The following is a 57,397-nucleotide window of genomic DNA, read 5'->3' on the forward strand; positions in this document are numbered from 1 at the left end:
AACAAGTCATTGTACGCTTGCTGCGGAACAGATCCTTTGTTCGGATCAAAGAAGTGCTCATTGCCAGTCTGACCACAAGCCTCATCTTTTCCGGCGACGGAAGCTTTTCTCCAAAGCAGAACATTTGAGATGTGATAACGGGGACCTTGATAATAGGTGAGTTCCAAAGGCACGGTTTTATCGCGATTCATCGAAATGATTTGCGAAGCGCAGCCCATGCGCGTGGGATGTTCACCGTCGTTATCAATCACGGTGGTTTTTAAAGGACTTTCTAAAGTGCCGGAAAGAATTTTTAGTTTAGATCCGTCATCAGAAAGCAGGGCCAATTCGTAGTCGCCCTCTTCGTCGTTTGCAGAAAGTTTTAAGATCGTTTCAAACTTCACACCGAAATTTTCGATCAGCATAGAGCCGGCATCATCTTTTAAAACATCATGTGTTTGTGTCGCAAATCCTTCGTGGAACATGCGAGTCGGAACATTGAGATCCGCAAAGAAAAGCTTCTGATCTGATTTTTTAGCAAACGTCACATAGTCTTCAGACTTATTTAGTAAAGGCATTCCCGGAGTCACATAATAAAGGCTCGCTTTAATACCTTGTTGAAGATTGTCGGCGGGAATTCCACCGAAAGGATCACACACGGTCTTATCTAGTGGATTGGCGTTGACGTCGACTTTCGACATCTTCAATGCGGTCCCGCTGCTTTGTGCAGAAACCGAGTTCGCTTCCAGTCCGTTTTTCAATCCACAAGATGCAATTCCAAGCTGAAGAGAAACGAGTGCAAGTGTGGTTTGCAATCTCATTGTCATCCCTCCGTGCGAGATGAGCCCAGAATACCACCACGCCAACGCTTTGCATTATTTTTCAAGAATGATGTCGATTTAGAACTCCAAGAGTTCGACAGAAATTAAAACATCACGATTTTCAGAGAGAAGTCCGCCCAAACTGTCGAAGTTTTCGTCGGAAAAGGTACCTGCTACCTTTTTAGCACAAAGGGAAGCAGGTATCTTTTAGTGTTTGTGTTCGTTATTTGCGCGGACGGTGTTTTCGACGATGTGGAAGTAAGCTCTGACTAGCATTTGGTAGGATTCAGAGTCTAAGGCTTGAAGGTAAGCCATCTTCTCGAAGTATGTTTTTTTTGCGATCAGTTCGGTCATGACGTCTTGGACTTTTTTCATCTTGTCGAAGCTGTAAAAGTCTTTGTCGTCTTTCACTTCTTTCAGGACATCCGCGATTTCTTTGTTGTCAAAAAGAACGTGAACACCCATGGCTGAATGAGATAGCAATGCTTCCATTCTTTCCAAACTTGTCTCTTCTATATTGACCAAGCGCGCCTCCTTGCGACGTCTTACTTCCGATGGTGAGGAATAAATCATCCCGTTGCAAGACCAAAAATGAGACTATGACGAACCTTGTCGATCTCACTTTTTTTTAAGTTGTTGGGGATCGTAAATGTTCTGATAATAGAACGTGTGAAGGATGCGAAATAATATGGCGAAAACTAAATCCCGTGCGAAGAAGAAAACAACAAGTGCCTCTGAAAAAGAGTACATTATCGTCGATGAAGCGGCGGGACTTATTTTTGACTCCGAGGAAGATCTTTACGGCTATTTCCAGTCAGCTATCGATAAACTCGAATCAGAGTACCAATCTTTACGAAGTCCTGACGATTATAATGACGAAGAACAAATTGGCCGAGAGCATTATCTTGAGGCGACTTTGGACGAGCCGGATGAAGTTTGGTTAGACGATAAGACTCTGGAAGAGTTCCCGGTGTATCACTTCATCAAAAATATCGAGCAAGGTGACGAGGCATTTAAGTATGTCGCAGTGGCCTATGTGTCATCTGAAGATGAATATCCGACTTTTGTTTTTATTCACTTCCCCACAAAAGACAGTCGCCTATGGCAGAACTACCAACGTGGTGAAATGGCTTACGACAAAAACTTTGAAAGCGTCGCCGAAGGCGCCATCGAAGGCGATGCGCTAGGTGAAGGTGATCCTTTAGCGATGGGTCTTTATATGGCCATGCTGAAAGTGCGTGGTGAAAAAGATATCGCTCAAGACAAGTTCCCAGAATTTGCGGCCCTTCGTGAAGAGACAATCGAAAGTGCGGATGAAATCTGGCGTAAGAACGACTTGGACGGAAACGTTCTCGTGAGTTTTATCAAGGAATTTCCGGATCACGAGACAGTCAAAGATTTGACTTACATCGCGGTCACTCAAGAAGACGAAGAGTCGAATGTACATTCGCTTTTATTCTCGTTCCCAACGACGGATCGCACTTTGGTGGACCGTTATCGTCAGGGCGAAAATCTTCAGGCAGACGAAGTCTCTCAAGAGTCTGCCCACTAGCGGCGAAAAGAAGAAAGCGTACCTTTTTGGGGTACGCTTTTTTTGCTTTTGGAGGGTGAGGGGGATCACCCTTTTTGGAAGCTTCTTCTTTTTTCTTATTAGAAGCAGTAGTTGTTAGCCATCGATACGAACTGAGATGTTGTGTAGCCTTGGTTCAAGTAGCTTGCGAATGGGTGCAAGTTTTTAAGTACACCAGCGCGAGCTGTTCCTGTTGACTCCAAAGCGTAGTCTGCAGGGTTTGCGTAGAACGCTGGAAGAAGGATATCTAGAGCGTTCAACGACTTGTTTGTGCTCAAGTCATAGTTCGTTACTTTAAGTACATCGTATTCACCTTGAGTGTCTTTAAGATCAACCAATATATTTACTGCGCTGAAGAAAGTTTGTGGATCCGTAACACCCAATGCTGAAGCTACTGCCGCAACATCGGACCATCTCATTGTTTTCATCCAACCAGTCAAAGCTTGACCTGTTGTTGGGTGAACGATGATGAATTGAAGTGGAGTGTTATCCAATTGAGTGCTGCCTGAAGAGTTTGCCAACCACTTCCACATAGAGATGTATGAAGAATCGCTTTTGAAAGTTGCAGGCAATGAAGTCAAGCGAGCGTAAACAAAGTCCATGCGAACATAGTTGCTGTTGTCAGTGTAAGCTTTCAATTTCGCAGTGATGTCGTTAGCAGAACGTTGGTTGCAGTAAGCTACAGACTTCGTTGAAGATGAAGTGCCTGTATCTACTACGCGGCTTGAAAAATCCGAAGATCCCGCCGTGTTTGAAGATCCGCAAGCAGTTAATAGTGCCGTTGCAGTCAGTACCAGGATCGTTGTTAGAAGTTGTTTTGAATTTTTCATATAGCCCCCTATGCCATAGTACTAAAGCAATGGGGGTGCCATATTTCACTCTGAAACAAAGTTGATTTCGACGTGTTTTCAATGACTTGCAGAACGCAGTCTTCTCACAGTGAAACGATCTCAAAGTGGTCCGTCAAACTTATGGGGGAGTGCCGCCCTTGGAGTGTCACTTTTGCGCAAGGGATCTCAGGCCGAGACACAAAGTCGGTGCCTAAAGATCCGTGTTTTTCTGAGCGCTTTCGTCCTCTGTGAATTCTTCTCGTTGAAAGATCGGGCCGTAGGGCGCAATGAACTCTCGCGTCCACCAGACACCGTCTTTGCGAAGCTCTGAAAAGTTTGAGAATTTATATTCGTAGCGAAGAAGACGAAGAGCTTTGGGCGGCTGTCCTTTGAAGGGGTCTTTCTCAAAAAGCATCAAGACATCTTGAGAGCCCTCGAAAATACGTGTGAGCAGATTTTGCAGCCACAAGTTTTCGTTGAAAGATTCTAGCGCCGCAAACCACATTTGCCAATCTAGGCGCGGTTGGTGAGGAGCCACCACAGTTGGAAAACGCTTTAGGGATGTGGGTTTATGTTTAAATTCGTAAGTCTCCCAGTGAACGCCGTCATTGCTTCCTTCTAAGACCAGCTCCGGACGAACGCGAGTCATCACCGCGAAAAGACCATACGGATTGCAAATGCGGAAGGGATAGAAAAAACGCATGTAGGGAAGCATGAAGTCCCAGGTTTTGGATTTTTCCGCCAAACTTTTGGCAATCCAAAACAAAGAAGAAGGCACAACAAGAATCACTGGGATCAATGCAAAGACCGTAGAAACCGGCGTGTTTTCGACCCAGTTGATCTTAAAGCCCCAGGTTGAATCGGGAAGAACACCCAGGCAAAGACCCAAGGTTAAAATATTAAAGAAGCCGTAGTTGCCAGTCAGGATGATTAGAATCTGCAACGTAACTAAAAGAATGACGGCGGCTGTTTGCAGAGGACCGGGATAGAAAATAAAAAATGGTGCGACAAGTTCGATAAAGAACAAGGTCATCGTGCTAAAACGCAGAACGCCGGCAGGAAGTTTATGAGCAAAGTAAGCAAGCGGCGTTGGCAGGGGCTGTGTCCAGAAGTGGAAAGAAAGAGCCGACAGGTCCTTCCAATAGGGGTCTTTATTCGCAAGCTTTACTACGCCCGAAAGAAACATCAGCTTAAAGAGCAAAAAGAGCACCATGAAGTAGATGATCGGATGTAAGACGTGAGCTCCCAGGGGCAGCCATTCCCATTGAAAGGGGGCAAAGAAAAGTCCTAAGAAGCCAAACTCTAAAAGTAAACTGTCCCACTGATAACTTAAAAAGAGCTGTCCTGCGCTGACAAACGAAAGATAACAGACAAAGCAAATAAGAAACATAATGCTTTGACTGAATCCTAAGAACGCCAGTGAAGCCGCCGTCATTCCAATGAAGCAGACCGCTTTCAAAGCCAGGTCCGAAGAGGCAAACCAAAACACCGACGGCACGTGATAAAATCTTTCCGAGCGCATCTCTTTATCTAAAAGATTTAAAAGATGATCGATGGACAAAATACCTTGCCGTCCATAAAGACCCAAAAGCTGAGGCAAAAGCGAAAGAAAAGCGATGAAATAACAAAGACTCAACGTCTTAGAGAAAATCCAGCTAGAGATGTTGTAGTCTGTTAATAACATAGAACCTTTTTATTAAGCTTCGCCGATTTCAACCCAAGTAATACCGTCGCCACCACTTTCTGGTGATCCCGCTTTCCATTTTTTCACGTAGATGGAACGTGACAGATAAGTTCGAACGGCTTTCTTTAAAGCTTCAGTTCCGTGACCATGGATAACTTTGAGGCGATCTTCGCGCGAAGTGGCCGCTTTATCCAAAGCGACTTCCAGTTCTGACAAAGCATCTTCCACGGTTTTTCCGCGCAAATCCAAAGTGCGATCTTCGTCAGCTAAAGCCACTGTGAAAGAAGAACTTTGACGAACCAATTGTGAGGTTGGATTTTGCGGTTTTCCTGGTGGTTTTAAATCCTGCCAATGAAGTTGTAAACGCACAGAGCCTGAAAGTACTAGGACTTCACCTTTGTTATTCGGCGTGCTTTGCACGATACCATCAGAGCTTAATGTCGGCACATAGACCTTGGATCCTGGCGGGAATTTTTTTGCAAACTCTTCCGCATTTTCCGGAGCGCCTGGTGTTGTGACAGGTTTCGCTTTAACGATTTCAGGAAGCTTGTATTTAATTTCTTGCAAAGCCGTGTGGCGTTTGAAAGTTTCTGTGACTTTCGCCTGAGCAATGGCTTCTTCGACCTTGCGCTCGGCTTTTTTCAAAGTTCTTTGCAGCCACTCTTCTTTATCTTTATTGAATTGCTCTAACAAGCCTTCGTACTTGCGTTTTGTTTCTAACGCCTTGTTCGTTTCTTTTTTAAGATGATCTTGCAGAATGCTGATATCAGATTTCAGTTGTTCAATTTGCTCTAAGCCTTCCAAACGCGCGCGAGTTGCGGGCGCTAGAACTTCCAAAGCTCTTTGCACGATAGCTTGGGATACGCCGACACGTTTCGCTGTTTGAATAGCCAACGAATCACCCGGGATACCTGCGATGAACTGATATGTCGGGCGACCGGTTTTAGGATCGTATTCAAGACTTCCGTTAAGCACGCGAGTTTCTTCGTCCCATCCGGATTTCAAAGGCCCTAAGTGCGAAGTGATAACGGCAAAGACATTGTTCGAAGAAAAACTTTCGATAAAGCTTCTTGCTAGGGCACTTCCTTCTTCTGGATCGGTGGATCCGCAAATCTCATCAATCAGAATAAGATTTTCGCGGCCTTTCATCGCTGCCGCTTTGCCTAAGATTTTTAAGTGAGCGGCAAAAGTACTAAGCTCTTCATCAACACTTTGTGCGTCACCAATGCCGATAAGAATATCTTTAAAGAATGGAAGCTTCGAAGTTTCGCTGGCACAAATAGGAAGGCCACAGCGAGCCATTTGCGCTGCAAGACCAATGGATTTCAAAAGAACCGTTTTACCACCGGCATTAGGACCGCTCAGAAGTAAGATTCCTTTTTTTCCTTCCAGAAGAACCGAGTTTGAAACGACCTTCTTGCCGGAAAGCTGTAAAAGCGGATGGCGAGCTTCGATCAACTCTAACGAATCAACAGAGAACTCGATCGGGTGGGCTTCCACGAGTGTTGCAAACTGCGCTTGAGAAAAGCGCACGTCGGCCTCTTCAAGAAGTTCGCGTGTGATTTCAATTTCGCTGGCTTTAGACGAAAGATATCTTGAAAGCTCGGTCAAAAGTCTTTCGATCTCATCTTCAATTTCAACTTCGATTTGGCGCAGACGATTGTTCGTAGGAATGACAGTTTCTGGTTCCATGAACACAGTTTGTTTTGTCTGAGAAGATCCATGGATCACGCCCGGAAGGTGGTGTTGCATGCCACTGCGAACAGGCAAGACCCAGCGTCCATCACGAGTGGTGACGTACTTATCTTGAAGTACGTTTTCCATGTTATGGGCTTTCACCAAACGATCCAACGTCGTTTGCACTTCGCGAGCCAGACGTTCTTTTTCTTTATAAAGACGATACAGAGTTTCACTGGCGTCAGCGCGAATTTCTCCGCCCGGAGTCAGGATTTGATCGATAGCAGACAAAGGCTCGTCGGCTTTCATCACGCTGCTGGCTAATTTCTGTGCCCAGTTGTTTTCAACTGTGTTTAAAGCCTCTTTCAAAGCGAGTGCTTCTAAACAGAAACTGCGAACGTCTTTGATTTCTAAAGTTTTTAAAACCGCGTGCTTTTTAAGGCGGGTGATCCAAGTGGAATAAAGATCCAAGCTTTGCATGAACGGGCGGATGCCTTGATTTAAAACTTCTGTGGCATCAGCGATTTCTTGGAAGCTCTGGTAAGCCTGTTCTTTGGAAGCTAGTGGTTTTGTTTCCATCACGGCTTCACGGCCGGCTTCACTCGTCGCGTGCGAACGAATCTTTTCTAAAATTTCTATCCAATCAAGAACGACGAGATCTTGCATGAAGAGCTCCTGTAATAATCAAAGTCAGTAGGGCGGCGATCAAAAGAACCCAGTCGAAGTGGCCCCACTTTGTGTAGAAAGTCATCGGCGCGTTTTTCAAATACTTTATCACGAACTGACCGCTCCATTCCTTATGAAGAGGTGATTTTTGTAGAACATCACCATTTGCAAGGACGGCCGTACTGATTCCCGTATTTGTTGAACGCACCAAAGGTCGACGCACTTCAATTCCGCGCGCCAATGTCATATAAAGATGTTGATAAGGTTCGGCATGGTCTCCGAACCAAGAGTCATTTGTGACATTCACCAAAATGTCAGAGCCTTTTTTCGCCAGCCCGCGAGAGAATTCAGGATAAAGACCCTCGTAACAAATCTGTCCGCCCCAGTGAATCTCTTCACCGCGGAAATTCCAAGTCATGACTTCAGGACCGTTGCCGCGACCGAAGTTAGAAACGAATGGCAGAAGTTTGAGTAGGAAAGGAAAGCGTTCACTTAAAGGCAGGTATTCTCCGAAAGCTAGCAGTTCGGTTTTGCGATAAGGGTGATCTAAGTTGTTGGTTTGAGCGTCGACAAGGAAAAGGCCGTTGTAAGTCGATGTATCGACCTTCTCGTCTGTCTTTTCGTCTTTTGAGTAGGCTCCCGTGATCAAAGGCTTTCCGAACTGAATCAGTCCGGCCTTCAAAATTTCCGTGTGTTTGCGGCCCAGAAGGTGTTGATCCAGGTAGTCAGGAAATGCTGTCTCGGGCCAAACAAAAATATCCGTGTCGGGGAACTTTTGGTGAGCTTCGGCTGTCAGGTTCACAAACTTGTTCGTGATAGCTTCTTGATAGCCTTTGCCTTGCTCGGCATAGACTTTTTCAAGATTACCGATGTTGGCTTGAACGACCGTCGCCTTGATTTCCCGATCAAAGCGGTTCCAGTTTTTTCCGTGGAAGTGACCGATGCCCACTAATGCGGCAAATGACAAAGACAGAAAACTTAATTGTGTCAGGGCTTTTTTTACGAAGTTTTGCTTGAGCCAAATGTAACCCACCCACGCATTGAAAAGCAGAACAACGGAAGAAAGACCCAAGAAACCTATGAGGTCCGCCAGGTGATAAGTCGGAATTTTTGCCCAGAACAGAGTATAACCAAGATTCCAGTCAAAAATCACCGGCCACACGCGCTCTAAAAGCGACTGCAAGATTGCGATGATGAAAAGGCTCGGACCCGCTTCCAGCTTGAATTTCAGGCGCAACCACGTTCCGGCCGCCACGGCGACGGGAATGTAAAGATGCATGAACGCACAAAAAAGCAGCAGCGCTACGACAGAAACTGACCAGGGAATTTGCCCGAATTCGTGAGCGGTGTAGGCAATCCAGTGAAAGCCAATCATGCTGAGCACGAACTGTGTAATCCACGCCGCCCAGAATGAATTCTTCACGGATTTGCTATCTTCGACAGCGTAAAGCCAAAGCGGAGTGTAGCAAAAGATTAAAGCCCAAGGGGGAAAGGGAATGTAGCTTGTGCCTACAAGAATTCCCGAGAGAATCGCCCAACGAAATTCGTAGGCTTTCTGCTTGAAAAATTGAATCGTTCTCTTCATCATGGTATTAGTAACACAAAGAGTGAGTGAGTCCACTGTGAATTTATCAACGAAATTGAAAATCCGATGTCCATCTTGCGCGAAACTTTATGAGGTTTCTTGCGATGATATTCATTCGGAAACGCCACTATTTCAGTGCATTTCTTGCGAGACAAGATTCAGTTTCGAATATCCTCCTACAGATCTTCAGAACGTGCAGTGCTTTGCCGTTTCTACAGTGACCACTGAGGCTCCAAAAGCGGAAGAAGTGGCCCCCGCGGCTGCCGCTCAGCAGCATCTGGGCGAGACTTACTCTGTGGAGCCGGGCACTCATGAAATGAAATCTTGCCCGAAGTGTGGCGCCTTGAACGGCCGTCGCGCGAAAGAGTGTTACTCTTGCCACGTTCTTTTTGAACGTCTCGAGGGCTTGCCCAAAGATCCAAGCCTAAAAGCGCAGCCCAGCCTTGTTCGCAAATGGAAGAACTTGGTTGAGAATTTTGAAAATGAACAACTTCATGATGAGTTCATCCGCGCTTGTCATGAATTGGATGCTCTTCGTTTTGCGACTTTGAAGTATGAAGAGCTGAAAGCCGCGCAAGGCGGGGATCCTCAATGTGATCAGATGATCGCGCGAATCAACAGCCTGATGATGGTGGGTTTGTCTCAGAAGCCTGTGGCAACTGTTGGCAAAGCTCCAGCGGCAGCTCGTCCGAAATGGCAGAAGTACATGTACTGGGGGCCGTTTGGTCTTAGTGCTTTCTTAATTCTTTTAGGAATGATCAATCTTGGTCACCGCAACCTGATCGGTGTCGGCGTGGCGTTGGCATTTATGTCTGCGGGATTGATGATCATGATTCGCGGAAAGATTTCTCTTTCCGACTTCGTCGATTAAATTTAGCAGGGAAGGATTAGAATCCTTCCGAACCTTGTTTCGTACCTAGTTTTGATGGACGAGATTTTGGGCCGATGGCGTCGATCAAGGATCTGCCGAATTGGCTCATCTCTTTAGTTGTCGGATCAATACCATTTTCAAGATCACGATTTCGTTTTTCATTCGGATCCGCAGTGAAAAGCTTCATGTTTTGCGTATTCACGGCAACAACACCTGTCGCGGAAACACCCTGATCTAGAATCGTAAGTGCTTTATAAAGATTCAACTGACGAGATGTTCTGGTTTTTGAAGCGAGCTGTGATTGGGCATCGCCGGTGGCAAGAATGTACTTCTTCACATCTTCTGCTCTGAAAGACTGCTTGTGTGCCATCGTCAAAGCCGCAGCACCGGTCACAAACGCAGTGGCTTGCGAAGTTCCGGTCATGTACCCGTAAGCATTTCCGGGAAGGCAAGAAAGAATGTTTTGTCCTGGAGCTGCGATGTCGACAGTCTCAATACCATAGTTTGAAGACGCCAATACTTGGGTTGACGGGTCAATCGCCGTCACCGAAATGATGTTCTTCAATTTATAATCGGCCGGGTAGTAGTGGAATTGATCCGAGTTCGAACGCTCATTTCCTGCCGCTGCGACAAAAAGAATTCCTTTTTTCTCGGCTTCAGCAACAGCATCATACTCTTCTTGAGAAAACTCCGTCCCACCACCAGAGTAATTGATGATGTGAGCCCCCATTTTTACGGCATAGCGAATAGAAGCCACCGTGTTTTTCAAGTTGTCTGTGCCGGGAACTTTCGGATCGTAATACTTAAGGATCATCAAGCTGACTTCCGGAGAAATCCCGGTGATACCTTTGTTATTTCCAGCTTCCGCACCAATGATTCCGGCAATGTGAGTGCCGTGACCGTGGTTGTCGTCGAGTTTGTTGTTGTTAGAAACAAAGTTCCAACCATAAACGTCGTCGACAAAACCGTTACCGTCATCATCGATACCGTTGGTCGCTTTATCGCGGCCTTGGGCGTCTAAACCTGTTTCACCTGGATTTTTCCAAAGATTGCCTTTGAGGTCCTCGTGCTTCACATCAATTCCTGTATCGATCACGGCCACCACGATATCGCGGCTGCCTTTAGTGACCGACCACGCGCGAGCGGCATCGGATTTTTTCAAACCCCAAGCTTGGCTGATCGCGGGATCATTGAAAAGAGCACTGGGCTCGTCTTCGACTTTGTCAGTTTTAGAAGTGATGAAAGAGTTTTCAAAAAGACGATCGCTGTCTTTTTTGCTGGAACTCTGTGTGCGAGAAGGGGAGTTTTCTTCAATAGAATAAAGGTAGAAACCCAATCCACCAAAGAACAATAAACCGACACAACATGCTGCAATCCACACTTTGCGAGAAAACATGAATGTTCCCCTTTCTAGACTAAAACTTATCGGAGATTTCCAGTCGGGGCATAAGGGAACCTTGGTCCTGTATCAATTTAAGACATATCGATAGATAATGAAGTCATCGCAAGAGCTTAGCTGTGAAAGCGCAGGGATCGTGGCTTGATAAGCCTTCTCAAGTTAAAGGGCTTATGTCTGATGCCGAAGAGGTGAATATGAAAAAGCTTATTATCATTTCTTTGTTGGCGCTCGCGGGATGCAGTCAAAAAGTCGGCTCTGGCGAGTTGGATTTAGGAAGTCTTTCTGAAGACATCACTTATCATTCGCAAACTGAAAGCACGCAGACTGCGGGAAGTTTCAACTATGTGCAGATGGAGCTTAAAGTCGATGGGACTTTCACTCAGTCTGAAGCTGAGTGGACATCACCCGCAGTAGGCAAGAAATGTTCTTTATCGGGAACTTGGACGGCGCCAGTCACAGATCCCACGAGCGAAGTGGGGAATGAATTAGTTCTTAATGTGACCCATGTAAATGGCGGAGCTTTAGGTACGCCCGTAGAAAAGCGTTACGAGTTGAAAGAGTTGACGGCAGATACTTTGAAAGTCGTTTACAACGTCGGCGCGGATGAAGTGGACATGACGAATGTGAATTACGTGACTTATCCGGAATACAGTTCCGCTGCGACGGGAAGTTTCATGGATGATACTTTTTGTAATCGTTAATTAATTGTAGGATCTAGAAATAAAAAATCCCGAGCTTTTGACTCGGGATTTTTTATTTTTAAAGCTGCTGACTGATGCTTTCTTCTTTCACAATGTCTTTTTTCTTATTCGATTTCAAAGAAAGAAGTTCTTCCGGGAACGGTGTTCCCGATGTCGTGTTCAGAAGTCTTTGATAAAAGATATAATTTCTCATCACCAATTTGATGTAAGCGCGAGTTTCTTCGTAAGGAACTTCTTCGATAAATTCAACAGAGTCTTCGCGGAAGCGGGTTTTCAACCAGCCGCGGATCGCACTGTCATTGGCGTTGTAACCCGACACGGCCAAGATGAATTGATCGTCGTACTTTTTCATTAACGACTTTAATTCAAAAGCACCCAGCGGGATGTTGATCTCTGGTTTAAACAAGTCATTGGCTTCGGAATACTCTAACGAATTTCTTTTCGCCAATTGCTTCGCCACGCTTGGAAGAAGTTGCATTAGCCCGAAAGCATCGACCGAGCTGCGAGCTTCTGGATTAAAGGCAGACTCCTGACGGATGATCGCATAGATGAACGCCTGAGGCGTTCCGCTTTTATCAGAAGCTTGCGCGATGATGTCTGAGAACGGCTGCGGGAATAAAAGATCTGGATGATCGTTCAAGAGACGATCTTTCACAGAAGAATCCAATGCGCCAATCGCAGAGAAGAGTGGCAGGTAAAGGCCTGTGCGCGCATAGCCAGAAGAAATCGCAAGCCAAGTTTCCTCGGAAGTCACTTTCTTCTTTTTTAAATCCTCAACCGCGATGTTCAGAACTTTTTCGGCAAAAGGTTTTTCGTCGACAGAAATCAACCATTCCGTCGTTAAACGCATTTGTGGATCTAGCTCCGAAACGCCTAGAAGGCTTAAACCTTGAAGTTCTTTGTTGTCGATCTTAAGTGGCGTGAAGCTCTGTTTAAGTTCACGAACAGCTAAAACGCCGTAGTAACCTAGTGGATCTTCTTTAATCAAACCTTGAAGTTCGTTTTGAGCATCGGAATTTTTACCCAGCTTTTCTAAGGAACGAGCCAGCCAGAAACGGGCACGTGATTTGTCGGCAGGATCTTTCACGAGATCGCGCATTTGTTCAAAGCTTGTCTTCGCTTCTTCCCATTTTTCCAGCTTGTAGTAGTTCCAAGATTTCAACCACGCGATTTTATCGCGAAGGCCTGGTAAGCTGACCGGCTGTTGGTAGCTGGCCTCGAAGTATTCTAAAGCCTTTGTGAAGTTGCCTTTTTCTTCGTCAATACGTCCTTGAATGAAATAAACTTCATCCATTGGATAGATACCACGAAGCAGACGGTGAGTTTCGTTTAGAACTTTCACCGCTTGCGAAGTTTGATCTTCCGTCCAAAGTGTTTTAGCAAAAAGAACTTGGGCATCGTGGTAGCGGGCAATCGCACGACGATCTTTCTTGCTCTTTTGGAATTGTTTTTTAGACCAGTTCACAAGATCGGCTGTCGCGTTGATATAATCCGAACGCTGTTGCGCGACCTTGTAAGTCTGACGGATGTTTTTCAAAGTTTGAAAGTATTCATCCGGGCCCGTTTGTTCTGACGCCAAGATTTTTTTATAAGTCTTTAGCGCATGGTCGAACTCACGATGAAAGCGATAATCTGAAGCGACGTTGCTTAAATCTTTTTCTAAAGGAAGAGGATTTAGACGTGGAGAGTTTTTGTAAAGCGCAGTTTGAATCTGCTCGATGTCTTCTTTGGATTCAGACTTCTGAGCTGCAAGAAGAGCTTTCAAGTAAAATTCTTCTTTGTTCTTCTTGTTGTTATCAAGACGAGCTTTTTCAACATAAGCCGTCATGTCGTCGCGCAGATCCGATGTTTCTAATGCCTCTTTCAATTTGATATCGACTAAAAGATCACGATACCAGGGCACTGTACTTCCGGGAAGCTCCGCCAAGGCTTTGTCGTTCACACAGGTTTCGTAGGCGCGAAGCAACGCCAGATCATGAAGGGGAAAGTCGTTTTCTGAAGACAACGACTTAAAGCCCTCACAAGCCTCTTTAGGGGCCGTTGTCTTTTTAGCCATCGCCAAAGTATAGGTCTTCCACCAGCGAATATTATCTTCCTTAGCGCCGACTTCTAATTTTTCTAAATCAGAAACCGGAGCATTCTTCCATTTGCTAATGAAATTAGGAACGGGTGGAGTTAAGCGTTTGTCGATACGCGTGTCAAAACGCGATGTCGTAGCACAACCTAAGATGACGGAAAAAAATGAGAAGGCGAGAATTATTTTCGGCATAACCCGTTTAGGTTATGCCGAATTGTGGAATTTAACAACCCTGACTCAGACGAAATATCAGGTTATTTAACAAAACGCGCCGCTTAGATACGGCCCGTTTGAAGAGCTTGGATACGCACTTCTAGTGGAGGATGCGTCATGAACAATTTCGCAATTCCACCTTTGTCGCGATTTGAAATCATCAAAGTCGCAGTCTGACCTTCCTCTGGAGGAATTGGCAGATCATAAACTGAACGCAACTTTTGCAAAGCCGCAATCATATTTTCGCGAGAAGAATACTTCGCGCCACCCGCGTCCGCACGGAACTCACGGCGACGAGAGAAGTAATTTACGACGATAGATCCCAACAATGTGAACGCGATGTCGCCTAGGATTGTCACCGCAAAGCGAACGATCTCACGATAGCGCTCTTCCACGTTGGAAGCGACCAGGTTCGCCAAGATACGTGAGAAGAACATCGCAAAGGCATTCACGATACCTTGGATCAAAGTCATTGTGACCATGTCTCCGTTTGCGATATGCGCCACTTCGTGGGCCAGAACTCCATCAAGTTCTTTCTCGTTCATTCTTTGCAAAAGACCTGTAGAAACCGCAACTAGAGAGTTGGATTTAGATGGTCCTGTCGCAAACGCATTGATGTCGACAGATTCGTAGATACCGACTTCAGGCATTTTGGAAAGTTGCGCACGACGAGCAAAGTCGTGGACTTTATTTACCAAGGCGCGAAGTTCTGGATTTTGGTTGTTAGGCTCGATGATTTTTACACCATGGAACATTTTCGCCATCCACTTTGACATAAGCAAAGAGATGAAGGCGCCGCCCATACCCCAAACCAAACAGAACGCCATCAAGAATGGGATGTAAGAGTTAAGACCTGCAAGACCAAGGAATCGGCTCACAAGAGACCAAACGATTCCGATCGTCACCATGACAAGGACGTTTGTAAGAACAAATAAACCGATACGTTTTAAAAATGCCATTTATGCACTCCTTCTAGAGTCACCATTAATAATGATAACTCTAAAAGGAATGTCAATGCCATCACATCACGTCGTGACGGGTTGTTTTTGATTCTTTTGACCAGTGCCGTTAGGGGTGGTGCTAAAATGGAACTTCAAAATATCCTTTTCCAGTTCCACATTGACACGTCCACCGTCGACCAGGCGTCCAAAAAGTAATTCGTCGACCAAGGCTTTTTTCAGATGCTCATCCACGGCACGCGCTAAAGGACGGGCACCGTAAACTTTGTCGTAGCCTTTTTTCATTAGCCACTTAATTACTTCTTGAGAAACATTCAGTTCCACTTTTTTCTCGAGAAGAACCATTTTTAATTCGTCCACGAATTTTTGGGTGATCTTCGTGACCATGTCCTCGCTGAGATCACGGAAGGACACAACCGCGTCCAAACGATTGATAAACTCAGGAGAGAACGCTTTTTTAATGGCATCCATAGAAAGTGAACTGCGATTTTCTTCCACCATGCCGATCGTGCCGCGCGAAGTTTCTAAAGCTCCGGCATTTGAAGTCATAACAAGGATAACGTTTTTAAAGTCAGCAACACGTCCATTGCTGTCGGTGAGGCGACCGGCATCCATGACTTGCAAAAGAATGTTGGTCACGTCGGTATGAGCTTTTTCAATCTCATCCAGTAAGAAAACTCCATAAGGATTTTTCGTTACGGCCTCTGTTAAAAGACCGCCTTCTTCATAACCCACATATCCCGGAGGCGCACCGACTAGGCGAGCAACCGCATGCTTTTCCATATACTCAGACATATCAAAGCGCTCAAAGTGAACACCTAGAATCTGTGCAAGTTGACGGCACACTTCGGTTTTACCCACACCCGTAGGCCCGGTGAAAAGGAAGCTGCCAATAGGTTTATTAGGTCGCCCCAATCCGCTGCGAGAAAACTTGATACTTGAGACCAAGCGATCGATGGCTTCGTCTTGACCGAAGATCAAAGCTTTTAATTTTTTATCAAGATCACGCAACTGCGTTTTTTCACTCGAAGAAATACTTGCGATTGGAAGACCTGTCATCTTCGCGATGGTCTCTTCCACTTCAGGTGCATCGATCTTCACATCTTCAGCGTGTTCGAATTTTAAGCGGAAGTGAGCTCCCGCTTCATCCAAAACGTCGATGGCTTTATCTGGCAGAAGCTTTCCATGAATGTGCTTTTGCGATAACTCGACCGCCGCACGCAGAGCTTCTTCTGTGTATTGGACCTCATGAAATTCTTCATATGATTTACGAAGACCACGGAGGATTTTAACAGCATCTTCGTTGGAAGGTTCGTTGATATCAATTTTTTGGAAGCGTCTATTTAGCGCACGATCTTTTTCAAAGTACTGACGGTATTCCACGTGAGTGGTCGAGCCAATACAGCTGATATCGCCACTTGCTAGAGCGGGCTTTAACAAGTTTGAGGCATCCATAGAGCCTCCGCTTGTTGCACCGGCACCCACGATCGTGTGAATTTCGTCGATGAATAAAATCGCGCCTGGACGTTTTGCGATGTCTTTGACGACAGCTTTCAAGCGTCCTTCAAAATCCCCACGGAATTTCGTTCCCGCAAGCAATCCACCTAAATCTAAAGAGTAGATCACAGCGTTTTTAAGTTTTTCCGGAACATTTCCTTGCACGATTTTTTGTGCAAGTCCCTCGGCCACGGCCGTTTTACCAACACCGGGTTCGCCGATAAGCAGAGGATTGTTTTTCGTACGACGACACAAAACTTGAATCGTTCTTTCGATCACGTCTTCGCGACCAATCAATGGATCCAATTTTCCAAGCTTGGCTTTGTCGTTCAAGTTGACACAGAAACTTTCAAGCGGAGAGCTGCGACCTTCTTCATAAGATTCGCCTTGATATTCGCTTGAACGGGGAGCCGCAGAAGGAGGAATGTCGTGTTCCTTTCCATCTTTTGTGATCCCATGGGAAATATAATTAATGATGTCAAATTGAGTAAGACCTTGTCGCGCCAGAGCGAAAGTGGCGTGAGAATCTTGCTCGTAAAAAAGAGAAACAAGTAAGCTGCCTTCACTGATTTGATTGCGGCCAGCACTTTTCATTTGGATGGCAGCACGTTGAATCAGACGGTGGCAGGCAAGGGTGAACTCCGGAGTCCAAGAGTCAAATCCGCCGTATGATGACAACTGGTCATCGGTGATTTGAGGAATTCCTGATTTCAGATGATCGCGCAAGTCCTGACGAAGTTTTTGCACGTTGACGGCGCAAGCTTCAAGGATCTCAACCATCAAAGGAGATTCAGTTAGCACCAACAAGATGTGTTCTAATGTCACGAATTCGTGATGGTGGCGTTTGGCGAGTTCAGTTGCTTCGGCGAGCTTCCGCTCAAGTTCGCGGCTCATCATGCTTCCTCCTCCAGTGTACTTTTTAGGGGATACTGATTGAGTTGCGCGAATTGATTGACTTGCATCACCTTCATTTCCGCAATCTCCAAGGAGTAGACCCCGGCGACACCTGCACCCTTCTTATGTACATCTAACATGATTTGCGTCGCTTGCTCCTCTGTTTTCGCAAAAAAACGACGCAATACAAGAACCACAAAATCCATCGGCGTGTAATCATCATTAAGAAGAATTACTTTATACATCTTCGGAGTGTCTAGTTTTGGGACAAGCTGGACGCCAGCCTCTCCCTCCGGACTCGAGAATGGATAATTACTGCCGTTATTATTATTGTCGTTGTTTCCCATACTCATAAGTCTACTACCTCACGACTCAATTTGAGCACTCTTTAAGACTTGGCAAGTCGGGGGTCCTAATAAAGCTATTCGTTAGTCGAGACTAGCTCTGAAAATGATGATGCAAACTCATTGCAATTTATGCTGTCTGATTCGAGACAGTCACTTGCAATAAGCATTTAATTTTGACACACTTATGTGGGTAAGCAGAATTAAAGAACCATGGAGGTCTTAATGTTGTTCTCTTCTAAGAATTCTCAACGCGGTTTCTCGCTCGTTGAGTTGATGGTTGTGGTGGCAATCATCGGTATCCTCGCTGCAATCGCAGTTCCATCTGTAAATAAATATATGGCGAAAGCTCGTCAGTCTGAAGCTAAGACGAATTTGTCTTCATTGTATACGGCTGAGAAAGCTTTTTATTCTGAGTATAACACGTACGACAGCCGTTTCGCGGCGGTTGGTTATACGCCTGAGGGTTCGCTTCGTTATAATGTTGGGTTTTCTGCAACGGGCACAGTGGCTGGTATCGCGAATGGTTATAGTACGACTCCTGCCAATGAGTTTTACTCTGCTGGTGGTCCCGGAACCGCATATTGCGGAGCTGCGGGTGCGTTTCTACGTGGATGTACAATGTTGAATGGTGCAACAGGAGCTGCACCTCCAGCAATCGAAGATGGTATTTGCACAGTGAGTACGAGTGGAGTTGCCGCTGGATGTACTACTCGCGTTGACAACTTCCAAGCAGGAGCTGTAGCTGTTATCCAAACCTCAGCTCCGGTTCGTGAAGACCGTTGGGCTATCGACAGCTCAAAAGTTATCCGTAATACTCAGATTGGTATTCAATAGTTAATGAAGACTGCTGTTGAATCGACTATTGGTTTCAACTTTAAAATCCCCAGTATTTTACTGGGGATTTTTGCTTTAGCGGTCATTGTCTTTTCCCAGTTCTTCGCGGCAAGTTCGTTAAAAAAGGAACGCGCACTGATAGCGCCTCCGCCAAATCTTCAGCATTTTTCGTTTGGTTATAGTGAAGCAATGGCAGATCTTTTTTGGATTCGCGCGGTTCAAGATTTCGATTATTGTGATCAGCAAATCGCACAAAATGTATGTCGAAATAATTCATGGCTTTACAGCATGCTAGATACCATCACGAATCTAGCACCCAAATTTCGCATTCCCTATGCGGCAGGTGCGTTAGCATTGACCGTTATCATCACTGATGTTGACGGTGCGACAAAGATTTTTGAAAAAGGTGTTAAAGAATTTCCGAACGATTGGCGCATCTCTTACCGCGCAGCTTATCACTACCTGTATGAAGTGAAAGACAACAAGCGAGCGGCAGAATTATTAATTCAAGCGGGTAAAAACGGTGCTCCGCCTTGGGTTTTCACCTTGGCTGGCCGCCTTTACTCTGACTCTGGTAACATGGAACTTGCCGAAGCACTTCTACAAGAAATGAAGGACACTCAGCAAGATCCCACGCTGATAAAGCGTCTTCAGGACAAAATCGATTCCATGAAAGCCTCTTCTAAGTAAGAAGCAATGCGTCCAATGGCTTTTTAAGGCCGAACTCTCGCAGAAAATTCAAGCAGGCATTGACGGATCCTCATTCGTCACCATATTTTGATTTGCACAGCACATTCAATAATTTAGGACACGAAAAACGAAAATGGCTCAAAGAGACTACTACGAAATTTTAGGCGTTGCCCGTGAAGCAGACCAAGACACGATTAAAAAAGCTTATCGTAAATTGGCGATGCAATTCCATCCTGATAAAAATCCAGGCAACAAAGAAGCCGAAGATAAATTTAAAGAGGCTGCCGGAGCTTACGAAGTTCTCAGTGATCCAGATAAGCGCGCGAAATACGATCGCTTCGGTCACGACGCGTTCACAGGCCGTGGCGGTGGTGGAGCTGGCTTCACCGATGTGGAAGACATCTTCTCTCATTTCGGCGATATTTTCGGAGACTTCTTCGGTGGAGGCATGGGTGGACAACAACGCCAACGCCGCGACAGAAATTCACCACGCCGTGGTTCTGATTTAAGATACGTCACTGAAGTCACATTGAAAGATGTGATCACAGGTTTAGAAAAAGAAATCGAATTCGATACCGATAAAAACTGCGACGACTGCAAAGGCTCTGGCGCAGAAAAAGGTTCGCAAGTTACGACATGTACAATGTGCGGAGGCTCAGGCCAAGTCGTGCGCTCGCAAGGTTTCTTTGCAATGGCTTCGACATGTCCTCAGTGTCAGGGGCAAGGAACCACAATTAAAAATCCTTGTAAGTCCTGCAAAGGTAAAGGCCGCGTCGCTGAACATCGCAAGATCCGCTTAAACATCCCAGCCGGTGTCGACACAGGCACAAGACTGCGTGTAGCTACAGAAGGTGAGGGCGGCTACATGGGCGGCCCTCCAGGAGATTTATACGTAGAAATCCGCGTGAAGCCCCACAATCACTTCGAGCGTCGTGGTGATGACTTGGTCGCAGAGCTTTCGGTTCCGTACGTGCAAATGCTTCTTGGCGCAGAAATCGAAGTTCCAACGGTTACGTCAAAAGCGACAGTGGAAGTTCCAAAAGGCTCTCATCCAGGTGATACAGTGAAACTTCAAGGCGAAGGCCTACCATCATTGCGTGGAAATCGTCGCGGTGATATCTACTTCCACATTAATGTGCAACTTCCAGATAAGCTGAATAAAGACGAAGAAAAACTTCTTCGCGAAATCGCCAAAGCCCGCGGGCTGAAAGTCTCCCCAGAAGGCGGCGGATTTTTTGGACGCAAAAAATAGTACGGGACTTTCTGGTAGATTGTAAGTTGTAAACAAAAATTGATATAATATTTTGGACTCCGATGCCGATAAACTAATGTTTGTTAAGGCAAGGAGTTTATGTGTTCCGATTATTAATATCTTTAGTTGTTTTATCTATTGGATTTAGAGTTAATTCAGCCGTAGCATCTTCGTGTGAAGAAGATAAACAGAAGGCGATCGCCAAAGCGAAAAGCGAATGCGCTGGATCCGGTTGTTATCCTCAGGGGGATCCATGCTGGCAGTATGACGGGATAGTTTTTGAGAAAATTGCCGGCTCTCCAGTTAATGCCTACAGCATGGTATGTCTTGTTACTTTTAGCTACCAGAATGGAACGACGTTCACGTCTAGGTCGGGGAAAGGTGGAATTAGTGACTGCGAAAATTACTCCAAAGTACATGTCAAGCAGGCCTCCACTAACCAATATAATCCGAAACAAATTTGTGGCTCGATTGTCGGCGTTGAAAACCAAACCCTTGGAGAGAAAATTCCTCTAGTTGGTGCTAGTTTTTCTCTACATTACTCAACAGCCTTATCTAAAGGTCGCATTGGAGATTATATTGTAGAGTCTGAGGTTGCTGGGCCCGTACCACGTGACTATCTTACCTCTTTTAATTACGAAGTTTTTGATGGTAGCACGTCCATTTTAAATCAAACATTTATCAACACTCCCAACCAGACTTTCTCATTTACGTGGAATGGTCTTGATTTGAGTTCAAATCCAGTATTTGGACCAAAGAAGTTTAACATTAATAGAACTGAGATCTCACCTTCAGGCTCGGTCACCTATCCAGGTGAATTTACTCTCGGAAATTTCGATGCATATGAGATCGGATTGGGGGGCTGGCTTCCCTCTAACTATCACTTATATAGTCATTCTACCCAAAAGCTGTATTCTAGCGACGGCAGTGTGAGGGATGTTGTGGCACAAGCTTTCGGGGCACTACATTACGTAGCTGAGATCGATGGCAGCGTCGTCTATTTTTTCGATTCATCAGGCAGACAAGTCTCAATTAAGTCTGGGTTCCTAGGTTATACGATGTACGCATTCAACTACGACAGTCAGGGAAGATTAACTAGTGTCGTTGAGCCTTTTGGTAAAACGACAACATTCAACAGAAATCTCTTAGGTGAGTTGACTTCGATCACGGCTCCTAATGGTATTGTCACCGCCATCAATCTAGATTCAAATGGCTTTATTTCTTCCGTAACGAATCCAAACAGTGAGGTCTACAATCTCATTAACAATACTGCTGGCTTATTGATTTCATTTCAAAAGCCCGGTGGCCAAATAAATACCTTTTCGTATGATTTAAAAGGGAATCTCATCAAAGATACGCATTCAGGTGGATATTTTTTTGACCTTGTAAAGAGCCTGACACCGGCTTATCCCATTGACATCAGAGTGGTGTCTTCTATGGGGCGAGCGGTTCGTACCTACGGATCAGGAGATGGTAAGGAGGTAAATCGCATTGTATTACGTCCTGCTGGCGGTTCTGAGGAGTATAAATATTCGTCAACCGCAACAACTGCAGAAGAGACAATTGTTGACAGAGGAGTTCGACAATATACTACTTCCTCGCGCGATGCACGTTTTGGAGGGACTGCGAATCGCTTGGAGTCACTCGAGAAAACGTATCAGAATGGCGGCACTAAGAGGCTCGACAGAAGTTACAACATTTCACTTTCGAATCCTGCAGACCCTTTTTCAATCTCTAATTATTCTTCGACCCATGTGTTTGACTCGTCTATTGCATCTACGGTGACAACAAATTATGATCCTATCACTAAGCGTTTTACAAGTACGACTCAGTCTGGCAACAGCCATTATTTCGAAATTGATTCTTACGAGCGACCTACCCTAATTAAAGCGGGTACTCAAGAAAGTATCCTGTTTGCGTATACGAACGAAAAATTAAGTTCAGTAACCCAAGGGGGGCGAGTAACACAGCTTGCCTATAATACCGACGGTTATATTTCGTCAGTGACCAACGCCCTCAATGAAAGTACAGGCTTCATTTATGACAGCGCGGGAAGAGTGACGTCGCAAGTTTTGGCTGACAGTCGAGTTGTTGTTTTTGGCTATGATCTTAATGGAAGAGTGTCATCGATAACTCCCCCCGGTCGAAGTCCACACTATTTTAATATCAATCTGAACGAAATGCCATCATCATACAATCCTCCAGTATTGTCAGGAGTGACGAATGTCGATACAACCTATACCTATAATAATGATAAGCAACTGACACAAATTGTGAAGCCATCTGGAGTTACGGTAAATCTTAACTACAGTTCTTCAAATGGACGATTGCAATCCTACGTGACTAGCGAGGGTACATACGGTATCTCGATTGATAGTACGACTGGACTCCCTAGCTCCATTAGTGTTCCAAACGGTCAAAATGTTTCGATCTCTTATAATGGGACGAAGCCAGCTTCAGTTTGGAGTGACGATTCGATAGGCGGCTCCTATGTTTCTATCGGATACATACCTACTTATAGAAAAGGGGATCAACTTTATTCCGACGAGATTTACTTGGGTGGGACTCAAGAAAAAGTTTATTATACACATAATGCGGATCGAAAGTTAGAAACCGCAGGTTCATTGACATTGAACTATTCGACACCGAACGGATATCTTTCTGGAACATCTATTGGAGCTTCCCCCAATATTGTTACCGACACTCTGGGATATAGTTCTTTTGGTGAGCTGACGGCATATGATGCACAATATGGCGGAACTAGCTTATATTCATATACGTTAACGAGAGACGATCTAGGTCGAGTCTCATCTAAAACAGAAACGTTGGACGGAGTATCACAAACTTTTGAGTACGATTACGACAGTGTCGGTCGACTTATAGAGGTAAAGAAGAATTCCATTATTCAGTCTACTTATGGATACGACACGAATAATAATCGAGTTTCCGGAAATGTTGGTTCGCAGACGATCACGGCTAGTTACGATGCTCAAGATCGTATCACGTCTTATAATGTCTTTACTTATGTACATAACACCAACGGCGAAATGATTTCCAAAACCAATACTTTGACGGGAGAAACTACTACTTTCACATACGACTCATTTGGAAATACAAAAACCGTGACGCTACCGAATAGTGACGTCATATCTTATTACTACGATGGCTTATTTAGAAGAGTTGCAAAGAAGGTTAATTCCACGCTTATAAAGCGATGGGTGTACATGGATCAACTTCGGGTTGCTGCCGAGCTTGATGGCGCGGGAAATCTACAGAAACGGTTTGTATACGCATCAAAATCTAATGTTCCCGACTACATGGTAATGTCAGGTTCTTCTTACAGAATTGTATCCGACAGCTTAGGTTCACCTCGTCTTGTCGTAAAAGTTTCAGATGGTTCTGTGCTTCAGAAAGTTACCTACGATGAGTTCGGAAGAGTATTGAGTGACACCAATTCTGGTGCAATTCCGTTCAAGTTTGCTGGGGGGCTCTATGATGAAGATACTCATCTCATTCGATTCGGAGCGAGAGACTATGATCCTAGTATAGGCAGATGGTTGAGTAAGGATCCCATTTTATTCTTAGCAGGTGACTCAAACGTATTTGGCTACGTTGCTCAGGATCCTGTTAACTCCATAGATCCTAGTGGACTATACGAAATATGTACGACCCCGTTGGGCGGGTTCAGTAGCGAATTTGGTCCGGTATATCATCAATATTTATGTGCTAATGGCGTCTGTGGAGGACAAACGCGTAGTGGAAACGCGATAAGCAGCGCAGGAGTGGATTCGAATGATCCTGCGCCAGGCAGCACTGGAGTGAAATGTAAAGAAGGGCCCAAACATCGTCAAGGCTGTATGGATCAATGTGTTGCAGATGCTATTGGTGGTTCTCGACCTCAATATAGCGTGATAAACGTAGGTGGTGCAAACTGCCAAAAATGGGTCAGTGACACAGTCGAGAGGTGTTCGGCGCAATGCAATCGAAATTAAGTTCATTCAATATTATAAAAGCGGTCTGGTTGACGCTTAGTGTGGGTGTTGCCATTTTTGGATTGCTGGCGCAAGGGGATTCGAGTGTTGTTGCCAGCTATCTGATTTGGCTTCTAACGTTGCCATCCGGAATTGCAGTTTATTTCGGTGTATCATTTGCGCTGAGTTTTATCGCAAAAGAATCTTTGGGCTTTGGAGGCCTCTACGATTTTTCACTTACTCTTTTTACTTATTTGCTGGCGATTATATTTGGCTATTTTCAGTGGTTTATCGTCGTTCCCAAAGAAATATACAAGTTGAAGAAAAATAAAACGTCTCGCGCGTGGTTCATTGTTTATTTCATCTTGATTATTTTCAGTGTTTATCTTTTTCTCGGACACATTTTCCCATCTGTCGACTAAAGTTCGCTATTAAAAGCTATCGTAAAGCCGACAAGCGTCTTCAACTTGGATGTCCACCTCCACCGGAATATCCCGCATCAACCCACTCAAGCTCTTACACGGTCCAATATTCACAAACCTCGTAACACCATCATTCCTACAAATCGCCTGCACCGCTTGGTTCCAGTGAATCGGTTTGCAAATACTCAAAAGAAACTCTTCGCGAATCGCAACCGGATCAGAAATCGGCGTGGCACTAAAGCTTGAATACATCGGAATCGAAGGTCGACGAACCTTCACAGAATGAAAATCCTCTCGCACGCATTCCACATAAGGCAGAATGTAACGTGAGTGCGCGGGATACTCTAAGATCTTCATCGTATTCCATGACTTGTCCTTGGCGCGCTCTTCCACTTTTTCCAACTCTTGAAAACGACCGCCAATATTCAGGAATCGGGGAGTCAAACATGACACGTCCACGGCAATATCCGAGAACCATTGATAGTCTTCATCCGTAAAAACCTGACTCTTCGGAGCAAGAACGCCAATATTCCGTCCGATCTTGTCAATACCGTCAATTTTCTGAGTGAACTTGATATGGTTCACCACCGCATCTTCAAAGCTGTAGGCCTGTGCAAATACCGCGCGCGCGAGGTCTCCTAATGAGCAACCCATCACGAAATCGGGTGGCCCCTCTTTTTCCGCGAGCTCTTCGGCCACGGCAGTTTGAATACTGCAAATCGCAACGGCCGCAACACTGATGTTCTGAATAGAATAAATATCCTCCACGCTGCCTTCTAAAAAATCTAAAAAAGACATGCGTTGATGAAAATGGTCGCCGATGATTTCTTCGGCGTGATGCAGATATTTTTTTACGCGAGGACGTCCTAAATAGCGAAGCCGATCCGTGCGGCGAAGTAAGGCGTTGAGCCCTGGAAAAATATAAGCCTGCTTCATACGAGCTCCGCCTCATGCTTCCAAGAGCGAGCGGCATACAGGCCGCCTAAAACTTGCGAAGCAGCCCTTTCAAAACAGAGCTCTTCGGTTTGGCGGATCCACTTTAAGACCTCGGGCTTAATGAATCCACGGTCTTTTAGGCGCAAATGCACCATCTGCGTATGCTCGGCTTCGTCTCTTAGAATTTCGTCTAAGATAAAGGCAACATCCACGGAATGCGTGGTCTCACTTAACTGCGCATAGTGTTTAAAGACCCGCATCTCAAGCCCCAAGGCCCCAAAAAGATAGATTTCATCGGGATCAGAAAACTTTTTCATCACATGACTAAAGTAGGTCACCAGATATCTTTCCGTGGCCTTACGCATGCGCACTTCAAGAACTTTGTACTTTGCTTGCTGCAAGAGCTTGCGACGTCGCAGTAAAACGGTTTGTCTTAAAAGCTGCGCGTGCCTTTTTTCATCACCCACGTGTTCAACCATATCAGCCGGTAATGGAAGACCACGGCGCCTAAAGATTTCTTGCATATGATTTGCCGCAAGTTCCTCGCTATCACCTAAGGCGTAAATCCATAACGAAGTCGCTGCAGAATCCGCACTTAGCACATGACCCAGCTTTTCACTGGCGGTGACGCTCTCTTTGCGTACGCCGACATTGACATAAGCAGAAATCACATCGGTCATACGTAATACCATTTTATGGCACATCTCTTTTTCGATCGTCAGAAGTTGATTTAAGCAGAGCTTCTCAGCTTGGGGCAAAGTCTCCATCATCTTCTTTCCGAGCTGAATATGATTTTTTTCGTCAGCCAATACGGAAGTTAAAATGGAGCGGATGGTTTCCGAAGGCGTCGCCTTGATAAAACAAGAATATATCTGAAATGGGAACTGCTCGATCGTCAAAGCCCCATGCACGTAAGCATTGAAGCGCGACTTTGCTTGAATCAAGATGGGGTTTCCGAAATAGCCGACAGTGAAACTTTCCGCGATGTTTTGCAACTCCAAACGCAATTCTCGTTCGCGTGAATTACCGGCTTCAGGAAAAGGCCGGACCGCCCATAAGGCATCGCGATGCCGAAGTTCATCTTCGGCATGAGCTTTAATTTCTGAAATAAATTGGGGAGGAGTCGAAGCCGACACATTTCCCAGAATTTGTTTTGCCGCTAAATCCTCCATGTGACCTAACGCCGTTAAGAGCGCCGATTCCAAGCGAGGATCCTGGCAGACTAAAGACATTAACTTATGAATTGAATTATACAGTTGTTCTATTGATGTTCGCATGAAGTGGGATACTTATACGCCCATACAATTTTAACAATTCTAAAGAGCGAAGCCTGTTAAAATACGTTCAAGATATTAAGGACGACATAAATTAAATTTCTGACTTCGTTCCATCACTTTCTTTGCGATACCAGACCGGTTTGCACGTTCCATGATTCGTCCCCTCGTGCGAACATGCGGTGAGTCCCACAACCAAATCCATTTCCGCTCGAAATAACACGAAGTCACCGGTTTTTGCGACGGGTATTTCAATTTTCACTCGTCCTTTTTCATCCACAGTGACATTCATAAAAATATTGAACGTCGTTGAAATCTGATCTTCATGAATTCCAAATTCCGCAAGGTTCCTTGCCAGGTTTTCATGACAGCTCGGATGATAGTCCTCGTTGCCCGCGATAATCTGAAACATCCGAAGACTACAAGGAGTCATTAAAAAATCATGGCGACCACAGCTGTCTTCTAAGATCGTCAGCATCACATTGCTACGATTGGAATAAAGATGATGCCCCGAAGTCAGATAAATTGTATCGGCCCAATCGATAGAGCGACCTGCCGAAAGACTTTCCCAAAGATCGCGAGCATTAAAGCAAAAAAGATCCGACACTTGAAAATCATGCGGAGTCATAACACGCAAAAGTTCCCCTTTACGTAAAAGAAAGGCTGCTCCTGTTTGTGCAGGCATCACACAATAAGTTTGTTCTAAAGTATCAGACACGCGACAACGCCTTTTTCGCTAATCCCACAAGTCCTTTCGTGAAAGGACACTTCCAATCCGAAGAGTTCGCACGACCGGAAAACTGAATTGCTTCCCACACGTCGTTATGAAGTTCTGCCATCGGGTTGACGGAGCCTTGAAAACGCTCATCGCGCTGACGGTTTAACTTGATCATCGGCTGATAAAGGCCTTGCTCTTGAAGTTCGTGAAATTGACTGTACAAGTTAAAAACCAAAGCGGGATAAGGAAGGCGACGCGAAAGACGGCTGCTTAATGGATGCAGTCCTACAACAAAGTATGCGCTGCCGTCTAAACTAAAACAGAAATTCTTGTCTTCCGGATTGTCACTGAATGTCGGATCCCAATTGCCGGCGATATTGGGATGATTCCACATCGCCGAAAGCTCATTCCAAAGTTTCATTTCAAATTCTTCTTCGCTGTTGACTGAATCCTGCGGAAAAATCGCGAAGTAAGTGAGGTTCTGAATTTTTTGAGATCGCTGTTTTTCTTTAAATGCGATCAAGTTCGCCGCCAAGGTTCGAGCGCTCTCACCGCTGCCAAAGCTTGAGTACGTGTCGAAGATCAGTTCTTTTTTGAAAAGAGCTTGAACCGCAGCAATACAGGGATAATTTTTCTGAGAGATCAAATTATGAATGTCAGATTCAACCTGAGAAATGTCCATGGACTATGATTAGTCGAAAGGACTAGGTGCTACAACGGCGACACTCATGTGTTTTACCACTGATTGCGGACGGGAAATTTACTTCGCACGATCGGCAATCAAAAGAGCCATTCTTTTCCGATTTTAATTTTCAACTTGGAGTTATCGATTGTTTTGCAATTTAAATTGTTATTCTTTTTGCGCTGAAGACTTCACACGTTTCTTGATGGACTCAAACTCAGGGCTCTCTGGATGGGTTTGCGTTGATTTGCCGTTGTCATCACTGAGCTGTTCATCCTGCTCGGCCTCGCGCTTTTCCGCGCGAATCTCGGCTTGGGCCAATCCAAACATAAGCAGCGACGAAACCAGAACCGCTGCCATCTTGAAACTGAAGTGTGTCATAAGCTGGGCTCCTATCATAAGAGTTTGATTGATCGATAGAAGTAGGGTAACCGAATGAGGTAAAAATCTTATGAATATGGCATTTAAATTCTTTAATCCGGGTGCTGCAAAATCAGGCAGAAATTGAGGCCCCGGCGTTGAAGGGTTTGCGCCGAGGCCTTGAGGGGCTTCGTTTCCTGTTTTTTTAAGAGAGGAGCGAAGAGCCCATAATGCACGTCGCTGCTCCATAACACGAGTTAAATATCCGTAAGATATTGAAATTATTCGTTAAAAAAATGTCATAAAAAAGTAAGATGACGAGCTTGACGAATAGGAAGTCCGACCCACATTTAAAGAGCTATAAGCAGTTAATATTTAAGGAGAATTAGTATGGGTAAAATTATTGGTATCGACTTAGGAACGACGAACTCATGCGTCGCGATCATGGAGGGCGGCGAGCCTAAAGTGCTTGTGAATGAAGAGGGCGCTCGTACTACTCCTTCAGTTGTCGCTTACACTAAGGACGGCGATCGTTTGGTAGGTCAAATTGCTAAACGTCAAGCGGTGACGAATCCTGAAAACACAATCTATTCTGCAAAACGTTTCATCGGTCGCAGATTTGAAGAGATTCAAGAGGAAATCAAACTTGTTCCTTACACTGTGGTTGCTAAAGGCAACGACTGTGCTTTCAAAGTTCAAGGTAAACAGGTTTCCCCAGAGGAAATCGGTGCCGCAGTTCTAGCTAAATTGAAAAAAGTGGCTGAAGACTATCTTGGTGAACCGGTAACTGAAGCTGTAGTGACAGTTCCAGCTTACTTTAACGATGCGCAAAGACAGGCAACGAAAGATGCTGGTCGCATCGCAGGTCTTGAAATCAAACGTATCATCAACGAACCGACGGCCGCCGCTCTTGCGTACGGCATGGAAAGAAAGAAAGACGAAAAAATCGCTATCTACGACTTCGGTGGTGGTACATTCGATATTTCTATCTTGGAGGTTGGCGATGGAGTTGTGGAAGTTCGCGCTACTAATGGGGACACTCATTTGGGTGGCGATAACTTTGACACCGTAATCTTGGAATGGTTGATCTCTGAATTCAAAAAAGATCAGGCGATCGATCTTAAGAACGACAAAATGGCTTTGCAACGTTTGAAAGAAGCGGCAGAGAAAGCAAAAATCGAACTTTCTTCTGCGCAGGAAACTGAAATCAATCTTCCGTTCATCACGGCAGACCAATCAGGTCCTAAACATTTGCAAACTCGTTTGACTCGCGCAAAATTCGATCAAATGACAGAAGATCTAGTAAAACGCTCTATGGAGCCTTGCCGTAAAGCTTTGGCTGATGCAGGCATGAAAGCTTCCGAGATCGACGAAGTTGTTTTGGTGGGTGGATCGACTCGTATCCCATCTATCCAAAAAGCGGTGAAAGAGTTCTTCGGTAAAGAACCAAACCGCACTGTGAACCCTGACGAAGTGGTTGCAGTGGGTGCTGCGGTACAAGGGGGCGTTCTTGCTGGTGACGTGAAAGACGTTCTTCTTCTAGACGTAACTCCACTCAGCCTTGGTATCGAGACTTTGGGTGGCGTTATGACGACACTTATCGAAAGAAACTCAGCGATCCCTACGAAGAAATCTCAGGTGTTCTCGACGGCCGCTGACAATCAGCCAGCCGTAGACATCCATGTTCTTCAAGGTGAGCGTAAGATGGCGACAGATAACAAAACTTTGGGCCGCTTTGAGCTAGTTGGTATTCCACCAGCTCCACGTGGAGTTCCTCAAGTAGAGGTGACTTTTGATATCGACGCCAACGGTATCTTGCACGTAAGTGCGAAAGATATGTCTTCTGGTAAGACTCAACAGATCAAGATCACGGCGCAATCCGGTCTTTCTGAAGACGAGATCAAGCGTGCAGTGAACGATGCTGAAGGTCATGCTGAAGAAGATAAACGTAAAGCAGAAGCAGCAACTCAAAGAAACAACTTGGACAACTTGGTTTACCAAACTGAGAAGTTGATCAAGGATTCTGGTTCTCAATTGCCTGAAAGCGAAGTGAAAGCGGCTAACGACGCGATCGCAGAAGCGAAAAAGGTTCTAGAGAACAAAGGTGCGGAAGTGAGCGAGCTCAAAGCTCAGTTTGAAAAACTTCAAGCTGTGACTCACAAAATGACTTCTGAGCTTTATAAAAAGCAAGGAGCGCAACCAGGTGCTGACGGTTCTTCGGGTGATCAAAGCGGCGGCGAAGCCAAAGCTGAAGAGAAAAACGGCGACGACGTGATCGACGCTGACTACAAAGACGTCAACTAATCCTAGGCGTATCTAACATAAAAACTTTAAAGGCCTGTTCGAAAGAGCAGGCCTTTTTTATTTTAAAATTCAAGCTTTTAAATCTACTGAGGAAGAAGCGGCGTTTTTACGTAGCTGACACCATTGGATTCCGCAGGGGGCAAGTGACCCGCACGAATGTTTACCTGAAGGCTTGGAATCAAAAGCTTCGGCGCTGCTAAAGTCGAATCTCTTTGAGTGCGGAACTGCACAAAGTCTTTTTCGCTGACATGGCCTGCAAGTTGAATGTTCTTTTCTTTTTGTTCTGCAACGCTGGTTTGAAAGCGTAATTCGCGGCCTTGGGGTTGATAATCATGGCCTACAAAAATTCGAGTCGAATCAGGCAACGTATAAATTTTCTGAGTGATGGAATTATATAAGTTATGAGCACTTCCATTCGGGAAATCACAGCGACCCGTCCCTGAATCCGGCATAAACATCGCATCACCCGAGAATAAAGCATCCTCAATCAAATAAGAAACGCACGCAGGCGTGTGACCCGGTGTCGCCAAAGTTTTTATTTTTAATGATCCGGCCTCAAAGACCTGTCCATCTTTAAGCAATAAATCAAAATCTTTCCCTTCGGTATTTACATCTGTCAGGTTGAAGAGTGTCTTAAAAGTTTTTTGCACTTCAGTGATTTTCTCACTGATAGCAACCTTGATTCCCGGAAAGAAATTTTTAAAAAGTTGAGAGCTTGAAAGATGATCCGCATGAGCATGCGTCTCTAACACAAAGTGCGGCTTTAAGTTTTTTTCCTTTAAAAACTTCACCACAGGTTCCATGGCTTTAGTGGTCAGTTTTCCCGATGCCTGATCAAAATCCCACACAGGATCAATAACCACTGCATCCAAAGTCGTCGCATCAAATGCTACGTAGGTGAGCGTGAAAGTCCCTGGGTCAAAAAAATGTTGAATTTGCAAAGCCATGTGGTCCTCGATATTTGTGCAAAAGATATCTTTGCAAGAATATCCTTAGGATGATCTGATAGTGAAGAACTTTAAGCAGGGGATCCGACAATGACTGAAACTATCGCCTATGCCCTGGGTGGGGGCGCTTTGATTGGACTGGCCGTCTCTATCATGCTGGTCTTTAACGGTCGTGTGACCGGGATTAGCGGGATCACAAATAGTTTTTTGACCGCACAAGAAGGAAGACTGTGGCGAGGCGTCTTTATCATCGGGCTTTGGCTTGGCGGGTTCGTGATGGCAATGATCAATCCGGCCTTTTTCACAGTTCCTGAAACGCCACTGCCTTCAGTGTTAATTGCGGGCTTTCTTGTGGGATTCGGTACTGTGATGGGAAGTGGCTGTACCAGTGGGCATGGCATCTGTGGACTTTCACGATTGTCGCTGCGTTCTTTAGTCGCGACTGTGACGTTTATGCTTGCAGGAATTCTTGTCGCTACGGGTTTAAAACATTTCGGGGGAGTTTAAATGAAGCACAAATATCTTCAAGCCGTCGCTTCCTTCGTTGTTGGTTTTACTTTTGCCTTAGGTCTTTCCATCTCGGGAATGACTCAGCCTAGCAAGGTGTTGGGATTTTTGACTTGGGATGAAAACTGGGATCCGACTTTAATCTTCGTCATGCTGGGAGCCATTCCAGTACACGCTATTACTTATTATTTGGCTCGGAAAAGAAAGTCTCCACTTCTGGATTCAGAGTGGCATGTGCCAACGGCAACAAAGATCTCAAAAGAGCTTGTTATTGGAAGCGCGCTCTTTGGTGTGGGGTGGGGCCTTGCCGGTTACTGTCCTGGTCCGGCGCTGACCTCTGTCGGTTCTGGATCCCTACAGGCTGTTTACTTTGTCGGGGCCATGATAGCAGGAATGTTTGCTCATCAGTTGTTTAAAAAGTCTTTCTCGAAATAGAATTGCACCGATGTAAATTTTGATTTGCGCGCCGAAGTTCTGAGTCCAAGAATTTTTGCGCAGCAACTTTTTGTAATTATAAATTTGACCTCACTGCTTGAAGGTTTACGATGAAATATAAGCCTGAGGTGAGTATGCATAAAGATCTATATCCCGTCCCTCCAGAAACAGCGAAGAATGCCTGGATCAATGAAGCCAAGTACAAAGAGATGTACGAAAAATCCATCAAAGATCCTGAGGGCTTTTGGGCAAAAGAAGCCGAGCGCTTGGATTGGTTTAAAAAATGGGACAAGGTCAAAGAAACTAGCTTCAAAAAACCTGTCAGCATTAAGTGGTTTCAAGGCGGAAAACTCAACGTGTCGTACAACTGCATCGACCGCCATTTAAAGACCAAAGCCGACAAAGTCGCATTTATCTGGGAAGCAGACAATCCACAAACTCCCTCAAAAAAAATCACGTACAAAGAACTTCATCAAGAGGTCTGCCGTTTTGCGAACATCTTAAAAAAGATGGGAGTAAAAAAAGGCGATGTCGTGACGATCTATCTTCCGATGATTCCCGAGGCGGCCTATGCGATGCTTGCGTGTACGCGCATTGGTGCTGTGCACTCGGTGATTTTCGCAGGCTTTGCGCCTGACTCTATCGCGGATCGTATTATCGATGGACAATCGAAATTTGTTGTCACGGCAGATGCGGGCTTCCGCGGCAGTAAGTCGATCGCGCTTAAAGAAAATATTGATAAGGCACTCGTCAGAGCACCTGTCGAGAAAGTTTTAGTCGTTAAATACGCACAGACGGATATTCAGATGCAGGCTGGCCGCGATATTTGGTATCACGACGAAGTGAAGTCGGCGAGCGATCAATGTCCTCCTGAACAAATGGATGCCGAAGATCCATTATTCATTCTTTATACTTCGGGATCTACGGGAAAACCAAAAGGCGTCTTACATACGACGGGGGGCTACTTGTTATGGGCAAGTATGACTCATCAGTATGTTTTTGATTATCATGACGGGGATATTTACTGGTGTTCTGCCGACATCGGTTGGGTGACAGGACACAGTTACATGATCTATGGCCCCTTGGCCAATGCGGCAACGTCGTTGATCTTCGAAGGTGTTCCAAATTATCCAACGCCTTCACGTTTCTGGGAAGTCGTCGACAAACATCAAGTCTCTATTTTCTATACGTCGCCAACGGCATTGCGATCTCTTATGCGGGAAGGAGAGACTTTCGTTAAATCCAGCTCTCGCAAGTCCTTACGAATTCTAGGCACTGTCGGAGAGCCCATCAACCCCGAAGCGTGGGCATGGTACTTCGAAGTGGTCGGTGATGGTCGTTGTCCGATTGTGGATACGTGGTGGCAAACTGAAACGGGCGGACATATGATCACGCCATTGCCTGGTGCTATCGCGATGAAACCGGGTTCGGCGACACTGCCATTCTTCGGAGTTCAGCCAAAACTTTTAACTGTTGAAGGAAAAGAAATCACTGAGGTTGAAGGCGAAGGCGTGTTAGTGATCGCTGATTCTTGGCCTGGTCAGATGCGTTCGGTGTATCGCAATCATGACCGGTTTGAAGAGACGTATTTTTCAACCTATCCCGGATACTATTTTTCAGGAGATGGATGTCGTCGAGACAAGGACGGATACTATTGGATCACCGGCCGTGTGGATGACGTTATCAATGTATCAGGTCACCGTATTGGGACGGCGGAAATCGAATCGGCCTTGGTTGCGAATCATCGCGTGGCAGAGGCGGCCGTGGTGGGATATCCGCATGAAATCAAGGGCCAAGGGATTTATGCCTTTGTGACTCTTAAAACCGGAGAAACGCCGAGTGAGGATATTCGCAAAGAGTTGATTCAAACGGTGCGCAAGGAAATCGGGCCCATCGCTACACCGGATCTGATTCAATGGGCTTTCCGTCTGCCTAAAACTCGTTCCGGTAAGATCATGCGCAGAATCCTTCGTAAAATCGCAGAGAACCAGCCAGATCAATTGGGAGATACGAGCACTCTTTCTGACCCAAGTGTCGTCCAAGAACTGGTAGACAACCGTATGAATCGGTGATAGTTTTCTGCCCTGCATAAACGAGGATAATCTATGAAAACAACACAATGGATGACTTTGATTTTGATGGTTCTTGTTGCCGCTTTCAGCCGCTTGATTCCGCACCCTTGGAATTTCACGGCGATCGGTGCCATGGCTCTTTTTGGTGGGACTTACTTCCCGTCAAAAAAACTATCGATGGTGATTCCACTGGCGGCTTTGTTCGTAAGTGACCTGGTTTTGGGTTTCCACGCAACAATGCTTTATGTTTACGTAGGATTTTTAGCGGTTGTTTTATTGGGATGGACTATGCGCGAAGGGAAGACCTTCACTCGTGTTGGGACTATGTCTTTGGTCACAAGCGCGGTCTTTTTCCTGATCTCTAACTTCGGTGTTTGGATGATGGAAGGTCTATACCCAAAAACAGCTCAAGGCCTTGTTTCATGTTACGTTGCGGGCATTCCTTTCTTCGGAAATCAAATCCTTGGCGATCTGTTCTTTACGGCGGTTCTTTTCGGTGGTTATGAAGCTATCAAAAAATTCGCTCCTGATTTCGCAGTTAAAGCTTCTGCTTAGTTTTAAAATGATCCACAAGCTCACATTGATCCTGTGAGTTTGTGGAGGATTCAATCTTCCTCGATTCCCCACCAGAAATATTTACGGTTTCCGTCTCGTTTTTCTTGCTAACTTCATTCGGATATTGCATGCCGGCCGCATTTACGGGTAAAAGTCCCTATGGCTTTTGACTCTCACGGATTCACTAAAAAACAATTGGGTTTGCATCGTCCTATCTTGGACGGCAAAGTGAACTTTCCACTGTGCTTGGCACCCATGGTGGGTCTTACGCACGTGGCTTTGCGTGAAGTGATTCGTGAGTACATGCCTGCGGATGCTTTTACGATCTGGCCGACAGAGATGTTAAACTCTCGCCGCATTCCCAATGAAAATCTTGTGACGACGCCAGAAACGATGCGTGCGCCTCACGAAACGGGGCTTGTTCCACAAATCTTAGGCAATGAAGAAGTTCCCATCATGGAGAGTGTGAAGCGCTTGATCGAGTGGGGAGCCGAAGCCATTGATATCAACATGGGTTGTCCCGTGCAAAAAGCGTTGAAGCACAACTATGGCGTCGCCTTAATGGGTGATCCATCTTATGCCGCAGAAGTCGTTCGCATGACCGTCAAAAATGCGACAGTTCCTGTTAGCGTAAAGTTGCGTGCCGTCGGGAGCACTAAAGAATTTGACGAGCTTCTTTCGTTCGTATCAGGGCTTCGTAATTCCGGAGCTGCGTGGGTGTGTTTACATCCTCGAACAGCGGCTCAAAAACGTCGTGGCTCTGCGGATTGGGAGCAAATCAAACAACTTCATAAAGCTGTCGACTTTCCTGTGATCGGTAATGGTGACATCCAAACTGCCGAGGACGCGAAAGCAATGCTTGCAGAAACGGGCTGCGATATGGCGATGGCAGGTCGAGGTTTGGCGGCACGCCCCTGGATGATGTGGCAGCTTGGTGAAGACTTGGGCTTTGCTTCTCCCGCAGGTAAAGAGGGCATGAAAGCTCCTCGCACTTCGGAAGAAGAAGGCGCTGAATACGGAAAATGTCTTTTAAAATTGATACATCTAAGCCGACAGTATTTTGGTGATGACTTAGCCATGCGCAAGGTGCGTTTCTTTGTTCGTACGACCAGCGTGTGGCTGTTATTCGGTAATGCGCTTGTCGGAGTGTGTGCGAAAGCTCGCAATGTCGACGAAATGATTGAGGGTGTGCAGAAGTTTTTCGAGGGCCCCGTTGAAATGAGCCCTCGCACAGAATTGCGCCAATAAATTAAGGAAAGCGTGGTGGTACCGGTGGGTTCGGTGGTCTGATCGGTTCCTGACCGTAAGCCGAAAGATTCACACGGTAGTTCTTATCTGAAGTCCACACTAACAATGTGCCGCTTGCTGGGCCAGCGAAAGTATTCCAGTAAGTTACAAAAATCTGACAAGATTTACCTGGTTTTAAAACCGTCGGACAGTTGTCTTGGGCACTAAAACCCATGCCTTTAATGTCCCACACGATTTTGGTGATATCTTGATCGCCCGTGTTTTTAAGCTGCAAGCTGCCACGAGCTGTTCCGTTGTAAGGAGCAGAACCCAAACCCATGTAAATCACTTCCGTTCCGCCCACAGGATTGATTTCTTCTGCGTGAGCAGATGAGACCGCCAGTGTCGTCAGAAAAGCGAACAACAAAGCCTTCATTATTTTCCTCCCAGCATGGAATCAAGTTTACCTTCTTCATCCAAGGCTTTCAGATCTGTGTAACCACCGACCAATTTGCCGTCGATAAGAATGATAGGAACTGTTCTCCATCCTGTTTCATTTTTGATGCGATCGATTTCTTCTTGTTTGCCCGTAAGATCCACAACATCGTAATCGATGCCTTTGCCATTCAAAAAATTGATAGCGCGGTCACAATAGGGACAAGGGTCTTTTTTATAAATAACTACTTTAGCCATAATTCTTTTTGACATACGGGTGCAGGGGAGACAAGGATTCTTCCTGTCATGCAGTGCTTACTTTGTCAGTCACCAAACTCAAATGCTTTTAAAGTGGTAAAGAAGCCCGAACGCAATTATTACCACTGCGAAGACTGCGATTTTATTTTCATGAACCCCGCAGAGCGTCTGAGTCTTGAGGAAGAAAAGCAACGTTATGACCTTCATCAAAATCAAGAAAGTGCGGGCTACTTAGCGTTCTTTGACCCGCTCATCAAAGGTGTTACAGATCACTTCAAAGCCGCTGGTGTAGAGAGTTTGGAACTTACGAGTTTGGATTATGGCTGTGGTCCGACGGCGACATTGAGCAAGCTTCTAAACGCGCAAGGGTTTGAAACTTCCGATTATGACGCTTTTTATTTTCCAGACACCGAAAGTCTGAAGCGCACTTATCATCTAATTACAAGCACTGAAGTGTGGGAACATCTTCACAATCCCAAAGTGGAAATCGAGCGCATGTTAAGCCTCCTCAAACCCGGGGGGATATTGGCAATCATGACTTCCGCTCACAAAGGCGAAGCGGCCTTCCATGACTGGCATTATCGACGTGATCTTACTCATGTCGGATTCTTCTCAGAAAGAAGCATGAATTGGATCGCGGAGCGATTCCGTTTGCATGTTGTGAAGATGAAAAGTCCCTACTTCATTTTTCAAAAAATGTTCTGAAGCGAACAAAAACATCGGATCGCATAGGTCTCGCTGTGAGAATCGTTTGTTCGAATCTTGATTGAGCCTCCAGATACTCCGAAGAGTTACTTGGAGTTGATCTGGCTTTTACAAATTTTTTATTTATTCTGCTCGTTTCGTTAAATTCTTTTGCTATCTCTAGTAGCGAGAGCCTTCTGCTTTCGGTCGCCTGTAAGAAGAAACCCGAGTGTGCCACCACTTACAAAGATCCCATTGAAAAAATAAAACTGACCTGTGAGATGCAAGTGCAGTCGCTCAAATGCGCTGAGCTTGCGAAAGAAAATCCAGAGTGGGCGCCGCTGATGCGACGTTGTGATTTGGATAGCTTGTGCAAACAAAACGACGACTTCCTTCGCGAGCAGGGAGTTGCCTGTTTGCGTGGTTATAAAAATGCGATGATTGATTTGGGAATTTCGCTCAAAGACATGGCTGTGTCTTTGGGCGGATTCATCGAAAAATCCTGGGAAGGCTTTAAAGAAAATAACAAAAAAAGAGCTGAGTTCCTGCGTGAGTGTGACAAGCTTCTTTCTTGTAAACGCGACTTGGTCAAAGACGATCATCGCTACAATAAATTGAGTGATGCCGATTTGGAAAAATATCCGGCGACTTTCCTCTATATCGAAGCTCAAGATATGAAAGCTTACATGTCTTCCATTCGCCGAATGACGCCGAAGCCTTATGTGCCTATCTCTGAAAGGCCTATGGCCGAAGATGTGCAGCTCTCAGTTGAACAGCGTAATAAATTAGGTGCGCTTAAAAACATGGTGATGGATACATTGAATAAACAGTATCAGCGCTATTCCTGTTATAACGCCTTAGCGCAGGAAGAGCTAGCATGCTACGCGATCGGAAATGTCATTGATCCGACAATTCTGGTGGGAGGTTACTTCTTAAAAGGCGGCCGGGCGGCCGTTGCTGCGGGACGAGGCATAAAAGCCGAAGTGACTGCTTTAGAGGCCGCGGAACTTGCCAAGGCGACCGAGGCCACTAAAATCGTGGAAGCATCAAGAATCACAGAAAGTGCGAGTGCTAAAACTTCCGGAAGCACAGTCACTCAGGCGCAGAGGAATGCTGATAATTCAGATATCATCGCCAAACGAAGAAAATCAGATCAAGAGGTCGGAAAAAACTCTTCGACGACTTCCTCCACCAGGTCAGCAGGCTTTAAAGACCGCGAGGGCTTGATAAGAAAATATCTCGAGTATTCACCAACGACGGTGGCGCAGAATGAAAAATGGATTTCTTTAGCGAATAGTGGGACGAAAAGCAAAGCCACCTTTCTGGATGTGGAAAACTCGCAGATGAAAGTTCTTAATGATTCTTTGAAGGATAAAAATCTGGTGACGGGTCTTACAAATTATCACAAAGATCTTTTGCTCAGTAACGTGAAGGCCTTGGAAAAAGAATTTCCGGGCTTGATCGTTGATCCCTATTCGGATTTTAAATCAATGCGTTTTTCTTTCAGTGGCAAAGTGCCTAAAGATCTTGAGGCGCGCCTAGCAAAAGTATTCAAAGAAACAAACATCGAATTTAATACCTATCTAAAAGAAAACGGCATCATCCGCAGCGTGGAAAAGTCAGATCAGTGGTTCAGAGCGGGCATAGGACAAAGTGCCGATCAAGCGAATTTGGCGGCTCGCTATTCTCGCCAGCTTTCCGAAAACGAACTTCAAGCGTATTCGAAATCAGAACTTCAAATTATGATGAGGCAGAAACTTTCTGATATTGAAAAAGATCGTCAAAGCCTGCGCCAGTATTTTGGAAAAACCAACTTGGTCTCAGGTCAAACCTTTGACACTGATGTCTATGACATTGTTCGCAAAGGCGCGGGTGACACCACGAAGATTTCAAAAGATCTGGCCAATCGATTTGGAACGGCGGCTTTAGATACATCGCAAGTGAAAGCTTTAGAACGTTACGTGAAAGCAGCCGATGATTTTTCGCCCGGTCTTTACATCGCAAAAAGGGAAACACCGCATTTCAACGAAGCGACCATGGGAGGACTTTCCGCTGATATGATTGGAATGGGCGGCGCGAACCTGAAAGGGACCGCGGAAGCTTTAGCGGGGAAGACAAATTTAGATAAAGTTTTGGAAAGCACTCGTCTGGCCGAAAAAACCGTCACCCATCACTTCGTTGAACAGAAGAAGGCCTTTCAAGAAGTTTTGCAAAAATCCGTGGATCCCGGAAAGCTGCAAACCGTCTGCTCGGGGGATGATTGCGTGGCGATTGCCAGCAAACCTCTATCGATTCAAGATAAAGAAAGTGTGATGAAAAACTTGGCACAGACCAAGTACTCTGGATCTTTCCGTCTCTCTTTTGTTTCTGACGGTGTCAAAGATGCTTCAGCACGCAACATCCTAGCTACTCACGGTGAATCGGTTGAGAAAACACTTCGAAAATCTTTGGGCTCGTCCATGGAGCCTGCGAAATTAAAAGGTCTCACTTTCGGAGTCGATATGCAAACCACCCACCTGAATTCGGGTGGAGTTAAGCTGATCGTAGGGCAGTCGCCTTTGGTTCGCCTTTCTGCTAGAGAGCGCGAACAAATTCAAAAGGCCTTTAAAGAAGCGGTGGAGTCATTAAATAACGATCTGCGCGCGCAAAGAAAAAGTGCCAGCTATTCAGCGGTCAATTAGTTGGCAGCGCAGATACGCTCAAGATTTGCACGGAACTCGACAGGTTTTTTTAAGATTTTAATTTCATCAAAAACTTGTTTCGCTTCGGCATTCTTTAAGGAAAGTGCTTTGAGCCACTGTTTTGTGCGCGAAACCGCAAAGTAATCGTTGATATAAAGCGTGCTGGCTTCAAAGAACTGAGGCAGAAGGGGTTTTGCCCGTTGCCAGTTCATTTCTTCAACCGGTTCATTGGAAAGGCTCTGTTTGATCTGACGGAAGATAAAGGGATTGCTCATCACGCCACGACCGATCATATAGTCTTCACATTGTGTGACTTCCACGCAGCGTTTGAAGTCGGCGACATTCCAGATTTCACCGTTGGCGATGATTTTCAATTTCGTCGCCTCTTTGATTTTCGGAATCCACTCCCAATAAGCAGGTGGTTTATAACCATCGGTTTTGGTACGACAATGCACGGTCAACCATGTGGCGTTTGCTGCTTCGACGGCTTGAGCGATTTCTAAACATTTCGTGGGATCATCAAAACCTAGACGGATTTTTGCTGTCACCGGCACATGCGCGGGTACAGCCTTACGAACCGTATCCACGATCGTGTGAACACGATCACAGGACTTTAAAAGACTGGCGCCCCCATCATGACGGTTCACTGTTTTTGCCGGGCAGCCAAAGTTTAGATCAATTCCGAGTGCGCCAAGTTTGACGGCTCTTTGTGCATTGAGCGCCAAAGGTTCGGCATGACCGCCAAGAAGTTGAACAAAAACGGGTGTACCCCAGCGAGTGCGTGAGTTGGTTTTTAGCTCTGGACAGTTCTTATAAAAGACACTTTCAGGGTGCAAGCGATCGGTAACACGAAGAAATTCGGTCACACACTGATCCACACCACCAATTTGTGTCAAAGTGTCGCGCATCACCCAGTCAACGACACCTTCCATCGGAGCCAAAAAAAGTTTCATGCTTTAAATGCCACCCATTTTTTTGACGATATCAAAGTGCTTTTTATCGACGGGCTGAACCGAAAGACGAGAGCCTTTTTGCAATACCACCATGTCCGCCAGCTTTTCGTTGTCACGCAAGTCAGAAAGGCTGATGAAGTTTTTAAACTTCGCTACGAATTCGACTTCAACGCAGAACCAATTAGGTTTTTCTTTTGTGGCTTTGGCATCAAAGTATTCAGATTTTTTATCAAACTGAGTTTTATCTGGGGCTGCCGCTTTGGATACTTTCGCGATCCCCGCGACTCCAGACGGCTCGGCATTAGAGTGATAGAATAAAACAAGATCACCGACCGACATCTCTTTCGACATGAAGTTGCGGGCTTGATAGTTTCGGACGCCTTCCCACCATGTGGTTCCATCTTTTTTTAGAGTATCAATGGAATAAACGTCAGGTTCTGATTTCATCAACCAGTATTTCATTTTGTTTTCTCCGATTTGATTTTTCCGGATTTAAAAAACCATTCGCCCGCTTGTTTGCGGAATGTGCTGACCTCGTGATGAACGTACTCTTCGTCATCAACAGTGTAGAAGGCTTTAAACTCCACGGTGCCTTTGGTCCCTTTTTCTTCAGCCTTTACGATTTCTAATTTAAGGAATTTCGCACGCTCTGCCCATTCTTTATTGGCGTCTTCGTCAATCAGATCCAAAGTTTGGGGATCCGTTGTATCGCGCAGATACTCCATTTGATTTTTCGCAAACGCCGAATAGCGTGAACGCATCAAAGCTTCGGCTGTTGGAGCTAAGGCTTTGCCAGAATGATAAGGACCACAACACTCACTGTAAGTTTTCTCGGAACCACAAGGACATTTCATAGTCCGCGAACCTAACACAACGCCTTTCTAGCACCTACGCCCATCGCATCGCGTCGCGCAAAAGGTACCTGCTTCCTTTTCTACACCAAGGGAAGCAGGTACCTTTAAGAGATGGAAAAGAAATGGGCGTTTATTACTGGGGCGACTTCGGGGATTGGCTGGGCGACGGCTTTGGCTTTGGCGGGACAAAGGTATTCTATTTTTGCGACGGGACGTCGTCGTGATAAACTCAATGAGTTAGAGGCGGCTTTAAAGTCGGCTCATCCGAATATCCAAGTGAAGTCCGCGCAGTTTGATATCAGTGATCGCGATGATGTGACTCAATTTATGAAAGCTCACTATGCGGAAATGGCTCATATTGATGTTCTGGTGAATAACGCCGGACTCGCTAAAGGCGTCGATAAGATGCAAGACGCGAAACTTGAAGACTGGGACACGATGATTGATACAAACGTGAAAGGTCTTCTTTACGTCACGCGCGGGATTGTCGAACACATGGTTCGCAGAAACTCTGGTCACATTGTAAATCTGGGTTCCGTGGCGGGTCGTTGGACTTATCCAGGCGGAGGCGTTTATTGCGCAACGAAATTTGCGGTGCGTGCCTTGAGCGAAGGTCTGCGCATGGATCTTCTGGGGAGCAAAGTGCGTGTGACCAATATTGAGCCGGGCATGGTCCACACGGAGTTTTCTTTGGTGCGTTTAGGCGATCAAAGCAAAGCTGATAAGGTCTACGAGGGAATGACGCCGCTTTCAGCGCAAGACATCGCTGAAACCATTGCTTGGTGTGTCGCTCGCCCGGCACACGTGAATATCCAAGAACTTGTTATTTATCCAACTGATCAAGCTCACGTAGGCCAAGTGGCAAGAAAGAACTAAAGTCAGATCTTTGAAGGAGTTTGCAAATGGCAGATATGCGTATTGAAAAAGACACCATGGGTGAAGTGCAAGTCCCCGCCGATAAATTCTGGGGAGCACAAACGCAAAGATCCACTCAAAACTTCCGCATTGGCGGCGATCGTTTTCCTCGAGAAATGATTCGCGCGTTGGGGATCTTAAAAAAATGTGCCGCGCAAACAAATCAAAAACTAAATCTTTTAGACGCCAAGAAAACCGACGTCATTGTGAAAGCCGCAGATGAAGTCATTGCTGGAAAGCTGGATGCACATTTTCCTTTGGTTGTATGGCAGACGGGCTCGGGCACTCAGACAAATATGAATGCCAATGAAGTCATCGCCAATCGGGCGATGGATATGATGGGTGTTAAACTTCCTTCTAAAGAAATCCATCCCAACGATGACGTGAATAAAGGCCAGTCTTCAAATGACACCTTTCCAACGGCGATGCATATCGCTGTTGCCGAGCAGGTTCATCATCGGCTGCTTCCCATGATGGAAAAGCTGCATAAGGCTTTAGAGAAAAAACAAAACGAGTTTAAAGACATCGTGAAAATCGGGCGCACTCATTTGATGGATGCGACTCCGTTAACGCTAGGCCAAGAGTTCTCGGGCTATGTCACGCAGATGAAGCACTCGATCCAACGAGTGAAAAACACTCTTCCGCACTTGCATGAATTGGCTCTTGGAGGAACGGCGGTAGGAACGGGACTGAATACTCATCCCCAATTTGCCGTTGAAGCGGCCAAAGCGATCGCCGTTGAAACTAAAATCCCTTTTGTTTCCGCAGAGAACAAATTTGAAGCTTTGGCAGCGCACGACGCTTTGGTGGAAGTGAGCGGCGCTTTGAATTCTGTGGCCGTCTCATTGATGAAGATTGCGAACGACATCCGTCTTTTGGGTTCGGGTCCTCGTTGCGGAATCGGCGAGCTTCACTTGCCAGAAAATGAACCGGGAAGTTCGATCATGCCGGGGAAAGTGAACCCGACTCAGAGCGAAGCTATGACTATGGTCTGTGCTCAGGTGATGGGGAACCATGTGGCTGTCTCTATCGGAGGAGCTACCGGTCATTTCGAACTGAATGTCTTTAAGCCTTTGATCGTCTTTAACGTTTTAAATTCCGTACGTTTGCTTGCAGACGCCTGCGAGTCATTTACTGACCATTGTGTCGTGGGAATTGAAGCCAACACCAAACAGATTCAGAAGCATCTTGAGCATTCTTTAATGCTTGTAACCGCTCTGAATCCTCACATTGGCTACGACAATGCTGCCAAAATTGCCAAAACTGCCCACAAAAATGGCACTACGCTGCGCGAAGAAGCTATCAATCTTGGACTCCTTTCTGGCGAAGAATTTGATAAGATAGTACAACCTAAAGAGATGGTTGGGGCCCGGTAGGGCGCAGAGCGGAGGCCGGCACGGCCGGGAGCTGAAGCAGCTCAGAACTGGAGTAGCATTCGATGAATTCACTATTGGCAAAAGCGGACTGGATGGAGCGCGATGATATTCGCCCTTATGTTTTCGTACGTCCAGAAAACCAAATCGCTCAGCCAGGGTCTCTTCATCGCTTAGACTGGTTCACGAAGCAACCTGTGTTCAAAGATCCTTTGGATTTAAGTGAACTGGCTTTTGCCGATCGCATCTATTCGATCGAAGAGCGCGCTTTCGGTCCTTCCAACATGGCCATGCCCCGTTGGGTTTTTTATGATTGCGCCGTCATGCCAGGATTTGTTGCGGGCTTTGCCTGCAAGCCTTCGGCATTGACGAAAAGCATGCGTGAAGCTTTAGATCCCAAAAAATTCCCGGCGACGAATTCTCCGATCAAAACTTCCAGCGTTTTAAAAGAAGTGACATCTTTAGACGAGATGGACTGGATTCCGCTTTCTCTTTTCATCATCATTCCGACGATGCATCGAGGAGAGTGGGTCGCGCACAACCTCTGCTCGATCAATTCTTTGCTTCCACAAGGCGAGGGCTTTTACGGTTTAGGATTTTTATCTAAGGCCTTCGGTCTTTGGTACGCCAATGTCGATCAATGTTCGGGCATGACTCAATGGGGAAGTCCGGCGTTGAAGTTGCACTCTCACTATGGTCACTTGGAAGTCATCGGAGCTTATGCTCCGGTTCACTCTCATGCGAAAACCATCACGTACCGTGTGAAGGTGAATACGAACAACTGGGAAAAGTTTTTTAATAAAGAAGAGGACTATGCCTTTTTGGAAAACTATGGACCGACAAATTCCATGATTGATCCCAAAAGTGAACAAAGCATGTTGGAGTTCCAACACCGCATTGAAAGCAATAGTGGGCCTTACTTCTTAAGTGCAAGTGAGATTGCGCAAAAGAAGCTCGATGAAAAATTAATGATTTATAGTTTGAAACAACAATACTAGATAGGAAGAACAATGACGATGAATACACTGCCCCCCGTCGCGAAATCTTTTTTTGCTTTCTGCAAAAAATGTGATGCTGATAGATACCACGTGGTCCTAGCGCATACATCGGCGACGTCGGCAAAAATCAAATGCGAGATTTGCGGATCTCAAAAAACTTACTCTCTTCCTAAAACTCAAACTAAGACGGGCAAACCTTTGACAGGTGCTGCGGCGAAGAAGCGTGAGCAAACAATGAATTCACGTCGTTCCAGCCACCGCAATGAGTACGAAATGTTGATGGCGACTGAAAACGCACCGACAGCTTCTTATAACATGAAGGGCAAGTTCGAAAAGAACACGAAACTTCAACATCCAAAATTCGGGATGGGTTTCATTAAAGACGCGATGTCTGATAAAATCGAAGTCGTCTTTGAAGACGAAGTTCGTACATTGATCCACAATAGAGTTTAATATGTATCTGTAAGGCCGAAGTCCATTCGGCCTTTGAAGTAGTGAGTATTATGGAATGGCTTAAGGGGCTGAACCCCGAGCAGCAAAAGGCCGTAAAGCATAATTACGGCCCTTTGCTTATTTTGGCAGGGGCGGGTTCAGGAAAAACGACAGTTCTTGTTTCAAGAACGGGACGCTTGGTTTCAGAGCGTGTGGCGCAAGCACAAGAAATTTGCGTGTTAACGTTCACGAACAAGGCGGCGCGCGAACTTAAGCACCGGGTTGGAGTGAAGCTGGGCAATACGGGGAAAAATCTCTGGGCAGGGACTTTTCACTCGTTTGGCCTGCAGATCCTGCGCCGATTCCATAAACACGCGGCTCTTTCACCTTACTTCGGTATCGTCGATCAAAGTGATTGCAATGCGATTCTTAAAGACCTGATGAAGGATATTAAGAATTCGGGCAAAGATAAGTTCGACGTCGATAAAATTCTGACAATGATCAACGACAAGCGCACGGGGTTGGCTCCGCAGACGGAAGCTTTCGACGAATACCACGAGATGGTCGAAGTCCTAACGCCGAAGTTTGCCAAGCGCTTAGAGCACTTAGGTGTGGTGGACTTTGAAGGTCTTCTGATTAAGCCCTTACAGCTCTTCAGAGAACATCCAGATATTCTTGAAAAAGTTCAAGGCATGTTCAGTCAGGTGATGGTGGATGAGTTTCAAGACACCAATCGCCTGCAAATGGATTTGATTCATCAAATCGTTAAGTCTCATAACAATCTGACAGTGGTCGGCGATGACGATCAGTCGATTTACGGTTGGCGTGGGGCGGAAGTAAAAAATATTTTGAACTTTCCGCAGGAATTTAAAAACTGTGAAGTGATTAAACTTGAGCGCAATTATCGTTCGTCAGCTGAAATTTTAGCTGTCGCCAACGCGGCGATTTCTAAAAATAAGAACCGTCACGGTAAAATTTTAAGAGCAGAAATAGCGCAAAGCACGGGTGTGCTGCCTGAAATGTTTTTGTTGGAACGCGAAGAAGATGAATGTGAGTTCGTCGTCAGCGAAATTCAGCACTTTATGCGCCAAGGTCACTCGTACAAAGACTTTGCGGTGCTTTATCGTTCGAACACGCAAGGTGGCTTGATTGAGTCGTCTTTGCGTCGTGCGAATGTGCCGTATCATATCTCGGGTGGAACTTCGATCTTTGATCGTCGTGAAATCAAAGATTTGATGGCTTATTTAAAGCAGTCTTTAGCGCCTAATGAGGTTTCTTTACGTCGTATTATCAATGTTCCGTCTCGCGGTATTGGTGACACGACGATTGAAAAGCTCAGTGAGTTTGCGCTTAAAAAACGCATTAACTTCGTGGATGCCTGTCGTTTCTGGCGTGAAGCCGAAGTGCAGGAAAAAGCGGGTCTTGCGATTGATGATTTGATGAAGTTCATCGAGGATCTTCCAAAGAACATTCTGGATTTCAATGTCGGATCGTCTCCGGGTGCAAAGATGGTGCAAATCTTTGCAGATATTGGTTATCGCGAATACGTTTATGGAACGGCCGCGGACCCGACGAGTGCCGAGAAAAAATGGATGGTCGTTGAAATTCTGGGCCGCATTTTGGATGCGTACCTAGGGCGTCGTTCTTATGACGTAGAAAGTATTAAATCTTTCATCGATTCGATGCTTTTACGCGACGATATGTCAGGTGAAGAGGAAGAGCCGAACAAAGTGCAATTGATGACTCTTCATGCCTCTAAAGGTTTGGAATTTCCGATCGTGATTTTAGCGGGGATTGAAGAAGATTTATTGCCGCATAAAAATTTAGGTTCGGATATCGATGAGGAGCGCCGTTTGTTCTATGTGGGTGTCACTCGTGCTAAAAAGCGCCTGGTTATGTCACGGTGTCAGCAAAGAAAAAAGAACGGTGTGGTTCGTCCCTCAGCGCCGTCAAGATTCCTTCTGGAAATCCCGAAAGAGCTTTATACCGAGTTTCCTTTAGGAGCGCGCCCCGTTTCCGGGCAAGAGCGGGAAGATTTAGTATCGAGCTTCTTGGCGAAGTTGGACAGTAAACTGACCCCTCCGCCGAAGAAATAATCTTTAGAACATTTAGAACTGCCCCCTTTTTCTGTGCAAAGTTAGTTCGAGCTCTTGGCGTGGCACTTGCCATTGCTGATTCTCATGAAGTTCAAATGCCCTTACTGCTATACTCAAAGAAATCCAAGTTCTGCTTCTCGGACAATTCGCAAGCTTGGATCTTATTATCGTAAGTCCGATGGTCAGCATCTCTCCAGATTCTGGTGCTTTTCTTGTCGCAAAAGTTTTTCTGCAGCCACGTCGAGTCCCTTAAAAGGTCAGAAGAAAAGACATTTAAATAAGACTGTCTGTGACTTATTAACGGGCGGTGTTAGTCAGCGGGAGGCGGCAAGAATATTAAAAATCAATCCCAAAACCGTAGTGCGGAAGTTCCGGTTCTCTATTGCGACAGCTAAAGAAGAACTCAAAGAGTGGAATAAAAAGTTTCCGCTTTGTACTGAAGTGGAATTTGATGATCTTGAAACCTTTGAACATACTAAGTGCAAGCCTCTTTCGGTGACTTTGATGGTTGAGTACTCGACTCGAAGGATTTTAGGTTTTGAAGTAGCGCAAATGCCAGCGAAGGGAAGGATAGCAGCATTTGCCAGAAAGAAGTACGGACCTCGGGCAGATCACCGATCCCAGGCTCGTAAAAAGTTGTTTTCAGAGATGCAAAAATTTGTTTCGCCAATAGCTCTAATCCGATCTGACTCAAATCCTTACTATCCAAAAGATGTAAAAAGGTATTTCCCGAAAGCCCGACATGAAACCATCTTTGGTGGAAGAGGAGCTATTGTTGGTCAGGGGGAATTAAAGAAACTGAAGTGGGATCCGATTTTCAGTTTGAATCACACTTGTGCGATGTTAAGAGCCCACATCAATAGGCTCTTTAGAAAAACCTGGTGTACAACCAAGAGAGCTGATCAATTAGCGGGGCACATTGCTCTCTATGCTCTGCTTCATAACCGTCGCCTCGCCACAGGCTGAGGGGGCAGTTTTAGAACATTTTTTGGAAATCAGGTGGCAATGGCGTTTCAAAAGTTTGGATGCGGCCACCGATTGGCAGGCTCAAACGGAATGCATGAAGGAACATGCGATCTGTTTTATAGATGCCCGCCATTTTCTTATTGTAAGCGTCGTCGCCATACCGAGTGTCGCCAACGATAGCGTGTTTTGCCAAAGCCGCGTGTTTGCGGATCTGATGTTGACGGCCTGTTAAAAGACGCAATTCCACCAGCGAAAAATACTTATTGGATTTAAGCACTTTGAAAAGAGTTTTAGCTTCTACGCGGTCTTTCAATAGACCTTGAGGATTTTTACGTCCCTCCGCTTTGTCAGAAATCGGAAAGCTCCACTCTTGCCACTCGTCAGAAACGTCCATGCTGCCGCGAAGAACCGCGTAGTACATTTTTTCTGCTTTGTGAGTTTGAAACTGTTCAGAAAGGGCGGCTGCTGTCTCTTGCTCTGTCGCGACAACCAAAAGACCGCTGGTTTCTTTATCCAAACGGTGTACAGGATAGATGTCGTGGAAAGTCCCCGGATGAAGTTGTTTTTTTAGAACGCTGCGAACGTCGCCAGCTTCATTGTGCACGGAAATGCCAGTGGGTTTATTGATAATCAGCCAGTGTTTTGATTTTTCAATAACAGGCAGTTTGTTCACGGGTTTCATGTCGGGGACTCCTTCAGAATCTCTTGCACTTGCTCGACAAGAAGATCCTGTTCGGTCAAAGCACTGGAAAATAGAAACCTTTCTTTACGGGAGACCGCCAAAGAATGCACGGAAATTAAGACGAGCAGGTTAAAGAAGAACCCCAGCCAGCTTAAAAATAGGAAAAAACTACCCATCAAGAGCAGATTTTTTTCGTAGGCTTTGAGATCCTGATCCTCTTTTCCCTCTTGAAAGGGCTCTAGATCCGAGCGCGACTCACGCCAAAGCAGCCCGGCTTTGCGCAAGTTCGCCTGCATTTTTCGGTACGTGGGACGTTGGACTTTCCTGCGATGAAGCCAGATTTGCAGACCCGTCACCCCTGCCGAAGGAATCCATCCGATGACATAAGCTGCTGCCAATTCCGGAGCCATACATGTCCTTTCTGTAAGTCTAAGGATAGTCTTGAGAGCTGATTCTTAGCAAGAGACGGATGTATACCCAGGAGGGAGATATAAGAAAATGCAACAATAGGTGGCAGGGGGTGATTATGAGTCCTGCCGTCCAAGAGTTTTTGCATTTTTTAGACAACTATCATGAAGACGATCTGGATTATGGCGACTTTAAGCGCGAAGTAGACCTGCATCTGCGCCGAATGATCGAAGGTCTTCATCCTTTGACCCCAGAACAAATCTGGCAACTGCGTAAAATGCGTGAGCAGCTTCTTTGGTCTTATCGCTTCGATGTCGAGGAGATGCGTTCCCTTCTGATGGAGGAATCAAAGCACCTTGAGGATTTTGCGCCACCAGAAATCTAACAGAATAACTCTGTGCGCCGCTCTTGCGCTAAGGAACACCTCTGGGTAGGCTTGATTCACCAGGAGGTTTCTGATGTCAGCATTGGCGCAACAGGAGTTTTGCATCACACTCAGTGATTTGGCCTCTTTCATGGAAATAGCCCCTTCCGAAGTAAAGCAGAAGGCGGAAAAACATCTGCATAAAAAAATCAAGTCGCCTTGGCTTATGCCCGAAGAGGTTCGTACACTCTTGCTGGCTGAAGGTTTTAAGTACCCGCAAAAAGTCATCTCCGTGCAAATGTTAAAAGGCGGGGTGGCGAAGACCACTTCTGTTTTGAACATGGGTTTGCGAGCAGCGATGTATGGCGCGCGCGTTTTATTCGTTGATTTAGATCAGCAAGCCAATCTGAGTTTTGCCCTAGGCGTAGAAGACGAAAGCCTTCCGGTTTGGGTGGATATCGCTGAAAAGCGCAAAAGCATTGAAGAGTGCGTTCGCTTTGTTGAGCCTCACGTGGATTTGATTCCTTCTTCTTTGAACAATTCGGTTTTAGAAAGAGTTCTGATGAACTCCAACCGCAATTGGGCGCAAATGGTGAAAGCTCCTTTAGAAAAAATCAAACACCGCTACGACCTGATCTTAATCGACACGGCCCCGGCTTTAAGTGCGGTGAATACAGCTGTGACGGTGGCTTCCGATGAGGTCATTTTACCGGTGAATCCTGATAAGTTCGCGTTCTTAGGCTTGCAGAAGAACTTGAGCGAATTAGACGATATCAAACAGGACTTCGACTTGGAATTTACGAAAAAAATCCTGTTCACAAAGTTTGATGGTCGTGAAAACACCAGTCATGAACTTTTACAGAAATGCATCGAATCTTTTGAGGATTGCCTGATGAAGGGGTATATTAGAACTTCATCCGAGGTGAAAAACACCGTGCGTTCCGGCAAGGGATTGTTTGCTGGAAAGTCCCCAGCCAAAGCGGATTATGATTTTGTCACTCGAGAAATGTTAGGATTTGTCTAAGAGGTGTCACATGCCAGAAATTAAGCACTACGACGGTAAAAAGAAACATTCATCTAAAGGCGGGCACAAAAAAGCTCACCACCATGATAAGCACGCACCAAAGCGTCGCCCTCATCATGAAATGGAAGCTGATGAGGCTCTTCACGATGAAGAAAACATCGAGATGGAAACTGCGGCGATCATGAACGACGCCGGTGTGATCGTCGACGAAGCGGAAGTGACGATCGAAGAGGCAGATGCTATCAATACCGAAGCGCAAAACGAAGGTGTTCGTCCGGAAGAAATCACGGTGGAAGCTCATCGCGTTTCTGACGAAGACACGTCTCATGAGGATATGATGTCTTCTAACGGCGAAGGCCCCCAAAAAGTTCACTTAGAATTCTACGGCAGCGAATTGATCCGCATGAAAGCTCCCAAAGTCATGGAACTTGCTGACACCGTGGCTGACGAATGGGTTCACGACGGTCAGTTTGAAGGCCTTCCAGTGGGGCATCCTTTGGCGCAAATGGCAGCTGCAAAAGCTTTACGTACAGCCAAAGATGTGGAAAAGAAGCTGGAAGAAAAAGGCGTTTTCGTCATGGCGAAAATGGGTTTGGACTACGTAAAATCCAAGATCGATAAAAAATAAAAGGTTTCATGTCCACACGTGCTACTCGTTTGAATGATATTTTAAGCAAAGCTCTCGTTCCGATCCATATGGAAATCGAAAACGAGAGCTTTATGCATTCTGTTCCTCCCGGCAGCGAGACTCATTTCAAAGTTTTGGTGGTCTCTGAGAAGTTCACGGGAAAATCCCGTATTGACCGCCAAAGAATGATTAACGAGCTTTTAAAAGAAGAGTTGCAAAGCGGTCTTCACGCCTTGACGCAGAAAACTTTGACGCCAGAAGAATGGGAAAAGCAAAAAACAGCCTTGAATTTCGAGTCCCCGGAATGTCTTGGGGGCAGCAAACACGACAGAAAATAAATTAATCGGCGAATTCGTTCAGTTTGGATTTAAGTTCGCCCAGAAGTCTTTTGACTTCACGAAGCTGCTCTTCTTCAGGAGAGATGCGATTGGACATCTGTTCTGTCAGAGTGTCCCAGCTATTCAGTGCTTCGGTTAGATCCTTATTCAGGTTTCCAAACAGCGATTTGCGCGAAGAAGAGGGCTTTTCGGAGGTCTCCGAACGGGCGGCCGCTGCTTCTAAGAGCGTATTCGATTGTTTCTCTAAGACGTCGTCACTCATTATGCTAATTACAATCTGCTTATTTTGTTTGCCGAAAGTGCTTCATGCACAGGGGCGACAGTTTCATAAATGGAACTCCATTTGACAAGTATTTTTAGCCTGGTAAAGATACTCTCTTTTAGGAGTGTGACATCATGTCTCAAGAGATTATCTACACAATGAAGGGCGTAAGTAAAGTATATCCTCCACAAAGATACGTGTTGAAGGATATTTACCTTTCTTACTTCTATGGCGCAAAGATCGGTGTTCTTGGTTTGAACGGTTCTGGTAAGTCGACTTTGCTTAGAATTATGGCAGGTGTGGATAAGGACTTCCTCGGTGAAGCTTTCCCATCCAAAACAATGAAAGTTGGTTACTTCGAGCAAGAACCGCACTTGGATCCCGCATTGACGGTCAAAGAAAATATCTTTGCCGGCATGGGCGAGTTGCCAAAGTTGATGGGCGAATACAACGCGATCAATGACAAATTCTCTGATCCCGATTTGGATCCAGACGAAATGAATAAGCTGATTGAAAAGCAAGGGGCGATCCAAGAAAAATTGGAAGCTTTGGGAGCTTGGGATGTTGATCAGAAAATCGAAATCGTGATGGATGCTCTTCGCTGTCCAGATGGCGATCTTCCTGTGACAAACCTTTCGGGTGGTGAAAAGCGCCGTGTGGCTTTGGCAAGATTGATCATGTCTGAACCAGACATCTTATTGCTGGATGAGCCGACGAATCACTTGGACGCAGAATCAGTGGCTTGGCTTGAACAATATCTTTCGAAGTTCCCAGGAACTGTGATCGCAGTCACGCATGACCGTTATTTCCTAGATAACGTGGCGGGCTGGATCTTAGAGCTTGATCGCGGTGAAGGCATTCCTTGGAAAGGAAACTACACGTCTTGGCTAGAACAAAAAGACAAGCGTCAGGCAAATGAAGCTAAAGACCAAGCTCGCAAAGCGAAAACTTTAGAGCGCGAGTTGGATTGGATCCGTCAAGGGGCGAAAGCACGTCAGGCGAAGTCGAAAGCGCGTATTTCGAACTACGAAAATCTATTGAAAGAAGCCTCTCCAGAGAAAATCCAAGAGATGTCTATCTACATCCCACCAGGACCTCGTTTGGGTGATATCGTCGTTGAGGCGAAAAACATCACGAAGGCTTACGATCACAAAGTTCTTTTGGACGACGTCAGTTTCACGATTCCTCGCGGCGCGATCGTGGGTGTTATTGGACCGAACGGTGTGGGTAAATCGACATTGTTCCGTATGATCACGGGTAAAGAAAATCCAGATTCTGGAAGTTTCAAAGTCGGTGAGACAGTGAAAATCGCTTACGTCGATCAAACGCGTGAAACTTTGGATCCGAATAAAACGATCTTTGAAGAGCTTTCTGGCGGTCAAGACGTGATCCAATTGGGAACTCGCGAGATCAATGCTCGTCAGTACGTTTCTTGGTTTAACTTCTCTGGAACAGACCAACAAAAGAAAGTCGGTCAGTTGTCGGGTGGTGAAAGAAACCGTGTCAATATGGCGAAGATCCTTAAGCAAGGTGCGAACTTATTGCTTCTGGATGAGCCGACGAATGATTTGGATGTAAACACAATGCGTGCTCTTGAGGAAGCCTTGTTAGAGTTCGGTGGATCTGCTGTGGTGATCTCGCATGATCGCTGGTTCTTAGACCGCGTTTGTACTCATATCATGGCGTTTGAAGGGGATTCTAAGATTGAATTCTTCCCTGGAAACTTCACGGAATACGAAGAAGACCGCAAAAAACGTTTGGGCGAAAATGCCGCTCCGAAGCGCATTCGCTTCAAAATGGTGTAAGAGATCGGCTCAAGCTGTTTTGCAAAAAAAGGCTCCCGCAAAGGGGGCCTTTTGTTTTTTAGGGCTGAGCCAGAGGAAGTGTCAGAACCACCTTCGTACCCCGAGGCTGACTGTGAGAAGGGGTTTCTTGCGAAAAAATCTCGATGGTTCCATCCATCATCTGCAAATACTCTTTTACGAGCGGCATGCCATAGCCAGTCCCTTTTTCACCCTGAGTTCCTGCGCGGGTCGTCTGCGCATTGATATTAAAGATCTGTCCTAAAATGGAAGCGGGGATACCGATGCCGTAATCCTGGATTTCAATCACCACCTGCGAGTCCGTGGCATAGGCTTTAAGCTCAATACGGTCCCCAGGGTGAGAGAACTTAATAGCATTATTGAGCAAGTTTAAAAGCACCACATTGCTGAGGATGGTCTTTTCGCCATTGATAAGCATGCGATCCCGCGAAATATCCAATGACAGCTTGATTCCCTTTTTCTGAGCCAAATCCAAAGTGCTTTCGTAGACCTCGTGCAAGACCAGAGTCAAAGAGATGGGTTTTAGCGGAAGAGCCGCTTTACCGTCTTTCACCGATTTCAGGTGGCGGACTTGGGCCAGAAGGCTATTGATGTCATCGACGGCTTTTTCAATTTTTTCAAACTCAAGTGAGCTTAAGTTTTCGCGGTCTTCTTTGGCTTTAACAAGATTGTAGGTCATTGAAGAGAGGGTGTTTGCGATATCGTGGATCAGGACTCTCAAAAGGTTTTCAATATCCAGGTTCTTTTCCATGAGGCGTTTCATGAAGCGTTCTTCGCCCATTATATATTGATGGGTGGTGAAGCAGGAAAAGATCAAGAACGTGACCAGGTTGAAGAGCTTTTCTCTGCCATAGTCCCCGTACTCTTCAATGACGTTGGGGCCTAAGTGGTTTGCTTTCAGATACCAATAAAAGATGATGATTCCAGAGACAATGAAGTAACCCGCCACCGCCCCGGGAAGGCCCATTAGAATCCCCATCACCAAGGGGATGGCGGCAAGCCAGAAGACTCCGGGCGCATCCCCACCGCCGGCGGTATAGAGCAAATAGGCAAGGATCGAAGAAGAGCAAATGCTAAGAGTTAAGGCCGACAGCAAATAATTCTTTGAGACTTTGAGGACCAGGGGTGGCAATAGCGCAAAGATCAGCCACATCGGGATCAGGACGGAATTGTATTCTGAGGTTTTGTATTCGAAGTTGAATTTAACAAGGTAGACAAAAGAGACAGCAATGCCAATGAAGTAGATCACCTTAAAGTAGGTGAGCCTCTTATTATATGCATCTTCAGACGTAAATTCTAAGTCGTACATGCTGTCGTTATTTCCGATCGTCTCTTGGCTTTTCGGGAATAAACAAAAACGGCTTAAGCTATTTCAGAATTGTAATAAAAATTTGACCGACCTAGGGTGAGACAAGTTCGCGCAAAGTCTGATAGTGAGCTTTTAGCTCTAAGAATTGCTGCGTGTTTCCACCATGATCCGGGTGAAGAGCTAGGGCTGCCTGGCGGAAGGCCTTCTTAAGTTCGTTTGCAGTGAAGCCCTCGTGCAAGTCGTGCACCCAAGTCTTCAGGAACTCAAAGGCAAGTTTTTGAGAGACCGAGAAGTTGTGCGCCTTTCTTTGTGGACGAACTTTCGGTTGCGGGTAGTGTCCTCGGCGTGTTTGAAATTCTAAACGGTTGATTTGACCAAGCAAAAAAGCCATGTGAGCTGGGTCGGAATTCAGGCTGGAAGACTCTTTTTCAGGGGAGAAACTGGTGTTTTCACCCATTTTGTCTCGAAGAATTTGTTTGAAGCTTGCCTGAAAACTCATGCGTTTCTTATCGGGACACCCCCGAAAAATCGCAGTCCAGAAGCGGTTTTCCATCGAGAAATCGACCTTTTTCCTAGGGAATCAGGCGTTTTCTCTAGGGGAAAACCGCATTTCCCGAGGGGAAAAGTGCCTTTTCAGAGGGGTTTCCGCAGCAGATGCGCAAAAAAAAATGAAAAGCCTGCATTTTTTTTTGGACAAACCCCTCGACTTAGATACACACTAAGTTCATTCGTATAAACGAGACTAAAAACCTAACGGAGGAATTTAGAAATGGCGAAAGCTAAGAAAGCTACTACTAAGAAAGCTGCAGCTAAAAAAGCTGCTCCAAAAAAAGCTGCAAAAAAAGCTGCTCCTAAAAAAGCCGCTGCTGCGAAAAAAGCTGCTCCTAAAAAAGCTGCTACAAAACGTAAACCAAACGCTGCATTCATGAAAGCGTTGACTCCATCTGCAGCTTTGGCA

55 protein-coding genes (2 of these 55 cut by a window edge) are annotated in these 57,397 nt (G+C 45.7%); 28 read left to right on the plus strand and 27 right to left on the minus strand.

Going from position 1 to position 57,397, the window contains the following annotated elements:
* Both AZI87_RS16295 and AZI87_RS16300 read right to left on the minus strand, forming a co-directional pair.
* Window positions 1–800, minus strand: partial view of a hypothetical protein gene (locus tag AZI87_RS16295; protein ID WP_063209212.1) — the 5' portion only. It extends 358 nt beyond the left edge of the window; the window shows 800 of its 1,158 coding nt (coding positions 1–800); the start codon lies at window positions 798–800; its stop codon lies beyond the left edge, outside the window.
* A gap of 207 nt (window positions 801–1,007) precedes the next feature.
* Window positions 1,008–1,325, minus strand: coding sequence for a hypothetical protein (locus tag AZI87_RS16300; protein ID WP_253696937.1), 318 nt, complete (start codon window positions 1,323–1,325; stop codon window positions 1,008–1,010).
* Between the two features lie 163 nt (window positions 1,326–1,488).
* On the opposite strand from AZI87_RS16300, the gene AZI87_RS16305 reads away from it, so the two are divergent.
* Window positions 1,489–2,352, plus strand: a complete 864-nt coding sequence (locus AZI87_RS16305; RefSeq protein ID WP_253696938.1) for a PBECR2 nuclease fold domain-containing protein — start codon at window positions 1,489–1,491, stop codon at window positions 2,350–2,352.
* Between the two features lie 98 nt (window positions 2,353–2,450).
* Here the strand turns inward: AZI87_RS16305 and AZI87_RS16310 are convergent, their stop codons facing one another.
* The 4 genes from AZI87_RS16310 to lnt form a co-directional block, all read right to left on the minus strand.
* On the minus strand, window positions 2,451–3,200 hold the full coding sequence (locus AZI87_RS16310) for a hypothetical protein (RefSeq protein ID WP_063209216.1): 750 nt from the start codon (window positions 3,198–3,200) through the stop codon (window positions 2,451–2,453).
* Window positions 3,201–3,411: 211 nt separating this feature from the next.
* Entirely contained in the window at window positions 3,412–4,884 is a 1,473-nt protein-coding gene (locus tag AZI87_RS16315) for a lipase maturation factor family protein (RefSeq protein ID WP_063209218.1), read from the minus strand.
* A gap of 12 nt (window positions 4,885–4,896) precedes the next feature.
* The gene (locus tag AZI87_RS16320) at window positions 4,897–7,227 is read right to left on the minus strand and encodes an endonuclease MutS2 (protein ID WP_063209220.1); all 2,331 of its coding nucleotides are present in this window, start codon (window positions 7,225–7,227) and stop codon (window positions 4,897–4,899) included.
* On the minus strand, window positions 7,205–8,815 hold the full coding sequence (lnt, locus tag AZI87_RS16325) for an apolipoprotein N-acyltransferase (protein WP_253696939.1): 1,611 nt from the start codon (window positions 8,813–8,815) through the stop codon (window positions 7,205–7,207). The genes AZI87_RS16320 and lnt overlap by 23 nt, the downstream gene beginning before the upstream one ends.
* Between lnt and AZI87_RS16330 the strand changes: the two genes are divergently transcribed.
* A complete protein-coding gene (locus AZI87_RS16330; RefSeq protein ID WP_172795529.1) occupies window positions 8,814–9,683 on the plus strand; it encodes a hypothetical protein in 870 nt (289 codons plus the stop codon). The genes lnt and AZI87_RS16330 overlap by 2 nt on opposite strands.
* Before the next feature lie 16 nt (window positions 9,684–9,699).
* Here AZI87_RS16330 and AZI87_RS16335 read toward each other — a convergent pair whose 3' ends face one another.
* Entirely contained in the window at window positions 9,700–11,079 is a 1,380-nt protein-coding gene (locus AZI87_RS16335; protein ID WP_063209226.1) for a S8 family peptidase, read from the minus strand.
* 197 nt (window positions 11,080–11,276) lie between these two features.
* On the opposite strand from AZI87_RS16335, the gene AZI87_RS16340 reads away from it, so the two are divergent.
* The gene (locus AZI87_RS16340; protein ID WP_063209627.1) at window positions 11,277–11,783 is read left to right on the plus strand and encodes a hypothetical protein; all 507 of its coding nucleotides are present in this window, start codon (window positions 11,277–11,279) and stop codon (window positions 11,781–11,783) included.
* Between the two features lie 58 nt (window positions 11,784–11,841).
* Here AZI87_RS16340 and AZI87_RS16345 read toward each other — a convergent pair whose 3' ends face one another.
* The 4 genes from AZI87_RS16345 to clpS all read right to left on the minus strand — a co-directional run bounded on the left by AZI87_RS16345 (window position 11,842) and on the right by clpS (window position 17,776).
* Window positions 11,842–14,052 carry a lytic transglycosylase domain-containing protein gene (locus AZI87_RS16345; RefSeq protein WP_063209228.1) on the minus strand — a complete coding sequence of 737 codons (2,211 nt, stop codon included), beginning with the start codon at window positions 14,050–14,052 and terminating at the stop codon, window positions 11,842–11,844.
* An 83-nt stretch (window positions 14,053–14,135) separates the two neighbouring features.
* Entirely contained in the window at window positions 14,136–15,032 is an 897-nt protein-coding gene (gene htpX / locus AZI87_RS16350; RefSeq protein WP_063209230.1) for a protease HtpX, read from the minus strand.
* Between the two features lie 66 nt (window positions 15,033–15,098).
* Window positions 15,099–17,426 carry an ATP-dependent Clp protease ATP-binding subunit ClpA gene (gene clpA, locus AZI87_RS16355; protein ID WP_063209232.1) on the minus strand — a complete coding sequence of 776 codons (2,328 nt, stop codon included), beginning with the start codon at window positions 17,424–17,426 and terminating at the stop codon, window positions 15,099–15,101.
* The gene (gene clpS / locus AZI87_RS16360) at window positions 17,423–17,776 is read right to left on the minus strand and encodes an ATP-dependent Clp protease adapter ClpS (RefSeq protein ID WP_253720845.1); all 354 of its coding nucleotides are present in this window, start codon (window positions 17,774–17,776) and stop codon (window positions 17,423–17,425) included. The genes clpA and clpS overlap by 4 nt, the downstream gene beginning before the upstream one ends.
* A 216-nt stretch (window positions 17,777–17,992) precedes the next feature.
* Here clpS and AZI87_RS18380 point away from each other — a divergent pair, with 216 nt between their 5' ends.
* The 5 genes from AZI87_RS18380 (at window position 17,993) to AZI87_RS16385 (ending at window position 24,939) form a co-directional block, all read left to right on the plus strand.
* Window positions 17,993–18,604 (plus strand): type IV pilin protein, encoded by a 612-nt coding sequence (locus tag AZI87_RS18380; RefSeq protein ID WP_063209234.1) that lies wholly within the window; start codon window positions 17,993–17,995, stop codon window positions 18,602–18,604.
* A gap of 3 nt (window positions 18,605–18,607) precedes the next feature.
* A complete protein-coding gene (locus AZI87_RS16370) occupies window positions 18,608–19,294 on the plus strand; it encodes a hypothetical protein (RefSeq protein WP_253696940.1) in 687 nt (228 codons plus the stop codon).
* Window positions 19,295–19,427: 133 nt separating this feature from the next.
* Entirely contained in the window at window positions 19,428–20,546 is a 1,119-nt protein-coding gene (dnaJ, locus tag AZI87_RS16375) for a molecular chaperone DnaJ (protein ID WP_063209236.1), read from the plus strand.
* A gap of 101 nt (window positions 20,547–20,647) precedes the next feature.
* Window positions 20,648–24,538, plus strand: coding sequence for an RHS repeat domain-containing protein (locus AZI87_RS16380; protein WP_063209238.1), 3,891 nt, complete (start codon window positions 20,648–20,650; stop codon window positions 24,536–24,538).
* Window positions 24,523–24,939, plus strand: a complete 417-nt coding sequence (locus AZI87_RS16385; RefSeq protein WP_063209240.1) for a hypothetical protein — start codon at window positions 24,523–24,525, stop codon at window positions 24,937–24,939. The genes AZI87_RS16380 and AZI87_RS16385 overlap by 16 nt, the downstream gene beginning before the upstream one ends.
* Window positions 24,940–24,948: 9 nt before the next feature.
* Here AZI87_RS16385 and AZI87_RS16390 read toward each other — a convergent pair whose 3' ends face one another.
* The 5 genes from AZI87_RS16390 to AZI87_RS16410 form a co-directional block, all read right to left on the minus strand.
* Window positions 24,949–25,875: an ACP S-malonyltransferase gene (locus AZI87_RS16390; RefSeq protein ID WP_063209242.1), complete on the minus strand. Its 927-nt coding sequence runs from the start codon at window positions 25,873–25,875 to the stop codon at window positions 24,949–24,951.
* Window positions 25,872–27,107, minus strand: a complete 1,236-nt coding sequence (locus tag AZI87_RS16395; protein ID WP_063209244.1) for a ferritin-like domain-containing protein — start codon at window positions 27,105–27,107, stop codon at window positions 25,872–25,874. Before AZI87_RS16395 ends, AZI87_RS16390 begins: the two co-directional genes overlap by 4 nt.
* A gap of 136 nt (window positions 27,108–27,243) precedes the next feature.
* Entirely contained in the window at window positions 27,244–27,867 is a 624-nt protein-coding gene (locus AZI87_RS16400; RefSeq protein WP_253696941.1) for a DUF1989 domain-containing protein, read from the minus strand.
* A complete protein-coding gene (gntA, locus tag AZI87_RS16405; RefSeq protein ID WP_063209246.1) occupies window positions 27,860–28,549 on the minus strand; it encodes a guanitoxin biosynthesis heme-dependent pre-guanitoxin N-hydroxylase GntA in 690 nt (229 codons plus the stop codon). Before gntA ends, AZI87_RS16400 begins: the two co-directional genes overlap by 8 nt.
* 168 nt (window positions 28,550–28,717) lie before the next feature.
* A complete protein-coding gene (locus AZI87_RS16410; protein ID WP_063209248.1) occupies window positions 28,718–28,930 on the minus strand; it encodes a hypothetical protein in 213 nt (70 codons plus the stop codon).
* A 369-nt stretch (window positions 28,931–29,299) separates the two neighbouring features.
* On the opposite strand from AZI87_RS16410, the gene dnaK reads away from it, so the two are divergent.
* The gene (gene dnaK, locus AZI87_RS16415; RefSeq protein ID WP_063209250.1) at window positions 29,300–31,213 is read left to right on the plus strand and encodes a molecular chaperone DnaK; all 1,914 of its coding nucleotides are present in this window, start codon (window positions 29,300–29,302) and stop codon (window positions 31,211–31,213) included.
* An 83-nt stretch (window positions 31,214–31,296) separates the two neighbouring features.
* Here dnaK and AZI87_RS16420 read toward each other — a convergent pair whose 3' ends face one another.
* Window positions 31,297–32,160 (minus strand): MBL fold metallo-hydrolase, encoded by an 864-nt coding sequence (locus AZI87_RS16420; protein ID WP_063209252.1) that lies wholly within the window; start codon window positions 32,158–32,160, stop codon window positions 31,297–31,299.
* A 90-nt stretch (window positions 32,161–32,250) separates the two neighbouring features.
* Between AZI87_RS16420 and AZI87_RS16425 the strand changes: the two genes are divergently transcribed.
* From AZI87_RS16425 to AZI87_RS16445, 5 genes are all read left to right on the plus strand, one after another.
* Window positions 32,251–32,667 carry a YeeE/YedE family protein gene (locus AZI87_RS16425; RefSeq protein ID WP_063209254.1) on the plus strand — a complete coding sequence of 139 codons (417 nt, stop codon included), beginning with the start codon at window positions 32,251–32,253 and terminating at the stop codon, window positions 32,665–32,667.
* A complete protein-coding gene (locus AZI87_RS16430; RefSeq protein ID WP_063209256.1) occupies window positions 32,668–33,102 on the plus strand; it encodes a YeeE/YedE family protein in 435 nt (144 codons plus the stop codon).
* 134 nt (window positions 33,103–33,236) lie between these two features.
* Window positions 33,237–35,174, plus strand: coding sequence for an acetate--CoA ligase (acs, locus tag AZI87_RS16435; protein WP_063209634.1), 1,938 nt, complete (start codon window positions 33,237–33,239; stop codon window positions 35,172–35,174).
* A gap of 33 nt (window positions 35,175–35,207) precedes the next feature.
* Window positions 35,208–35,729, plus strand: coding sequence for a DUF6580 family putative transport protein (locus tag AZI87_RS16440; protein ID WP_063209258.1), 522 nt, complete (start codon window positions 35,208–35,210; stop codon window positions 35,727–35,729).
* A gap of 159 nt (window positions 35,730–35,888) precedes the next feature.
* Window positions 35,889–36,977, plus strand: coding sequence for a tRNA-dihydrouridine synthase family protein (locus tag AZI87_RS16445; protein WP_063209260.1), 1,089 nt, complete (start codon window positions 35,889–35,891; stop codon window positions 36,975–36,977).
* A 1-nt stretch (window position 36,978) separates the two neighbouring features.
* Here the strand turns inward: AZI87_RS16445 and AZI87_RS16450 are convergent, their stop codons facing one another.
* Window positions 36,979–37,392: an Ig-like domain-containing protein gene (locus AZI87_RS16450; protein WP_063209262.1), complete on the minus strand. Its 414-nt coding sequence runs from the start codon at window positions 37,390–37,392 to the stop codon at window positions 36,979–36,981.
* The gene (locus AZI87_RS16455; protein ID WP_253696942.1) at window positions 37,392–37,649 is read right to left on the minus strand and encodes a glutaredoxin domain-containing protein; all 258 of its coding nucleotides are present in this window, start codon (window positions 37,647–37,649) and stop codon (window positions 37,392–37,394) included. Before AZI87_RS16455 ends, AZI87_RS16450 begins: the two co-directional genes overlap by 1 nt.
* 48 nt (window positions 37,650–37,697) lie before the next feature.
* On the opposite strand from AZI87_RS16455, the gene AZI87_RS16460 reads away from it, so the two are divergent.
* Both AZI87_RS16460 and AZI87_RS16465 read left to right on the plus strand, forming a co-directional pair.
* Window positions 37,698–38,354: a class I SAM-dependent methyltransferase gene (locus AZI87_RS16460; protein ID WP_063209266.1), complete on the plus strand. Its 657-nt coding sequence runs from the start codon at window positions 37,698–37,700 to the stop codon at window positions 38,352–38,354.
* Between the two features lie 266 nt (window positions 38,355–38,620).
* Entirely contained in the window at window positions 38,621–41,014 is a 2,394-nt protein-coding gene (locus AZI87_RS16465) for a hypothetical protein (RefSeq protein ID WP_155722601.1), read from the plus strand.
* Here the strand turns inward: AZI87_RS16465 and AZI87_RS16470 are convergent.
* Genes AZI87_RS16470 through AZI87_RS16480 form a run of 3 tightly spaced genes read right to left on the minus strand, consistent with a single transcriptional unit; the run spans window position 41,011 to window position 42,821 of the window.
* Entirely contained in the window at window positions 41,011–41,967 is a 957-nt protein-coding gene (locus AZI87_RS16470) for a tRNA dihydrouridine synthase (protein WP_063209270.1), read from the minus strand. The genes AZI87_RS16465 and AZI87_RS16470 overlap by 4 nt on opposite strands.
* Before the next feature lie 3 nt (window positions 41,968–41,970).
* Window positions 41,971–42,429, minus strand: coding sequence for an EVE domain-containing protein (locus tag AZI87_RS16475; RefSeq protein WP_063209272.1), 459 nt, complete (start codon window positions 42,427–42,429; stop codon window positions 41,971–41,973).
* Window positions 42,426–42,821: a YchJ family protein gene (locus AZI87_RS16480; RefSeq protein WP_063209274.1), complete on the minus strand. Its 396-nt coding sequence runs from the start codon at window positions 42,819–42,821 to the stop codon at window positions 42,426–42,428. Before AZI87_RS16480 ends, AZI87_RS16475 begins: the two co-directional genes overlap by 4 nt.
* A gap of 111 nt (window positions 42,822–42,932) precedes the next feature.
* On the opposite strand from AZI87_RS16480, the gene AZI87_RS16485 reads away from it, so the two are divergent.
* The 6 genes from AZI87_RS16485 (at window position 42,933) to AZI87_RS16510 (ending at window position 49,601) form a co-directional block, all read left to right on the plus strand.
* Window positions 42,933–43,697, plus strand: a complete 765-nt coding sequence (locus AZI87_RS16485; RefSeq protein WP_063209276.1) for an SDR family NAD(P)-dependent oxidoreductase — start codon at window positions 42,933–42,935, stop codon at window positions 43,695–43,697.
* 35 nt (window positions 43,698–43,732) lie between these two features.
* On the plus strand, window positions 43,733–45,112 hold the full coding sequence (gene fumC, locus AZI87_RS16490) for a class II fumarate hydratase (RefSeq protein WP_063209636.1): 1,380 nt from the start codon (window positions 43,733–43,735) through the stop codon (window positions 45,110–45,112).
* Between the two features lie 62 nt (window positions 45,113–45,174).
* Window positions 45,175–46,107: a hypothetical protein gene (locus tag AZI87_RS16495; RefSeq protein ID WP_063209277.1), complete on the plus strand. Its 933-nt coding sequence runs from the start codon at window positions 45,175–45,177 to the stop codon at window positions 46,105–46,107.
* A 12-nt stretch (window positions 46,108–46,119) separates the two neighbouring features.
* Window positions 46,120–46,560 carry a hypothetical protein gene (locus AZI87_RS16500; protein ID WP_063209279.1) on the plus strand — a complete coding sequence of 147 codons (441 nt, stop codon included), beginning with the start codon at window positions 46,120–46,122 and terminating at the stop codon, window positions 46,558–46,560.
* 50 nt (window positions 46,561–46,610) lie between these two features.
* Window positions 46,611–48,635, plus strand: a complete 2,025-nt coding sequence (locus AZI87_RS16505) for an ATP-dependent helicase (RefSeq protein WP_063209281.1) — start codon at window positions 46,611–46,613, stop codon at window positions 48,633–48,635.
* A 360-nt stretch (window positions 48,636–48,995) separates the two neighbouring features.
* A complete protein-coding gene (locus AZI87_RS16510; RefSeq protein WP_253696945.1) occupies window positions 48,996–49,601 on the plus strand; it encodes a hypothetical protein in 606 nt (201 codons plus the stop codon).
* Window positions 49,602–49,611: 10 nt separating this feature from the next.
* On the opposite strand, the gene AZI87_RS16515 is transcribed toward AZI87_RS16510, so the two are convergent.
* Both AZI87_RS16515 and AZI87_RS16520 read right to left on the minus strand, forming a co-directional pair.
* A complete protein-coding gene (locus AZI87_RS16515; RefSeq protein WP_063209285.1) occupies window positions 49,612–50,283 on the minus strand; it encodes an RluA family pseudouridine synthase in 672 nt (223 codons plus the stop codon).
* The gene (locus AZI87_RS16520; protein WP_063209287.1) at window positions 50,280–50,693 is read right to left on the minus strand and encodes a hypothetical protein; all 414 of its coding nucleotides are present in this window, start codon (window positions 50,691–50,693) and stop codon (window positions 50,280–50,282) included. The genes AZI87_RS16515 and AZI87_RS16520 overlap by 4 nt, the downstream gene beginning before the upstream one ends.
* Before the next feature lie 116 nt (window positions 50,694–50,809).
* Between AZI87_RS16520 and AZI87_RS16525 the strand changes: the two genes are divergently transcribed.
* The 4 genes from AZI87_RS16525 (at window position 50,810) to AZI87_RS16540 (ending at window position 53,045) form a co-directional block, all read left to right on the plus strand.
* A complete protein-coding gene (locus tag AZI87_RS16525; RefSeq protein ID WP_063209289.1) occupies window positions 50,810–51,076 on the plus strand; it encodes a hypothetical protein in 267 nt (88 codons plus the stop codon).
* A 73-nt stretch (window positions 51,077–51,149) separates the two neighbouring features.
* Entirely contained in the window at window positions 51,150–52,079 is a 930-nt protein-coding gene (locus AZI87_RS16530; RefSeq protein WP_063209291.1) for a ParA family protein, read from the plus strand.
* A gap of 10 nt (window positions 52,080–52,089) precedes the next feature.
* Entirely contained in the window at window positions 52,090–52,707 is a 618-nt protein-coding gene (locus AZI87_RS16535) for a hypothetical protein (RefSeq protein ID WP_063209293.1), read from the plus strand.
* A gap of 8 nt (window positions 52,708–52,715) precedes the next feature.
* Window positions 52,716–53,045, plus strand: a complete 330-nt coding sequence (locus AZI87_RS16540; RefSeq protein WP_063209295.1) for a BolA family protein — start codon at window positions 52,716–52,718, stop codon at window positions 53,043–53,045.
* A gap of 1 nt (window position 53,046) precedes the next feature.
* Here the strand turns inward: AZI87_RS16540 and AZI87_RS16545 are convergent, their stop codons facing one another.
* Window positions 53,047–53,307 (minus strand): hypothetical protein, encoded by a 261-nt coding sequence (locus AZI87_RS16545; protein ID WP_063209297.1) that lies wholly within the window; start codon window positions 53,305–53,307, stop codon window positions 53,047–53,049.
* A 134-nt stretch (window positions 53,308–53,441) separates the two neighbouring features.
* Here AZI87_RS16545 and ettA point away from each other — a divergent pair, with 134 nt between their 5' ends.
* The gene (ettA, locus tag AZI87_RS16550; protein WP_063209299.1) at window positions 53,442–55,112 is read left to right on the plus strand and encodes an energy-dependent translational throttle protein EttA; all 1,671 of its coding nucleotides are present in this window, start codon (window positions 53,442–53,444) and stop codon (window positions 55,110–55,112) included.
* Between the two features lie 58 nt (window positions 55,113–55,170).
* On the opposite strand, the gene AZI87_RS16555 is transcribed toward ettA, so the two are convergent.
* Both AZI87_RS16555 and AZI87_RS16560 read right to left on the minus strand, forming a co-directional pair.
* Window positions 55,171–56,439: a sensor histidine kinase gene (locus tag AZI87_RS16555; RefSeq protein WP_063209301.1), complete on the minus strand. Its 1,269-nt coding sequence runs from the start codon at window positions 56,437–56,439 to the stop codon at window positions 55,171–55,173.
* A gap of 91 nt (window positions 56,440–56,530) precedes the next feature.
* Entirely contained in the window at window positions 56,531–56,938 is a 408-nt protein-coding gene (locus AZI87_RS16560) for a J domain-containing protein (RefSeq protein WP_063209639.1), read from the minus strand.
* A 270-nt stretch (window positions 56,939–57,208) separates the two neighbouring features.
* Here AZI87_RS16560 and AZI87_RS16565 point away from each other — a divergent pair, with 270 nt between their 5' ends.
* On the plus strand, window positions 57,209–57,397 hold the start of the coding sequence (locus tag AZI87_RS16565; protein ID WP_063209303.1) for an SWIB/MDM2 domain-containing protein. Its footprint extends 198 nt past the window's final position; 189 of the gene's 387 nt are visible here — the first part of the coding sequence; it begins with the start codon at window positions 57,209–57,211; the stop codon falls past the right edge of the window.

The sequence above is a fragment of the Bdellovibrio bacteriovorus genome (genome assembly GCF_001592745.1).
Taxonomy (GTDB): domain Bacteria; phylum Bdellovibrionota; class Bdellovibrionia; order Bdellovibrionales; family Bdellovibrionaceae; genus Bdellovibrio; species Bdellovibrio bacteriovorus_B.

Coding starts and splice junctions, on each gene's coding strand:
- AZI87_RS16305 (WP_253696938.1), top strand. CDS start 1,489: ATGGCGAAAACTAAATCCCGTGCGAAGAAGAAAACAACAAGTGCCTCT.
- AZI87_RS16310 (WP_063209216.1), bottom strand. CDS start 3,200: ATGAAAAATTCAAAACAACTTCTAACAACGATCCTGGTACTGACTGCA.
- AZI87_RS16315 (WP_063209218.1), bottom strand. CDS start 4,884: ATGTTATTAACAGACTACAACATCTCTAGCTGGATTTTCTCTAAGACG.
- AZI87_RS16320 (WP_063209220.1), bottom strand. CDS start 7,227: ATGCAAGATCTCGTCGTTCTTGATTGGATAGAAATTTTAGAAAAGATT.
- AZI87_RS16330 (WP_172795529.1), top strand. CDS start 8,814: ATGGTATTAGTAACACAAAGAGTGAGTGAGTCCACTGTGAATTTATCA.
- lnt (WP_253696939.1), bottom strand. CDS start 8,815: ATGATGAAGAGAACGATTCAATTTTTCAAGCAGAAAGCCTACGAATTT.
- AZI87_RS16335 (WP_063209226.1), bottom strand. CDS start 11,079: ATGTTTTCTCGCAAAGTGTGGATTGCAGCATGTTGTGTCGGTTTATTG.
- AZI87_RS16340 (WP_063209627.1), top strand. CDS start 11,277: ATGAAAAAGCTTATTATCATTTCTTTGTTGGCGCTCGCGGGATGCAGT.
- AZI87_RS16345 (WP_063209228.1), bottom strand. CDS start 14,052: ATGCCGAAAATAATTCTCGCCTTCTCATTTTTTTCCGTCATCTTAGGT.
- htpX (WP_063209230.1), bottom strand. CDS start 15,032: ATGGCATTTTTAAAACGTATCGGTTTATTTGTTCTTACAAACGTCCTT.
- clpA (WP_063209232.1), bottom strand. CDS start 17,426: ATGATGAGCCGCGAACTTGAGCGGAAGCTCGCCGAAGCAACTGAACTC.
- clpS (WP_253720845.1), bottom strand. CDS start 17,776: ATGAGTATGGGAAACAACGACAATAATAATAACGGCAGTAATTATCCA.
- AZI87_RS18380 (WP_063209234.1), top strand. CDS start 17,993: ATGTTGTTCTCTTCTAAGAATTCTCAACGCGGTTTCTCGCTCGTTGAG.
- AZI87_RS16370 (WP_253696940.1), top strand. CDS start 18,608: ATGAAGACTGCTGTTGAATCGACTATTGGTTTCAACTTTAAAATCCCC.
- dnaJ (WP_063209236.1), top strand. CDS start 19,428: ATGGCTCAAAGAGACTACTACGAAATTTTAGGCGTTGCCCGTGAAGCA.
- AZI87_RS16385 (WP_063209240.1), top strand. CDS start 24,523: ATGCAATCGAAATTAAGTTCATTCAATATTATAAAAGCGGTCTGGTTG.
- AZI87_RS16390 (WP_063209242.1), bottom strand. CDS start 25,875: ATGAAGCAGGCTTATATTTTTCCAGGGCTCAACGCCTTACTTCGCCGC.
- AZI87_RS16395 (WP_063209244.1), bottom strand. CDS start 27,107: ATGTCTTTAGTCTGCCAGGATCCTCGCTTGGAATCGGCGCTCTTAACG.
- gntA (WP_063209246.1), bottom strand. CDS start 28,549: ATGGACATTTCTCAGGTTGAATCTGACATTCATAATTTGATCTCTCAG.
- AZI87_RS16410 (WP_063209248.1), bottom strand. CDS start 28,930: ATGACACACTTCAGTTTCAAGATGGCAGCGGTTCTGGTTTCGTCGCTG.
- dnaK (WP_063209250.1), top strand. CDS start 29,300: ATGGGTAAAATTATTGGTATCGACTTAGGAACGACGAACTCATGCGTC.
- AZI87_RS16420 (WP_063209252.1), bottom strand. CDS start 32,160: ATGGCTTTGCAAATTCAACATTTTTTTGACCCAGGGACTTTCACGCTC.
- AZI87_RS16425 (WP_063209254.1), top strand. CDS start 32,251: ATGACTGAAACTATCGCCTATGCCCTGGGTGGGGGCGCTTTGATTGGA.
- AZI87_RS16430 (WP_063209256.1), top strand. CDS start 32,668: ATGAAGCACAAATATCTTCAAGCCGTCGCTTCCTTCGTTGTTGGTTTT.
- acs (WP_063209634.1), top strand. CDS start 33,237: ATGCATAAAGATCTATATCCCGTCCCTCCAGAAACAGCGAAGAATGCC.
- AZI87_RS16440 (WP_063209258.1), top strand. CDS start 35,208: ATGAAAACAACACAATGGATGACTTTGATTTTGATGGTTCTTGTTGCC.
- AZI87_RS16445 (WP_063209260.1), top strand. CDS start 35,889: ATGGCTTTTGACTCTCACGGATTCACTAAAAAACAATTGGGTTTGCAT.
- AZI87_RS16450 (WP_063209262.1), bottom strand. CDS start 37,392: ATGAAGGCTTTGTTGTTCGCTTTTCTGACGACACTGGCGGTCTCATCT.
- AZI87_RS16455 (WP_253696942.1), bottom strand. CDS start 37,649: ATGGCTAAAGTAGTTATTTATAAAAAAGACCCTTGTCCCTATTGTGAC.
- AZI87_RS16460 (WP_063209266.1), top strand. CDS start 37,698: ATGCAGTGCTTACTTTGTCAGTCACCAAACTCAAATGCTTTTAAAGTG.
- AZI87_RS16470 (WP_063209270.1), bottom strand. CDS start 41,967: ATGAAACTTTTTTTGGCTCCGATGGAAGGTGTCGTTGACTGGGTGATG.
- AZI87_RS16475 (WP_063209272.1), bottom strand. CDS start 42,429: ATGAAATACTGGTTGATGAAATCAGAACCTGACGTTTATTCCATTGAT.
- AZI87_RS16480 (WP_063209274.1), bottom strand. CDS start 42,821: ATGAAATGTCCTTGTGGTTCCGAGAAAACTTACAGTGAGTGTTGTGGT.
- AZI87_RS16485 (WP_063209276.1), top strand. CDS start 42,933: ATGGAAAAGAAATGGGCGTTTATTACTGGGGCGACTTCGGGGATTGGC.
- fumC (WP_063209636.1), top strand. CDS start 43,733: ATGCGTATTGAAAAAGACACCATGGGTGAAGTGCAAGTCCCCGCCGAT.
- AZI87_RS16495 (WP_063209277.1), top strand. CDS start 45,175: ATGAATTCACTATTGGCAAAAGCGGACTGGATGGAGCGCGATGATATT.
- AZI87_RS16500 (WP_063209279.1), top strand. CDS start 46,120: ATGACGATGAATACACTGCCCCCCGTCGCGAAATCTTTTTTTGCTTTC.
- AZI87_RS16505 (WP_063209281.1), top strand. CDS start 46,611: ATGGAATGGCTTAAGGGGCTGAACCCCGAGCAGCAAAAGGCCGTAAAG.
- AZI87_RS16515 (WP_063209285.1), bottom strand. CDS start 50,283: ATGAAACCCGTGAACAAACTGCCTGTTATTGAAAAATCAAAACACTGG.
- AZI87_RS16520 (WP_063209287.1), bottom strand. CDS start 50,693: ATGGCTCCGGAATTGGCAGCAGCTTATGTCATCGGATGGATTCCTTCG.
- AZI87_RS16525 (WP_063209289.1), top strand. CDS start 50,810: ATGAGTCCTGCCGTCCAAGAGTTTTTGCATTTTTTAGACAACTATCAT.
- AZI87_RS16530 (WP_063209291.1), top strand. CDS start 51,150: ATGTCAGCATTGGCGCAACAGGAGTTTTGCATCACACTCAGTGATTTG.
- AZI87_RS16535 (WP_063209293.1), top strand. CDS start 52,090: ATGCCAGAAATTAAGCACTACGACGGTAAAAAGAAACATTCATCTAAA.
- AZI87_RS16540 (WP_063209295.1), top strand. CDS start 52,716: ATGTCCACACGTGCTACTCGTTTGAATGATATTTTAAGCAAAGCTCTC.
- AZI87_RS16545 (WP_063209297.1), bottom strand. CDS start 53,307: ATGAGTGACGACGTCTTAGAGAAACAATCGAATACGCTCTTAGAAGCA.
- ettA (WP_063209299.1), top strand. CDS start 53,442: ATGTCTCAAGAGATTATCTACACAATGAAGGGCGTAAGTAAAGTATAT.
- AZI87_RS16555 (WP_063209301.1), bottom strand. CDS start 56,439: ATGTACGACTTAGAATTTACGTCTGAAGATGCATATAATAAGAGGCTC.
- AZI87_RS16560 (WP_063209639.1), bottom strand. CDS start 56,938: ATGAGTTTTCAGGCAAGCTTCAAACAAATTCTTCGAGACAAAATGGGT.